Annotated in this window: 48 protein-coding genes, 1 pseudogene and 2 riboswitches (2 of these 51 only partly in view); of the genes and pseudogenes, 12 read left to right on the top strand and 37 right to left on the bottom strand. The window is 36.5% G+C overall.

What is annotated here, in order from left to right:
- Positions 1-126, top strand: the end of a protein-coding gene (locus R8749_RS02120; RefSeq protein ID WP_317697570.1) for a copper homeostasis protein CutC. It extends 501 nt beyond the left edge of the window; only the last 126 of its 627 coding nucleotides appear in the window; the start codon falls outside the window, past its left edge; it ends in the stop codon at positions 124-126.
- Here the strand turns inward: R8749_RS02120 and R8749_RS02115 are convergent.
- From R8749_RS02115 to R8749_RS02065, 11 genes are all read right to left on the bottom strand, one after another.
- The gene (locus R8749_RS02115) at positions 103-996 is read right to left on the bottom strand and encodes an RluA family pseudouridine synthase (RefSeq protein ID WP_317697567.1); all 894 of its coding nucleotides are present in this window, start codon (positions 994-996) and stop codon (positions 103-105) included. The two genes, R8749_RS02120 and R8749_RS02115, sit on opposite strands and share 24 nt — an antisense overlap.
- A gap of 45 nt (positions 997-1041) precedes the next feature.
- Positions 1042-1860 carry an NAD kinase gene (locus R8749_RS02110; RefSeq protein WP_317697564.1) on the bottom strand — a complete coding sequence of 273 codons (819 nt, stop codon included), beginning with the start codon at positions 1858-1860 and terminating at the stop codon, positions 1042-1044.
- Positions 1857-2471, bottom strand: a complete 615-nt coding sequence (yjbM, locus tag R8749_RS02105) for a GTP diphosphokinase (protein WP_317697562.1) — start codon at positions 2469-2471, stop codon at positions 1857-1859. Before yjbM ends, R8749_RS02110 begins: the two co-directional genes overlap by 4 nt.
- Before the next feature lie 85 nt (positions 2472-2556).
- Positions 2557-3384, bottom strand: coding sequence for a competence protein CoiA (locus R8749_RS02100; protein WP_317697560.1), 828 nt, complete (start codon positions 3382-3384; stop codon positions 2557-2559).
- Positions 3385-3428: 44 nt separating this feature from the next.
- Positions 3429-4121, bottom strand: a complete 693-nt coding sequence (locus R8749_RS02095; protein WP_317697558.1) for an adaptor protein MecA — start codon at positions 4119-4121, stop codon at positions 3429-3431.
- A gap of 177 nt (positions 4122-4298) precedes the next feature.
- The gene (locus tag R8749_RS02090; protein ID WP_317697556.1) at positions 4299-5036 is read right to left on the bottom strand and encodes an MBL fold metallo-hydrolase; all 738 of its coding nucleotides are present in this window, start codon (positions 5034-5036) and stop codon (positions 4299-4301) included.
- A 1-nt stretch (position 5037) separates the two neighbouring features.
- Complete coding sequence (gene nrdG / locus R8749_RS02085) at positions 5038-5613, bottom strand: anaerobic ribonucleoside-triphosphate reductase activating protein (protein ID WP_317698487.1); 576 nt, start codon at positions 5611-5613, stop codon at positions 5038-5040.
- A gap of 173 nt (positions 5614-5786) precedes the next feature.
- Positions 5787-7991, bottom strand: coding sequence for an anaerobic ribonucleoside-triphosphate reductase (gene nrdD / locus R8749_RS02080; protein WP_317697554.1), 2205 nt, complete (start codon positions 7989-7991; stop codon positions 5787-5789).
- 147 nt (positions 7992-8138) lie between these two features.
- Complete coding sequence (locus tag R8749_RS02075; RefSeq protein ID WP_317697552.1) at positions 8139-8915, bottom strand: tyrosine-protein phosphatase; 777 nt, start codon at positions 8913-8915, stop codon at positions 8139-8141.
- Entirely contained in the window at positions 8905-10548 is a 1644-nt protein-coding gene (locus R8749_RS02070) for a peptide ABC transporter substrate-binding protein (RefSeq protein WP_317697549.1), read from the bottom strand. The genes R8749_RS02075 and R8749_RS02070 overlap by 11 nt, the downstream gene beginning before the upstream one ends.
- A 33-nt stretch (positions 10549-10581) precedes the next feature.
- The gene (locus tag R8749_RS02065) at positions 10582-11484 is read right to left on the bottom strand and encodes a proline iminopeptidase-family hydrolase (RefSeq protein ID WP_317697546.1); all 903 of its coding nucleotides are present in this window, start codon (positions 11482-11484) and stop codon (positions 10582-10584) included.
- Between the two features lie 145 nt (positions 11485-11629).
- On the opposite strand from R8749_RS02065, the gene R8749_RS02060 reads away from it, so the two are divergent.
- Genes R8749_RS02060 through R8749_RS02050 form a run of 3 tightly spaced genes read left to right on the top strand, consistent with a single transcriptional unit; the run spans position 11630 to position 14737 of the window.
- Positions 11630-13468 carry a heavy metal translocating P-type ATPase gene (locus R8749_RS02060; RefSeq protein ID WP_317697544.1) on the top strand — a complete coding sequence of 613 codons (1839 nt, stop codon included), beginning with the start codon at positions 11630-11632 and terminating at the stop codon, positions 13466-13468.
- 40 nt (positions 13469-13508) lie between these two features.
- Positions 13509-13859 carry an HIT family protein gene (locus R8749_RS02055; protein WP_317697542.1) on the top strand — a complete coding sequence of 117 codons (351 nt, stop codon included), beginning with the start codon at positions 13509-13511 and terminating at the stop codon, positions 13857-13859.
- Positions 13860-13861: 2 nt separating this feature from the next.
- A complete protein-coding gene (locus R8749_RS02050; RefSeq protein WP_317697540.1) occupies positions 13862-14737 on the top strand; it encodes a GNAT family N-acetyltransferase in 876 nt (291 codons plus the stop codon).
- A 239-nt stretch (positions 14738-14976) separates the two neighbouring features.
- Here R8749_RS02050 and R8749_RS02045 read toward each other — a convergent pair whose 3' ends face one another.
- The 3 genes from R8749_RS02045 to rpoB form a co-directional block, all read right to left on the bottom strand.
- Positions 14977-19299, bottom strand: a complete 4323-nt coding sequence (locus tag R8749_RS02045; RefSeq protein WP_317697538.1) for an immunoglobulin-like domain-containing protein — start codon at positions 19297-19299, stop codon at positions 14977-14979.
- Positions 19300-19682: 383 nt separating this feature from the next.
- Complete coding sequence (gene rpoC / locus R8749_RS02040; RefSeq protein ID WP_317697536.1) at positions 19683-23477, bottom strand: DNA-directed RNA polymerase subunit beta'; 3795 nt, start codon at positions 23475-23477, stop codon at positions 19683-19685.
- Positions 23478-27176: a DNA-directed RNA polymerase subunit beta gene (gene rpoB, locus R8749_RS02035; protein ID WP_317697533.1), complete on the bottom strand. Its 3699-nt coding sequence runs from the start codon at positions 27174-27176 to the stop codon at positions 23478-23480.
- A 269-nt stretch (positions 27177-27445) separates the two neighbouring features.
- Between rpoB and R8749_RS02030 the strand changes: the two genes are divergently transcribed.
- The gene (locus R8749_RS02030; RefSeq protein ID WP_317697532.1) at positions 27446-28354 is read left to right on the top strand and encodes a metal ABC transporter solute-binding protein, Zn/Mn family; all 909 of its coding nucleotides are present in this window, start codon (positions 27446-27448) and stop codon (positions 28352-28354) included.
- Positions 28355-28356: 2 nt separating this feature from the next.
- On the opposite strand, the gene R8749_RS02025 is transcribed toward R8749_RS02030, so the two are convergent.
- The 5 genes from R8749_RS02025 to rpsL form a co-directional block, all read right to left on the bottom strand.
- A complete protein-coding gene (locus R8749_RS02025; protein WP_317697530.1) occupies positions 28357-29148 on the bottom strand; it encodes a metal ABC transporter permease in 792 nt (263 codons plus the stop codon).
- A complete protein-coding gene (locus R8749_RS02020; protein WP_317697527.1) occupies positions 29135-29848 on the bottom strand; it encodes an ATP-binding cassette domain-containing protein in 714 nt (237 codons plus the stop codon). The genes R8749_RS02025 and R8749_RS02020 overlap by 14 nt, the downstream gene beginning before the upstream one ends.
- 77 nt (positions 29849-29925) lie before the next feature.
- Positions 29926-32025, bottom strand: coding sequence for an elongation factor G (gene fusA, locus R8749_RS02015; protein WP_317697524.1), 2100 nt, complete (start codon positions 32023-32025; stop codon positions 29926-29928).
- 59 nt (positions 32026-32084) lie between these two features.
- Positions 32085-32555 carry a 30S ribosomal protein S7 gene (gene rpsG / locus R8749_RS02010; protein WP_317697522.1) on the bottom strand — a complete coding sequence of 157 codons (471 nt, stop codon included), beginning with the start codon at positions 32553-32555 and terminating at the stop codon, positions 32085-32087.
- 27 nt (positions 32556-32582) lie between these two features.
- A complete protein-coding gene (gene rpsL / locus R8749_RS02005) occupies positions 32583-32996 on the bottom strand; it encodes a 30S ribosomal protein S12 (protein ID WP_317697519.1) in 414 nt (137 codons plus the stop codon).
- Positions 32997-33223: 227 nt separating this feature from the next.
- On the opposite strand from rpsL, the gene R8749_RS02000 reads away from it, so the two are divergent.
- On the top strand, positions 33224-33412 hold the full coding sequence (locus tag R8749_RS02000) for an LBP_cg2779 family protein (RefSeq protein WP_317697516.1): 189 nt from the start codon (positions 33224-33226) through the stop codon (positions 33410-33412).
- 67 nt (positions 33413-33479) lie between these two features.
- On the opposite strand, the gene R8749_RS01995 is transcribed toward R8749_RS02000, so the two are convergent.
- From R8749_RS01995 to R8749_RS01975, 5 genes are read right to left on the bottom strand one after another with little or no spacing between them, the layout of a single operon-like run.
- A complete protein-coding gene (locus R8749_RS01995) occupies positions 33480-34241 on the bottom strand; it encodes an alpha/beta fold hydrolase (RefSeq protein ID WP_317697514.1) in 762 nt (253 codons plus the stop codon).
- 10 nt (positions 34242-34251) lie between these two features.
- Positions 34252-35466 carry a peptidase U32 family protein gene (locus tag R8749_RS01990; protein WP_317697511.1) on the bottom strand — a complete coding sequence of 405 codons (1215 nt, stop codon included), beginning with the start codon at positions 35464-35466 and terminating at the stop codon, positions 34252-34254.
- Positions 35463-36398, bottom strand: a complete 936-nt coding sequence (locus R8749_RS01985; protein ID WP_317697508.1) for a peptidase U32 family protein — start codon at positions 36396-36398, stop codon at positions 35463-35465. Before R8749_RS01985 ends, R8749_RS01990 begins: the two co-directional genes overlap by 4 nt.
- Complete coding sequence (locus R8749_RS01980; RefSeq protein WP_317697505.1) at positions 36395-38890, bottom strand: ATP-dependent Clp protease ATP-binding subunit; 2496 nt, start codon at positions 38888-38890, stop codon at positions 36395-36397. Before R8749_RS01980 ends, R8749_RS01985 begins: the two co-directional genes overlap by 4 nt.
- Before the next feature lie 54 nt (positions 38891-38944).
- Positions 38945-39415, bottom strand: a complete 471-nt coding sequence (locus R8749_RS01975) for a CtsR family transcriptional regulator (RefSeq protein ID WP_317697503.1) — start codon at positions 39413-39415, stop codon at positions 38945-38947.
- Between the two features lie 164 nt (positions 39416-39579).
- Between R8749_RS01975 and ppk1 the strand changes: the two genes are divergently transcribed.
- Together ppk1 and R8749_RS01965 are read left to right on the top strand one after the other, a co-directional pair.
- The gene (gene ppk1, locus R8749_RS01970) at positions 39580-41667 is read left to right on the top strand and encodes a polyphosphate kinase 1 (protein WP_317697500.1); all 2088 of its coding nucleotides are present in this window, start codon (positions 39580-39582) and stop codon (positions 41665-41667) included.
- Entirely contained in the window at positions 41668-42642 is a 975-nt protein-coding gene (locus R8749_RS01965; RefSeq protein ID WP_317697498.1) for a Ppx/GppA family phosphatase, read from the top strand. It begins immediately after the preceding gene.
- A gap of 4 nt (positions 42643-42646) precedes the next feature.
- Here R8749_RS01965 and deoC read toward each other — a convergent pair whose 3' ends face one another.
- Genes deoC through R8749_RS01950 form a run of 3 tightly spaced genes read right to left on the bottom strand, consistent with a single transcriptional unit; the run spans position 42647 to position 44937 of the window.
- On the bottom strand, positions 42647-43315 hold the full coding sequence (gene deoC, locus R8749_RS01960; RefSeq protein WP_317697495.1) for a deoxyribose-phosphate aldolase: 669 nt from the start codon (positions 43313-43315) through the stop codon (positions 42647-42649).
- Between the two features lie 40 nt (positions 43316-43355).
- Positions 43356-44015 (bottom strand): prepilin peptidase, encoded by a 660-nt coding sequence (locus tag R8749_RS01955; protein ID WP_317697492.1) that lies wholly within the window; start codon positions 44013-44015, stop codon positions 43356-43358.
- A 34-nt stretch (positions 44016-44049) separates the two neighbouring features.
- Positions 44050-44937, bottom strand: coding sequence for an aldo/keto reductase (locus R8749_RS01950; protein ID WP_317697490.1), 888 nt, complete (start codon positions 44935-44937; stop codon positions 44050-44052).
- Positions 44938-45106: 169 nt separating this feature from the next.
- Between R8749_RS01950 and R8749_RS01945 the strand changes: the two genes are divergently transcribed.
- The gene (locus R8749_RS01945) at positions 45107-45850 is read left to right on the top strand and encodes an exodeoxyribonuclease III (protein WP_317697487.1); all 744 of its coding nucleotides are present in this window, start codon (positions 45107-45109) and stop codon (positions 45848-45850) included.
- 11 nt (positions 45851-45861) lie between these two features.
- Positions 45862-46392, top strand: coding sequence for a 3'-5' exonuclease (locus tag R8749_RS01940; RefSeq protein WP_317698486.1), 531 nt, complete (start codon positions 45862-45864; stop codon positions 46390-46392).
- Positions 46393-46405: 13 nt separating this feature from the next.
- Here the strand turns inward: R8749_RS01940 and tsaE are convergent, their stop codons facing one another.
- The 3 genes from tsaE to R8749_RS01925 are packed head-to-tail and all read right to left on the bottom strand — an operon-like array spanning position 46406 to position 48537.
- Positions 46406-46861, bottom strand: a complete 456-nt coding sequence (gene tsaE / locus R8749_RS01935) for a tRNA (adenosine(37)-N6)-threonylcarbamoyltransferase complex ATPase subunit type 1 TsaE (RefSeq protein WP_317697484.1) — start codon at positions 46859-46861, stop codon at positions 46406-46408.
- A complete protein-coding gene (gene pta, locus R8749_RS01930; RefSeq protein WP_317697482.1) occupies positions 46848-47831 on the bottom strand; it encodes a phosphate acetyltransferase in 984 nt (327 codons plus the stop codon). The genes tsaE and pta overlap by 14 nt, the downstream gene beginning before the upstream one ends.
- 1 nt (position 47832) lies before the next feature.
- The gene (locus tag R8749_RS01925; protein ID WP_425613206.1) at positions 47833-48537 is read right to left on the bottom strand and encodes a uracil-DNA glycosylase; all 705 of its coding nucleotides are present in this window, start codon (positions 48535-48537) and stop codon (positions 47833-47835) included.
- Positions 48538-48593: 56 nt separating this feature from the next.
- Between R8749_RS01925 and R8749_RS01920 the strand changes: the two genes are divergently transcribed.
- A complete protein-coding gene (locus R8749_RS01920; RefSeq protein WP_317697478.1) occupies positions 48594-49481 on the top strand; it encodes a Cof-type HAD-IIB family hydrolase in 888 nt (295 codons plus the stop codon).
- A gap of 46 nt (positions 49482-49527) precedes the next feature.
- Here R8749_RS01920 and R8749_RS01915 read toward each other — a convergent pair whose 3' ends face one another.
- From R8749_RS01915 to lysA, 7 genes and pseudogenes are all read right to left on the bottom strand, one after another.
- Positions 49528-50580, bottom strand: coding sequence for an aspartate-semialdehyde dehydrogenase (locus tag R8749_RS01915; protein ID WP_317697476.1), 1053 nt, complete (start codon positions 50578-50580; stop codon positions 49528-49530).
- 2 nt (positions 50581-50582) lie between these two features.
- Positions 50583-51769, bottom strand: a pseudogene (locus R8749_RS01910) (aminotransferase class I/II-fold pyridoxal phosphate-dependent enzyme).
- Positions 51770-51783: 14 nt separating this feature from the next.
- A complete protein-coding gene (dapB, locus tag R8749_RS01905; RefSeq protein ID WP_317697473.1) occupies positions 51784-52545 on the bottom strand; it encodes a 4-hydroxy-tetrahydrodipicolinate reductase in 762 nt (253 codons plus the stop codon).
- A complete protein-coding gene (dapA, locus tag R8749_RS01900; RefSeq protein WP_317697471.1) occupies positions 52542-53438 on the bottom strand; it encodes a 4-hydroxy-tetrahydrodipicolinate synthase in 897 nt (298 codons plus the stop codon). Before dapA ends, dapB begins: the two co-directional genes overlap by 4 nt.
- Positions 53439-54596, bottom strand: a complete 1158-nt coding sequence (locus tag R8749_RS01895; protein ID WP_317697469.1) for an N-acetyldiaminopimelate deacetylase — start codon at positions 54594-54596, stop codon at positions 53439-53441.
- A gap of 5 nt (positions 54597-54601) precedes the next feature.
- Positions 54602-55312, bottom strand: a complete 711-nt coding sequence (dapD, locus tag R8749_RS01890) for a 2,3,4,5-tetrahydropyridine-2,6-dicarboxylate N-acetyltransferase (protein ID WP_317697467.1) — start codon at positions 55310-55312, stop codon at positions 54602-54604.
- A 2-nt stretch (positions 55313-55314) separates the two neighbouring features.
- Positions 55315-56625, bottom strand: coding sequence for a diaminopimelate decarboxylase (lysA, locus tag R8749_RS01885; RefSeq protein WP_317697465.1), 1311 nt, complete (start codon positions 56623-56625; stop codon positions 55315-55317).
- A gap of 97 nt (positions 56626-56722) precedes the next feature.
- Positions 56723-56897: riboswitch (Lysine riboswitch) on the bottom strand.
- 231 nt (positions 56898-57128) lie between these two features.
- A riboswitch (Lysine riboswitch) is annotated at positions 57129-57303 on the top strand.
- A gap of 94 nt (positions 57304-57397) precedes the next feature.
- Between lysA and R8749_RS01880 the strand changes: the two genes are divergently transcribed.
- Positions 57398-57671: the beginning of an aspartate kinase gene (locus R8749_RS01880; RefSeq protein ID WP_317697463.1), read on the top strand. It continues 1088 nt past the right edge of the window; 274 of the gene's 1362 nt are visible here — the first part of the coding sequence; it begins with the start codon at positions 57398-57400; the stop codon falls past the right edge of the window.

The raw sequence follows: 57671 nt of genomic DNA, 5'->3' as shown, positions 1-57671 counted from the left end.
AGCTATCTAAAAGCCGCAGATAATCAAATTCAAATTCTACCCGGCGGCGGCATTACAACACAAAATCGAGATCAAATTGCCGCAGAAACGGGAGCAAAACAATTACACGGGACTAAAATTGTTTAATAAATCAGTTAGATCATCCGGCAGCGGAGCGTTAATTACAATTTTTTCCTGCGTAAAAGGGTGCACGAAAACTAGTTTTTCGCAATGCAAAGCTTGACGGTTAATCAAATTACGATCGCCACCGTATAACTCGTCTCCAAAAATCGGATGATTAATTGCACTTAAATGCGCCCTAATTTGGTGAGTTCTCCCGGTGTAAAGCCTTACCCGCAAACTTGTTGCTTCTTGGTAATTTTTCTCAACCTGCAGCAGGGTCATCGAACTTTTCCCTTGGTCACTAATAACCCGACGCAAAAAAAACTCGGGCGAACGCCCTAGCGGAAGTAAAAGCAGACAATCACGTTCGATCTGCCCCATTGTCACTGCAAAATATTCTTTTTTCACAGTTTGACTGGTCTTTTGCTTAAAAAATAAGCTATGGGCTAAGGAGTTTTTAGCAAATAGAATTACCCCGCTGGTATCAGCATCTAACCGAGTAATCAAGTGCATCGCATAATCAGTTCCGTATTTTTGATAAAGATAATACTTAACTCGACTAGATACGTTATCCAGCGAATCCCCTCTTTTGGGAATTGATGGCAAAAAAGGCGGTTTATTAGCAGCTAAAAAATATTCATCTTCATAAAGAATTGTTATCGGCTCATTTATTTTTACAATATTATCGGATCCAGCTAAATCTGGGATATCAATTTCTAACTGATCGTTTACCTGCAACCGATAATCGCTTCTTTGATCTTTACCATTAACAACAATTTCTCCACCGTGATACTTAATTCTCTTTAAGATCCGACGGGAAATCCCTTGCAATCGTAAATATTTTGAAATTTTTTGATCTTGATCGTTTTCTTGAATGTTAAAATTTAATCTCATTTGTCTCTTAAAAAAGCCCAGCTTATTATAAGTTGAGCTTTTGTTTTACTTTTCATAATTTTTTTTCAGATAGATAAAAGAATTGCCAACCCGATCCCAAAAATGCATATGGCGATACTTAACAAAACGAATGCTTTCATCAGCAATTTGGTATCTTAGTCTAGTAACTCCTGTATTGTGCATTGTTAAATTATCAACCGATAAATAGATATCATTAGGATCAAGAAGTTCAACTTCAACCCACTCTTGAGGGGAGAGCACCATCGGAGATCCGAGCGTTCGAAAAATACTATTATTTAATGATGCAATTTCTGCCACCTGCAGAGCTCGAACTGTTGGATGAATGACTGCTCCATTTAATGATTTATTATAAGCAGTGGATCCGGTAGGCGTTGAAATACAAAGTCCATCTCCTCTAAACTTTTCAAAAAAATTGTCTTTAACTAAAATGTTACAGGTAAATGTTGAAACTACCCGTCTAACAGTCGATTCATTTAAAGCATAATATGTCTCAAAAGGATCTTTTTCGCTGTCACGATATGCATCAATTTTTAATAATGGATAACTAACAACTTCTTCCTGATCCCTTAATAAAGAATCAACCAACTCTTCTAGTTCAAATTCTCGATAATCTGTATAGAAACCCAAATGTCCAGTATGAACTCCGATAAAGCGAACCTCGTTAATAAACTTCAAGTAATGATGAAAAGCTGAAAGGATCGTTCCATCTCCTCCAACGGAAATAACAATCTCTGGCACTTCGTTTTCAACAATGGTGATCCCTTTATTCATCAATAATCGTTTAAGCTTATTAACAACCATAATCGTTTTCGGTCGATTATTAGAAAAAATTGCTACTTTCAATCGTGCTCCTTCCGCGGATTAGTCTCACGAATTTCTGAACGAATTTCTGACATTTCTTGATCCAGCTGAAAAGAGACTTCTGCTGATCTTTCAAGCCTTTTCGCCACATCCGGCGGTACTTGTCCTTGATATTTATAATTAAGGCTATGTTCAATCGTTGCCCAAAAGTTCATCGACATTGTCCGCACTTGAATCTCAGCTAAAATCTTCTTTGGTCCATTAATCATCTCGACGTTATATTCAATCACAATGTGATAAGAACGATAGCCTGAAGCTTTATTATACTTCACATAATCGCGTTCTTCCACAATCGTCATATCTTCTCGATGTCTAATTAATTCCACAACTTCATAAATATCTTCAACAAACTGGACCACAATTCTTAAACCCGCGATATCCTGCATTTCTTCTTCTAAATGCTCTTCATCGATATGCCGTCGCTGCATTTTTTCTAAAATCGAATCGACTGGTTTTACGCGCCCAGTCACAAATTCGATTGGCGACTCTGAATCATATTCTAAATATTGTTTGCGTAATCCGCGTAATTTCACTTTCATCTCTTCAACTGCTACTCCATAAGGTAAAAGAAATGAATTCCAATCTTTAATCATGATAAATAACTTCTCCGTTTTTATAATAGTGGAAATTGATTTAAATCTGCTTCTGGCAATGGTAAATGTAAAAACTTATAAAGGTTTATTTCAAATTTTGATCGATATATTGGGGAAAACCTTCTGGTACAAAAAGTTCATCTGGTAGACTCATTAAATCATATCCCTTTTCATAACACATTCTTTGAAGTTCGCAAATATTACGATCACGATAAACTAACGCTTGAGCAAATTGCCTTTTAGTTTGTTTAACTGACACTTTATGATAATTTTTTAGATTGTTTCCAAAACGATAATTAAACAATTGGTTAATCGAACATTTTTCCTTAATCCCCCAAAAACGAAACCAGTCGTATTTACGGATATGGTGATACATCACAACGTTTTTTCGGTCTGCCTCCAAAAACAAAAGATAAAATCCTAAATTTTCTTGGTAATTTAAAAATTTCAAAGAATTAGTATTAAATTTTCGTTCGACAAAGTATCGAGGTCCCAAAAACCAAAGTGAATCCCACCCTTGATTTCGATAAAAATCGTTTCTTTGTTTAAGTAAAGATCCCGAAATTGGACTGCATTGAAATTCAATCGCTAAGCTTGGTTTTACAAAAACGTCAACTCGTCGTTCGCCTTCTTCGGTTATAATTACTTTTTCTTTTTGGGTGGAAAAACCTTCTTCATTCCATGCAGTATACAACAAATTTTTTCCTGCTTGATGAAGCTTTGATTCATTTAAAGGAGTAAAATTTTTCCTTAAATGTTTAAAATATGGTTTATTCTTTTTCCCACAACAAACTTTGAGCAGTTCCTGACAATTAGGACAAAAGAACTGTTCTTTCTTTTCTATTATATTTTGAGCCTGCGCGCTTGAATATAAATAAACTAACTCGCCTTTACTATTTAATCCTGCTATCAAAAAGACACCTCCTTCATAAAATTACGAAAAAGATGCCTAAAAGGTTAGAAATATTTATCTAAAGTGCGAAAAATATTATTTTTGATTAAGAGTTTCCCATGTTCAGCCAGTAGCTCTGGCGATATTTTAGCACGATAACCATATTCATTAACGTTGGTCACTAATTTCGAAAACTTGTCCTGCGTAGAATCCTTTTTATACAGCGTAAATACTGCGTAATAATCATCATTAAGAACAAAAAGCTGGGTTTTAACTTTAATTGTTAAAAAGTGCCCTAAATTAATCAGATCATCAATTGAATCAAATTTTGCAACATACGACAAAGAATCAGGTTTTAATGCTTCTAAATATCTTTCATTAACTGGATCTTTAAATTCAGCTGAATTTTGATGAGTTTTTGAATTAGGATAGTACTTTTGTTGATTTGAATCCATATTAAATAGATTAGCTGGATTAATTACACTGCCATTACTTCGATTAACATTTTTTTCATATTCTTGAGGAGATTTACTTATTAACAATTCTAAACCATCTTCATTTGGCATCACTTGGAACGTTATCGACTGCGGTCCAGAAAAACTGTGATCTGTATCAACTTCTTCTAAAATACTATAGAAAAATTTTTCAACCTGCATCTGATTTCCAAGCAGATCAAGAATTGTCACTCCTCTTTCTTCAAGATCTTTATGAACTAAAAAGACTCTAATATTGTCTTTATCAATGCGATCTATTTCCATTAGAAATAGTGCCTCCAAACTCTTACTTAATTGACTTTTGAGTTAGCTTACATCAACGACGAAAAATCGTCAAACTTCGTTATCCACTAATTATAATTTTAATGAAATTCGTAACTAATCAATAAACAAAAATTAAAAATTAAAAACTTAACATTTATATTATTATCATACCTTAATTTAGACTTCAATTTCTTTTATTTTTGAAGCCAATAAAATATTGATTTTTGGTGCCTCTTCTTTTGCTTCTTTAAGAATTTGTTCATGAGAAATCTCTTGCGGCAGGTGACTAAGCAACAGTTTCTTTACTTGACCGTCACGAGCTAGATCAGCTGACTGAGTAGAAGTCATATGCCATAAATCGCCATTCTTATCTGCCGCAAAATTTGTATCAGCAATTAAAAGATCGCTATCTTTCACAAAATCTGTCAGTTCTTTAAAATACCTAGAATCTGCCGTATAGGTCAAAACTTTTCCAGTTACTTTCGATTTAATTCTTACTGCAAAAGCCACAACTGGATGAATCGTCCGGCAAAAAGTAATTTCAAAGGGGCCTAAATCTAATCGTTTTGTCGGATCGAAAGCTACTCCCTTTGTAAAATTGCTAAAAGTAAGATTTTTAAAATTTTCTTCGTCTTCTTGATGTCCGTAAATCATCAAGGGATCATGTTTTTTCAAACCTGATTTTAACTGATAGTAATACTGTAAAACTCCCACATCTGCAATGTGATCTTGATGATAGTGAGTTAAAAGAACTGAATCTAATTGAAGAGGTTCAATTACTTTTTCTAACGAAAGTAAAGCTCCTGACCCACAATCTAAAAGCAGATTATAGTCATCTTCAGAAACTAAATATGCACTAGTTCCATGACCGTTATAAGGATAGCCGCCATAGTACCCTAAGACATTAACCTTCATTTTATTTTACCAAACGATCCCAGATATGGATCTTCCCTTCTTCAAATGATTTTTTTACATCAATAATTTTCTGATTAGAGCTTCCACGAAATTGTAAAGTTAAATCTTTCTTCTCTTTTACAAATCGACCATCGACTAAAATATCAATTAATGACAGCAGTTCCTTCTTATCAGAAGTGCCCTGCTGTAATTCTTCCCAAGTGTATCCCGACCAAGACCAAATGGTTTTCTTTGCACCAAACTCTTTTCGAATTCTTTTAACGATCCTTAAAGAAACATTAGTATTAAGGAAAGGTTCTCCGCCTAAGAGCGTTAATCCATCTACATAACTATGCTCAAGATCTTTAATAATTTGATCTTCTAATTCTTTCGTATAAGGCTGTCCATAACGAAAGTTTTGCGCAGCTAAATTATAACATTCCGGGCAGGCAAATAAGCAGCCAGAAACATAAAGTGAGCAGCGAACTCCTTCTCCATCGACAAAATTAAATGGTTTGTAATCAGCAATCATATCTTTAGAGAAGTCTTTAGCTTCCCAAGCAATAGGATCATAAGGATCGTATTTTTTTTGTTTCATTTGGCGAACCACACTATTTACATCAAGGTTTGGTTCATCTTTCTGATGATGTTTCTTCCCAATTCCAAATTTAATTCCTAAAGCCTCAAGATCTTCATCAATGTTTTCGTCCCTTTCAGACATTAATTTCCTCTCTTACAAAAAAAGCACACTTTCATGTACTTTAATATTATTTAACTGTCTACACCTGTTAGTTGATCATTTCCAAGCGTCAAATGTTTAACTCGGTGACAAATTTCTTCATGACGTCCATGAACCATCGGTCGTTGATTTGGATTTCCAAGATAACCGCAAGTTCTTTTAACTACATCAACTGTTGCTGGATCTGTATTTCCACATTCTGGACACTTAAAGCCTTTTTCAGTTGCTTTAAATTCTCCTTTAAATCCGCATTTAAAACATTGATCGATTGGAGTATTAGTACCCAGGTATCCCACTAAATCATAGGCATAATCCCACACTGCCTCTAATGCCTTTGGGTTTTGTTTTAGATTAGGGTACTCACAATAATGAATGAATCCGCCGCTTGAATAATAGGGATATTCACTTTCAAATTTTAATTTTTCAAATGGGGTTGGATTTTTTCTGACATCGTAATGAAAACTGTTAGTATAGTAATCTTTATCCGTAATATCTGGAATACTACCAAATTTGGCCTTATCAATTCGACAAAATGTATCAGTTAAAGACTCGGCGGGAGTCCCATAAACTGAAAAATGATAACCATATTCTTCTTCCCAAACTTCGCATTTATCGTGCAAGTATTTCACAACATCAACTGTAAATTGTTTTGCCTCGGGATTCGGCTCCCATTCTGGGCCGTAAAAGACTGTCCCCACTTCGTATAATCCAATATAGCCTAAAGAAACGGTCGCTCTGCTATTCTTAAAAAGTTCATCAACTTTATCAGTTGGCTTTAATCTCTTGCCAAAAGCTCCGTATTGATAAAGAATTGGGGCATTTTGAACAGTTGCTTCTTTTGTTCTTTCAACCTTATAGACTAATGCATCACGACAAATATCAACACGTTCTTTTAAGATCTGCCAGAATTTATCCTGATCACCTTTAGATTCGATTGCAATCCGCGGTAAATTAATCGTAACAACTCCTAAATTCATCCGGCCCGATTCAACATCCTGTCCATTTTCGTCTTTCCAGCTTTGAAGAAAAGAACGGCAGCCCATTGGAGCTTTAAATGAGCCTGTAAGTTTAGTGATCATATCATAAGATACAACATCCGGATACATTCTTTTAGTTGCACAGTCAATTGCAAGCTGTTTAACATCATAATTTGGATCTTCCGGATTTAAATTTAAACCCCGTTTTAGCGTGAAAACTAATTTTGGAAAAATTGCTGTTCGATGTTCAGTTCCTAATCCATCAATTCTAACTTTAAGAATGGCTTTTTGAATCTCACGTTCTGCCCAGCTTGTACCAAGACCAAAACCTAAGGTTGTAAATGGCGTCTGACCATTAGATGAATAAAGAGTATTAATTTCGTACTCTAAACTCTGCATGGCATCATAAATATCTTTAACGGTGCGCTCTTTTGCGTACTCTTCTCTTTTTTGAGGATCATCAATCCACTTTTTAGCTTCGAGAACGTGCTTATCAAAATTCTTCATCGCAAAAGGTGCTAAAAGTTCATCAGTCCGATCTGATGAGCAGCCGCCGTATTGGCTTGATGCAACATTAGCTATGATTTGGGCCATTTGAGCGGTTGCAACTTGAATTGAATGAGGTGTTTCCACTTCTGCATTTCCAATTTTAAAACCATTGGTTAACATCTCTTTAAAATCAATCAAACAACAGTTTGTCATCGGTTCATAAGGAGTGTAGTCGAGATCATGCCAATGAATTTCGCCTTTTAAGTGGGCATTTGCAACCTGAGGCGGCAGCATTTTTAGACCAATCGATTTAGCAACTGTCCCGGCTGTTAAATCACGTTGAGTATTAAAAACGTTACTATCTTTATTGGCATTCTCATTAACAACCGTTTCGTCTTTTTTTAAAAGTTTTTCAATTGTAAAATTAATATCTGTTGCTTGATTGCGAGAAAAATCCTTTTCAGTTCGGTAAGAAATATAAGCTTTTGCTACATTATAAAGATGATGCGCTAAAAGGACATGTTCAACGATATTTTGAATTTCATAGATTTTAACATTATCGTGAAAGCGCTCTTTAATTTCAGCTTCAACATCAGAAGTAACATCCTCAAATGTTTGATAATCGATTGGGCTTAAATCAGAATTTACACTTCTAGCTGCTTTAATGATCGCCTGGGTAATCTTATTAAGATCAAAATTAACTTGCCGACCATCACGCTTAATAATTGTAATTCCTAAAGTTTTAGTTTGATTTTTTTCTAATTCAAGCATTATCCTCTATCTCCCAATTCAAATTTCTAATCCCATTCTACCAAAATATAGGTATTTTTTTAAGCCATTTCATTTCAGCTACAAGATCTAGTATTTTTTTTAATCGCAAAAAAAGAATGCCTAAATATCAGCACTCTTTTTTTCTATCTAGTATTTAAGATAGATTTTTCTTAAATCGGTAATTTCTGATTCGCTCAGTTTTAGAGCGTCTTTTGCATACTGCTTAAAACTGCCGTAAAAATAATCAATCGCCTTAAAAATAACAGTGATGTTATTAGCCTGAACATCAGACAAATTCATTTGATTAATAAATTCATCAACATCATCATTCGTTAATACTTCTGAAGTTCTAGAAGTATAGGCCATATTTGATAGTAAATAATCCTCAATTATTATTTGATCCGGCACATTAAATAGCTTTTCAATTAATGCTGCACCAATCCCTGTTCGATCCTGTCCTGCTGAACAATGAAATAAAAGTGATTGATTTGGTTCACTATTTTCTAACATTAGATGAAACATCTTGCTATAAGTATTTTGACTGTATTCATTTAATACAACATTCTGATAAATACCTCCAATATCAGACGCTGGGGTAAATTTATGGTGATGTTTAATTAAATTGGTGAACGATCTCCAAGAAGAAATGGAACTGCTATCGGGACTGTAAACTGGTAAATGCTCATACTTAACACCCGATAAATTGGGATCTGGAGATATTTTTAGTTCTGTTGGAGAACGAAAATCAAGATCATATTTGACTCCATAATCAACTAATTCGCTTTGCCCCTTTTTATCTAAATTACTTAAGGCACCTGATCTAAGCAGTTTATGCCAAAGAATTGTTTTACCATCTTGCGTCGGATAACCTCCCATTTCACGAAGATTAACACTGCCAGAAAAATTTAAAATTCTATTTTCCATCGAGTTTTGCCCCTACATAATTAAAAAGATTATTAGGAGTAAAAGTTACACCTTTAAGTGAACTTCTTGTTAAATGAGCTTCTACTAACTGATAGATCGGAGCTGCCTCCTGATCGCGTGATAAAATTTCTTGAGCTTGATTCATTTCATCAAATCGTTTGTTAGGATCTGATTCCCGATTGCTTTGCGCAATTAAACGATCGTAATCTGCATTAGAGGTATGACCAAAATTATATACATTTTCTGTTGTTTCAACATTTAATATTGCAACTGGATCTGGAAAATCTGCCGCCACTTGACTTGTCATAAGATCAAACTGACCATTTTGACCTTGTTGTAACCGAGTTTTATGGGGAACTGCTTGAATATTAATTTTTAAACCTGGTAAACGTTCGAGCTGTCCTTGGAAATATTCCATTAATTTCTTATTTGTATCGTTATCTTCTCCCAGCATCGTCCAAGAAACTGAATCAATGCCTGTTTCTTTTTTCCCTTCCTGCCATAATCTTTTAGCCTGATTTAAATCGTAGCTCGAATATTTAGCAGTTGTTTGATTAAGATTTTTGCTAAAATCTTCATTAGTATTAGGGTTATCAGCTAAGCCTAACGGAACCAAAACATGAATTGGAAATGAACCATCACCTAAAATATTTTGGGTTAAATTTTTGCGGTCAACCGCCAAACTTAAGGCTCTTCTAATTTTTACATTTTTTAAAGCTTTGTTCTTTGCTTGATTAAATGTTAAATACATCGTTCTAGTAAGCTTACGAGATTTAAAGTTTGGATCACTTTTCTTTTGTTTAGCTAGAGGTCCATTCAAAACAACATCATCCAGCTGTTTATTTTCAAATAGATTAATAGCTGTATTGGGATCTTTTACCACTTGGTATTCAATGCGATCCAAATAAACATGTGATGAATTCCAGTAATTGTTATTTTTTACAAGATTCCAACTGTTATTAAACCCACTCCATTTTGTTAAAACAAACGGGCCATTGTAGACTGCTCTACTTGCTTTAGTGCCATAAAGACTGCCATATTTTTTGACGACTTTTTCATTTTGAGGAAAGAATGGAGTATTTGTCATTAGTGAGGTAAAATACGGAATTTTTCGCTCTAATTCAACTGAAAAAGTATATTTATCTAATTTCTTAATCCCAAGTGATGACGGATCTTGTTTACCTTTCATAATCGCATCGGCATTTTTGATTCCGGAATACAAATAACTGTATTGAGCTTTGGTAGCAGGATCTACTGTCCGCTGCCAGGCAAAAACAAAATTATCCGCTGTAACAGGATCTCCGTTACTCCACTTAGCATTCTTTCGAAGCGTGAATACGTATTTCAAACCATTTTCTGAGGGCTTGATAATTTGTGTCGCAAGCGCCGGTTTAATTGTAGATCCATGATATGAATAAAGACCTTCCATCACACTATTTACTGCCTGCATACTGTTTTGATCAAAAAATTTTGAACTATCCATTGACTGCAGCATATCTCCGGCCGCTACCCGCCAAACTCGTTCTTCTTTTTTAGAAGTATTTTTCGAGCTGTCAGTTTTTTGACAGCCTGCTAAAACAAATACTGCTAAAAAGAGACTGATAAATGCTATTAAATGTTTGAATTTTTTCATTACTATTCACCTCCTATTCGAACTTTGATTTATTTAAAATTTATTATTTTCTACATCAGTAATAAATTGTGCTAAATGATCATAATAATGCTTAGGATTGTCTGTCATTCCGTGATGTCCTGAATCTGGTGTAATTGAAAGACGAGATCTTGGAATATCTTTTTCCATTCTTTTGGCAACATCAACCGGCATTGTTTCATGATCGGAAAATACCAAATATGTTGGCATTGAGAGATCTTTTAATTTTCCACGCAGATCAAATTCTTTCAACTTTCCAGTAACAACAAATTCGTTATCCCCTTGGAATGCGCCATAAACATCTGTTGCCATTGTATCAATTAAATGACTGATTGCGGGAGTTTCTCTTCGATCCACAAACTGATCGTTAAGTTTATCTACATATTTCTGATACTTAGGATCGTCCCAATTTTTTTCATCTTCAATTTTCTTCATGTAAGCTAGTTCATCTGGGTTTAAAACCTCTGCTCTTCTAGCATTAACAGCTGCCACGTATTCTTCGGTGTTATCAATCATTGAAGAAATAATGGCACCTTTTAAATGCTTTCCATACTTTAATCCATATAATTGAACTAAAGCGCCGCCCCAGCTTTGACCAATCAGATAAAAATTATCTAATCCTAATTTCTTTCTTACTTCTTCAACTTCATCTATATAATAATCATAAGTTAAAATCGAAGCATTTTTCGGATCACTGAAATCGGGCTGATCGGAATAAAATGAACCTAATTGATCATACATATGAACCTGAACGTTCAGTCCCCGCTGAGCTAACTGCTTAGCAGTATCTTCCCAATATTCATGGGTCCCCCCAGGTCCTCCATGTAATGCCAATAAATGAATGTCCCCTTCTCCTTGAGTATTTGTCCATAAATGATAGCCATTATCAAGTGTTAAAATAGTTGTCCCTTTTTTCACAAAAATCCTCTTTCCTTTTTAAAATATACTTTAATTCTCCCTATAAATTAGTTTACTTGCAATTTTTCTTTCTGTGTTTTAGAATGATTCTAAACTACAAAGAGGGGAAGTAATTAAAATTACTAATTTACAAAAATTCTTAATCGTGCTGGGAGTTGGATTTACTTCATTAATCTTAACGTTTGCTTTTAAGCTTCCAACTGCAGCCAATCTTTTAATCATTATTGCCGGAACAATCATCGCTTTTTCGATGTTAATCGAGATGATTAAAGTTCTAAAAAGCGGAAACTTCGGTGTCGATCTTCTAGCAATTATTTCAGTAACTGCCACAATTATAGCGCAAGACTACTGGGCTGCACTAATTATTTTGATCATGCTGACGGGCGGTGATTCTCTTGAAGACTTTGCTTCCAAGAAAGCCAGCGCCGATCTTTCAATGCTCTTAGATAATTCGCCTAAAATTGCTCATATTGTCAAAGGAGAAACAATTACAGATGTATCCGCTGAGGAGGTTAAAATTGGCGAAATTTTACTAATTAAGCCAGGTGAAGCTGTTCCAGTAGATGGAATCATTACTAAAGGCGAAAGCAGCTTCGATGAATCGACGATGACTGGTGAATCAAAACTTATTAATCGCAAGATTAATGATGAATTAATTTCTGGCTCTGTTAATACCGATCGACCAGTTTATCTTAGAACCGGAAAACTTGCTAAAGATTCCCAGTATCAAACCTTGGTTAATTTAGTTCAGACCGCCAACCTAAAGCCAGCCCGATTTGTTCGTTTAGCCGATCAGTATGCTTTACCGTTTACCATCATTTCAGTTTTAATTGGTGTTTTGGCCGCTGTAATTGCTAAAGATCCACACCGTTTTGTTCAAGTAGTCGTAGTAGCTTCTCCCTGTCCTTTAATTTTAGCCGCCCCGGTTGCTATTGTATCAGGTATGAGCCGCGTTACCCGCCACGGGATTATTTTGAAAACTGGAACTGCACTCGAAAAACTGGCAAAAGCTAAATCAGCGTACTTTGACAAAACTGGTACTCTCACTCGAGGTGAATTAAATGTCAAAGACCTTGTCACAACCAGTGATTTATCAAAAGAAGAGCTGACAAAACTATTTTATAATCTTGAAATTAATTCAAATCATGTCATGGGCAAAGCGATCGTCAGTTTTGCTTTAACCCAAGGATTTAACAATAAAATTGAATTTGATCAAATTAAAGAATTAACGGGTCAAGGCATTGAAGCCTTCTATAATTCTCATCATATCCGTGTCGGCAGTCTTGGTTTTGTAACTAACAAACAAAGTGAAATAGAAAAATATGATCTTCAAAATACCGATCATTCACAGGTCTTTTTATCAATCGATGAGATTGTCAAAGGTTACGTTCTTCTAGCTGATCAAGTTCGTCCTGAATCTGCCCAAACAATCAAGGATCTTCAAGCTGTTGGCATTACAAACATTGCAATGTTAACCGGAGATACTAAGGATACTGCATATAAAGTAGCTCAGCCGCTTGGAATTAATACCGTTTATGCTGAATGTAAACCGCAAGATAAAATTAAACTTGTTAAAGAAGCTCCAAGTGCTAAAAGACCATTGATTATGGTAGGAGATGGAGTTAACGATGCACCTGCAATTGCAGCGGCTGATGTCGGAATCGCAATGGGTGCAACTGGAGCTAGTGCAGCATCTCAAACTGCCGACGTAGTGATTGTTAAAAATAATATTCATACTCTTTTAAATGCAGTTGATATTTCCCGCTACACAATGAAAATTGCCCGTGAATCTGTCATGATTGGCATTGTGATCTGTATCGCTCTAGAGCTAATTTGTGCTACTGGAGTCGTTCCAGTTATTATTGGAGCATTGTTGCAAGAAGTAGTTGATACTGCATCAATTCTCTGGGCATTAAGAGCACGGGTTAGTAAAGAAAAGTTGAAGACTTCCCATCAACAAACATTAATACCAAAGCAAAGCTAAAGTTTACCAATTGGTAAGCTTTTTTTGATATTATAAAGACATGAAAGATAAAAACTGCGTTTTCTGTCAAAAGGAAAATCAAGATTTTATAATACAAAATGAACTTGCAGGCGCTTTTTGGGATCTTCATCCAATTAATCCTGGTCATTTATTAGTGATCCCTAAACGACATACGGTTGAATATTTTTCGTTAACAATGCCTGAAATAATTGCAATTAATGAGTTAATCAAAGAGGCAAAAGTTTTACTTGATCAAAAATATCAACCCAAAGGTTACAATTTATTAGTAAATAACGGTCACTATGGTGGTCAATCTATTATGCATTGTCACGTACATTTAGTCCCTCGATATCCTGATGACGGACTCTTTATGCCAAAGAAGAAAGATTAAATATGAAAATTACTGAACTAACTACATTATCTAAAGATCAAAAACATCAAGTTGATGATTTAATTAAACAAGTTAAGGAATTCGATCAAACTTACCGAGAACCCTACCTTAGTAATCAATTTAATTACTTTCCCGAAATGCCAACCTTCTTTCTGGCTCTAGAGAATCAAAATCTCGTAGGATTTATGATGTTATACGCTGATGAGGAACCCGACGAATCAGTTGATGTCAATATTTATGTTTTACCCGATAAAAGACGTCAAGGCATCGGAACAAAATTACTTGAAGCGGGTAAAAAAGTGCTGCATGAATATGGATATCATGATTTTAACTTTTATACAGAGAAATCTTTTCTTGAAAAAAATCCTGATTTTTTAACCAATACTAAACTTGAGATTAAAGAAGAAGATAGTGAATTTCAAATGTGCAAAACAACAGCTGACAAGTTCACAATCGATTCAAATCTTTCAGTCCGAATTCTCCAAGAATCTGATTTAAAGACTGTAATCCCAATGTATTGTGAGGCCTTTGATGATGTTTCAATTCGCGAAGCTGAGCAATATTTATCAGAAGGCATTAAAAGTTCTACCACCCTTAACTATTTACTAGAAAACGAGGGTGTTCCAGCTGGGCTTTGCAGCGTTGACGTTGGAGATAAAAGTTACTATCTTTTTGGTTTGTTGATTTCTCAAAAATACCGTAATCAAGGACTGGGAAGTAAATTTATAAAAGAAGTCATGCAAATTTTGACTGCTAGAAAGGCCCTACCGTTTGTTATTGGCGTTGAACAAAATAATTCAGCTGCCTATCATGTATATCAAAAGGTAGGGTTTACGACTCAAACTGAAATTTACAATTTAAAATGTAAAAAAAGGTAATCGCCTAAATCGTTCTCTCTAATATGATGAGTTATTTATTATGAGCAAAAGATATATAATCAATTTTTGACTTTTCCATTCATTAATTGCAAAAAAAAAGACTCGGTATGTTGCCCCGAGTCTCTTTTGATTTGTGCAGTAGCCGGTATGTTGCCCCTTCCACTGCTTAACTTGTACTATACAAAAAGATTGAGAATTATAAAAGTGAACTCTAAATTTAATGAATTTAAATCTATATTTTATTTTGCCTTATATTTTGCGTACTCTCCTTGGACCCATTGATCCCTTCCAACTTTGTAAAAGCCATTCTGTTTTCCAGATGTCTTCCACTTGCTGCCATGTTTTAATTTCCTACCATAATAATATCCATTTGTCGTACTTGCACTCTTCCATAAATTAACTCCATAACCCTTCTTATAGTTAATTGTTACTTCCCCATTAAGTCGAGTCATTGTATTTATTGGACTGAATGTTGCATACTTACCGTTGATCCATTGGTTCTTACCTACTCGGTAGTATAAGTTCCCTTTGCCATCAACAGCTTTTTGACTGATCTTCCAAGAGGTAGCATGTGCTAATCTCTGACCAGTTGCTCCACCTGCTGGTGCATTATAAACCATGATGCCATATCCTGGAACATAGTTGATATAACCTACTGCTTTCATATCAGTGATTGTCCAGTCTGTTGTTGCTTCTTTTGGCAATACAGTAATGTTTCTAATCATCGTTGTACTTGCACCACTAATACTTGTTGCCTTGTAGGTTAACTGATAAATACCAGGGGTGTGTGTATCAACAAGTCCTGTAACTGTTACTTGTGGAGTCCCGTCACCATTCTTTGCGATGCCTTCATAGTTTGGAAGTTTTGAGTAATCTCCACCATAGTTGTTGAAGATTGACCATGAACCTACGACCTTGAATTCATGTTCATTGAAGCTGTCACCAACATTAATTGTTGAATCAGTGCTTCCCTGAAAGGCAAATACAGGAGCTGACGCATCACTTACTGTTATTGGTACGGTAATGCTTGCAGTGTCTTTGGCATTGTCCGGATTAGTATAGGTATAAACGACTGGATATGTTCCTGCTTTTGTGATATCTAATTTGCTGACATCTGCGGTTACGGCAGTGAATGGAACACCTTTAATTGTGCTCTTACCATCAACTGTCTTTAAATCATTTCCCCCGCGATAGAAATCGCCTGAGAAGTTATTTATTGCATCTTTATACTCACCACTGTTATCAGTGTATCCTTTAGGCCATTGGATATATGAATTCTTGCTGTCTGAATTACTAATACCGAAACCACCATACATATAAAGCGGTGAACTTACACCAACGCCTGCGTCAGTCTGCTTAAAGCTGCCATCATTCTGCTGCCAGCTGCCAAGGAATGAACTAACAAGGGTCTGCTGTAATTTATTTGTTGAAACTTTACCGCTCGCATCAACAAAATCAGGATTACCTGCAATAAGAACTCTACTCAATAAGTTCTTGAAGTTCTGCGGTACATTAGCATTTGTTAACACTGCTCCATCATCATACGTTGTTGTATAAGGACGAAGATTAACGTTAAATGGATCATTACCACTAGATACATCTGTTGTAGAGAATGATGGTTTTGTATCCTGCTTAGCAGGAGCTGCAACTGCTTCTTTGTCATAAACTACAACATTGATGCGCACCGTTCCAGCATTCTCTCTAATTCGAGGTAATGACGCTTCTAACCACTTAGTACTCTTAACAGTATCTACTGATTTACCAGTAACTTTAGCTACTTCACCTGCCAATGCATCAACAGAAACACCTTGTTTTTCAGCTGCATCTTTAAGATCTACTAACTTATAACCACTTTCAGCTGTAAATTCTGCTTTAGCTGAATCAGTTCCATTATCAGTAACTTTTTTATTATCATCATTCTTAGAAGGATCACTGTTTTTAACAACTGTTTCAAGAATCTTACTTGGATCACTATCTACAGTACTGTCACCAGTCTTAGACACCATGTCACTTGAAACTGGTCCTACAGAGAAATCTTGTGATACGAAAAAGCGACTGTTATTTTTATGATTACCAGTTTTTGAAAATTCACCCTCAGGATTGTTGTAGAGATTAGAGTTGTAAGAAGCCTTCTTCGAATCACTGCTTTGAACTGCGTGATAATTTACAGCATAAGATTTTACAGAGGTCTCTTTATCTGTGCCGTTAGGATTTATCTCAATAAAACCTTCAATGTAGTATTTTGAGACAAAGTTAGGTGAATCAACATTACCAATTGTTCCTGGACCAAGAACAGAATTAGCACTAGCCGCTAAATTATTATAAATCAACGGAGTGGCCCCTGTTGACGAAACAACATTCTTATCCCAAGTTTGAACAAAAAACATTGATTGACTTTTAGACTTTTTCTCTTTTACTAATGGATATAATTTTTCATCCCTACCAGACAATGACTTTCCATCTCCAAAGACATTATTATCTATCTCCGATGAGATGGTGGTAAATGCCGCTGGTGAAAGATAACCTTGTGGATCTAAATTTATAAAGCCGAGATCACCATCTTCCAACGAACCCTCAGTGCCAACAACCCCATACTTACCAGAAAAAGAATCTATTAAATCTATTCCATCTAAATATTGTGATTTTACTGGAATTTTTAACGTTCCATTGCTATCAAAACTTCCGACGTAATAATAAATCTTTCTTCCTGTCCCGGTTTTTTCTCCAGTATAAACAACTTGCGCAGTACCTGGGTTTAATTCTAGCCTGGTATCTGAATTTAAGTCCGACTTTTCATTATTTGGGTCATTAAAATCAACAGCTTCTTGTGGTTTAATGGTGTCTCCTTGAAGACTATTGCTGTTAGTTCTTTCTGCACCTTGACTACTTACAACAGTTGAATAAGGATTGTTATAAGACTTGTACAGCCAACTATTCACAGGAGCTTCATAAGTAAAACTCTTCTTAACTCCTGAATTAGTATCTGTACTTGAAAAGCTTCCGCTATTTACAATACTTTTTGCAACTTCGGTTTCATCTTTAAGCTGCGAACTACCATTTACAAAATGGTTGGCATCATATGCTTCTTTAGTGTAATTCGTTGGACTAAATAAATGTCCTACCTTACCAATATTACTTTTATCATCAGATGATTTAACTACTGCAGCGTTTTGAATTCCTGAGTCACTGTTAGATTTCATGTAATCCTGAATTTCAACAGAAGTGGGATCTTTTACAAATGGACTAGCTTCTAATTCATTGGCATTAGGAACCTTTGAAGCCGATTTACTAGTAAAATTATCACGAAATTCTGTATTAGTATCCCACATATGATTACTGTGACCAAACCAACCCTCAGATTGGTTAAAAAGATTATTGTACTCAATAAATCCTGATTTATCTTTATCAGGCCCCTTCATACTATGACCAATTGTCGCTGCCCCGTTAACTAAAGTGTCGAAATTTCCATTTAAACTGATTTCTTGATTCTTATGTTCATAAGAATGGGCCTCGTCTCCACCCTGCACAGCCTTCATCGGAGCAGTATCCTTCAAAGAATTATTAGAAGCTAACTTCTTCTTTGAAATTAACTTCGCAATTTCTTTAGCAGTTGTGCCGCGTGGAACTACAATCGTTCCATCTCCATTGCCATCAACCCAATAAACAGAGTTATTTGTAATCTTAAGATTATTGACGACACTTTGAGAAGCAGTGGTCAAATTAAGTCCTGCGATGTCACGATTACCATTATCTTTTTCTAAAGCATAAAGACTTCCATCAACATAATTGTTTAACTTATAACCGTTAAGCGTTTTAGGAAGAGTCTTATTGTTCAACTTGAAAACAGCTGTCGCCTTTTTACCAGTCGATTTACTTTGCGCAACAATTGTAATACTTGTTGTCGATTCACGAATAATATTCGCCTCATTCTGCGCAACATTATCGTAACCATTAAGGTAAATCTGAGCATAAGCATCGTCAGCATTTCCAAAGAATGCGCTGCCTAATATATCAGATATATTATGACCTAATCCCTTACCAGTTGGATCATCCAGAATTTTTCCACTGAGAACAGCTCCCCCATTTGAATCCTCTGGATCAAAACCATCACCCTTTTCTGCAGCTTGTTCTAATTTAGCACCGATTCCGCTTTTAGCGTTGTTAAAGTTTAGGATTTGAGCTATGAATCCTAAAGCAACACCATACTTATCTTTATAGCTTTCATCAATATTATTTCCCATTGTATCGTTAAATAATATTTTTCGTGCATTAGAGCTGCTGTCATTAGTAGCAATCGAAAGATCGATCAATTGTTTAACCAACAACTGACCAGTTGGATGATCACTGAGAGCATCTTTAGTTGGATGCCAATCAACAATACCATCACTAGGGCCAGCGTTTTGTAAGAGTCGATCATACTCACTGAGACCCGGAGCTTCTAGATCGTAGTCCCAGTTGTTATCGGCTTTAACCGGTACGGGAGTTATAGCAGTAAACGCACTAGTAATAGGCGACAGCAATAACAAAGTCGTACCAGCTAAACCCGTTAATTTTAACTTCATAAATTCCTCCTTTTTTAAAGATTTATTAAAAGCTCGTAATATATTGTACTATACTTTTTTACTGTTTTTTTTTTTTTTGTTATTAGCGTCTTTTTATAGTCGAAAGGAATAAACGAAATAAATTCAATTTCCTATTGGACCGGGCTTTTAAAGCAATTTTATGACGCTAATAACAAATTTATTATTTCGAAAATTTTTTTAAAAATATTAAAAAAAATAAAGCTGAACTTTCGTCCAGTTTCATATTTTATGAATAATTTATTATTAGTAATGTGTCAGTAATTGTTGAATTTATCGAACTCATCATTCTAAAGGCGTATAAAAAAAAAGAGCATTGACCGTTTCCGACCAACACTCCTTAAGTTAGAGTCTTTTGAATTTAACTATTCGTAATTATTTGGTGCTTTGTCGTTTTTGATTCTCTCGTAGAGATTTTCTTCCGACTTGTATTTCTTTTCTAATTCACTAACTGTCTGTTCATCAGCTTCGATCGGAACATCAGCAATTGGCTCCATCTCTCGATAGCGTTTCATCCCAGTACCAGCAGGAATTAACTTACCAATAATAACGTTCTCTTTAAGTCCAATTAATGGATCATTCTTACCACGAATTGAAGTATCAGTAAGAACTCTTGTTGTTTCCTGGAATGATGCAGCTGACAAGAAACTATTAGTTTCAAGGGCTGCTTTAGTAATTCCTAGAAGAACTGGTCGTCCTGTTGCTGGAACTTTACCAGACTTAATCGTTGCAGCATTTTGATCTTCAAAATCGCTTATATCCATCAATGTTCCAGGTAAAATATCTGTATCAGCAGGATCCATAACCCTAACTTTTCGTAGCATTTGACGAACCATTACTTCCAAATGCTTATCTGAAATATCAACACCTTGCATGCGATATACCTTCTGAACTTCTGCTAACAGATAAGCTTCAGTTGATGCAGTATTTTTCGTTTGCAATAAGTGTTTTGGATCAATTGAACCACCAGTCAAGCGATCTCCACGTTCAACAATATCTCCCTGCGCAACCGCTAAACTTGCTGTATAAGGAATCGTATAAGTCTTTTCTTCCTCATTACTGCGAACAACAATTTCACGAGTATGAGTCGCTGGATCTTCATTGATTGCGACAATTGTCCCAGCTACTTCAGTAATTGTTGCCTGCCCTTTAGGATTACGAGCTTCAAAAATTTCTTCGACACGAGGAAGACCTTGAGTGATATCTTCACCTCCGGCAACACCACCGGTATGGAAGTTACGCATGGTAAGCTGAGTACCTGGTTCACCGATTGACTGAGCAGCAACAGTTCCTACTGCTTCACCTACTTCAACCGCAGTTCCAGTAGCTAAATTACGACCGTAACATTTACGGCAGACACCGTGACGAGTTTTACAAGTAAACAATGAGCGAATCGTAACTTTTTCTACGTTATGATCAATTAACATCTGAGATGTTTTTTCATCAAGATATTCATTAGCGCCCATCAACTTCTCTCCCGTTTCAGGATCGAAAACTGATTTCATTGTATAACGACCTAATAATCGATCGTAGAGCGGTTCAATCAGTTCAGTACCTTCCATGATTGCTGACACTTCTACTCCGCGATCAGTTCCACAGTCATCTTCTCTTACGATCACATCTTGAGCAACATCAACCAAACGACGAGTTAAGTAACCAGAGTTTGCTGTCTTCAAAGCTGTATCAGTCATTCCTTTACGAGCCCCGTGGGTCGACATAAACATTTCCAAAACACTAAGACCTTCGCGGAAGTTAGAAGTAACTGGTACTTCCATCATTCCTCCGTTAGGTGCAGCCATCAAACCACGCATCCCAGCTAACTGAGTAAAGTTAGAAATATTACCACGAGCTCCAGAGTCACTCATCATTGAGATTGGATTTTTCTGATCAAAAGAAGCCATTAATTTGTCTTGAATCTCATCTTTAGCATCATTCCAGACCCCAATAACCCGATCATGACGTTCTTCTTCTGTGATTAATCCACGACGGAACTGATTAGAGATTGTTTCAACCTTCTTATGAGCTCCAGCTACAATTCGTTTTTTGTCCTTAAGGTTAGTAATATCAGCAACTCCTACTGTAATTCCGGAGTTAGTAGCTTCTGTATACCCTAAAGTCTTCATATCATCTAAGAGATCGGTTGTTCGCTGAACTTTATAAATCTTAAATACTTCAGCAATAACATCACTTAAAAATCCTTTCTTAAATGGTGTTACTAACTCTCTTGCAGCTAAAATTTCGTTAATATTTTCGCCGTTTTTTAAGAAGTATTTATCAGGGACTCCATTTACCAAATTATCGGTTGTCGGTTCATTTAAGAACGGAAAATCTTCCGGCATGATGGTGTTGAAAATTAATTTTCCAACTGTTGTCAGCATAATCTCTGATCTTTGTTCTTCGTTAAACGGTTTTTTAGGCATTGAAGAAACTGCTACACCAACTCGGCTATGCAGATCAACAAACCCACTCTGATATGCCATAATTGCTTCATTAGCATCTTCAAAAATTGATCCTTCGCCAACGCATCCGCTCTCTTCAATTGTCAGATAATAATTACCCAAAACGATATCCTGCGAAGGACTAACGATTGGTTTACCATCTTTTGGAGCTAGAATATGGTGAGCTGCTAGCATTAATAAACGTGCTTCAGCTTGAGCCTCATCAGATAATGGCACATGAACCGCCATCTGATCTCCGTCAAAATCGGCATTATAAGCTTCGCAAGCTAGTGGATGTAAACGAATTGACTTACCATCAACCAAAACCGGTTCAAAAGCCTGAATTCCCAAACGGTGTAACGTCGGGGCACGGTTCAATAAGACCGTTCTTTCCTTTAAGACATCTTCAAGAATATCCCAAACTTCATTATCTTGGCGGTCAATCATTCTGCGAGCGCTCTTAACATTTGTTGCAAGCTCTCTGTTCACCAACTCACTCATTACAAAAGGCTTAAATAATTCAAGCGCCATTGTTCTTGGCAGTCCACACTGTGAGAATTTCAAAGTAGGACCAACGTCAATAACCGAACGACCAGAATAGTCAACACGTTTACCTAACAAGTTTTGACGGAAACGTCCTTGCTTTCCTTTAAGCATATGACTTAATGACTTCAATGGACGATTTCCCGGACCCGTAACTGGACGGCCTCTTCGACCATTATCAATTAACGCATCAACTGCTTCTTGAAGCATTCTTTTTTCATTTTGAACAATGATTCTAGGAGCATTAAGTTCTAATAATTTCTTTAAACGATTGTTACGGTTAATAACACGACGATAAAGATCATTTAAATCACTAGTTGCAAAACGTCCACCTTCAAGTTGAACCATTGGACGAAGATCAGGAGGAATTACTGGAATTGTATCCATTACCACCCATTCTGGATGATTTCCTGATTTAAGAAAAGCTTCTAAAATGTCTAATCTTCTAATATCACGAACTCGCCGTTGCCCGCTAGCCTCTTTGAGTTCTTGCTTTAATTCAGCAACTGTTTTATCAAGATCAACTCGTTTCAAAAGATCTTTGATACCTTCAGCACCCATTTTAGCAATAAAAGCATCTTCACTTTGAAAACTGTGAGCACCGAACTTTTGAAAAGCCGCCATATAATCATCTTGAGAAAGAACTTGACCAACTTTTAAGTCAGTTTCCTCAGGATCTGTAACAACTTTATAAAATTCTGCCTGTTTATCTCGATATTCTTTTTCAGTTAAAATCTGCTTCTCTTCCAAAGTAGTTTTACCTGGATCAATAACGATATAAGCTGAAAAATAAATTACTTCTTCAAGAACTCTTGGAGAAACATCAAGAATTAACCCAATACGAGAAGGAATGCCTTTAAAATACCAAATATGAGTTACAGGCGCTGCTAATTCGATATGTCCCATTCGTTCACGACGAACCTTGGAACGTGTAACTTCAACCCCGCAACGATCACAAACAATTCCCTTATAACGAATCCGTTTGTACTTACCGCAAGCACATTCCCAATCCTTTGTTGGTCCAAAAATTCGTTCGTCGAACAAACCATCACGTTCTGGTTTTAAAGTTCGATAATTGATCGTTTCTGGCTTCTTAACTTCACCATAAGACCAGCTTCTGATCTTGTCTGGCGAGGCAAGACCGATCTGCATGCTATCAAATTTATTAACATCAATCAATTATTTTGTGTCTCCTTTCTGGGAGTTTGAATCGTTATTAATTCCAAAAGCTTTTTCAAGTGCTGCTGCATCTGCTTCATCAGTGTTTTTTGCAGCACTAGGATGAGCTTTATCACTTTCATTCTCTAAAACTGCTTTTTGGACAGCAATTTCATCAGCGTATTTCTGAAGAGCATCTACTACAACAGTTTTCGAACCGTCTTCGTCCATATCACGTAGATCCAGTTCATTCTTTTGAGCATCAAGAACTCGAATATCTAAGCCTAATGACTGCAGTTCTTTAATTAAGACACGGAATGATTCTGGCACACTTGGTGCTGGAATCGTTTCTCCTTTAACGATTGCTTCATAGGTCTTAACACGACCGGTAACATCGTCAGATTTATAGGTCAAAATTTCTTGAAGAGTATGAGCTGCACCGTATGCTTCCAGTGCCCAAACTTCCATTTCACCAAAACGCTGTCCACCAAATTGTGCTTTACCGCCTAATGGCTGCTGAGTAACTAATGAGTATGGTCCAATTGAACGTGCATGAAGTTTATCATCAACCATATGAGATAACTTCATGTAGTACATGACTCCAACTGAAACTTTGTTTTCAAACGGTTCACCCGTTCGTCCATCATAGAGATAAGTCTTACCATCAGCATCCATCCCAGCTTTTCTGACTGTACTCCAAAGGTCTTTATCAGTTACTCCATCAAATACAGGAGTTGCAATATCAATTCCTAATTTTTTAGCAGCTAAACCTAAGTGAAGTTCTAACACCTGTCCAATATTCATACGAGATGGAACACCCATTGGTGACAAGAGAATATCAACTGGTGTACCATCCGGCATAAATGGCATATCTTCTTCTGGTACAACGATTGAAACTGTACCTTTGTTTCCGTGACGGCCTGCCATCTTATCCCCTACTTGGATCTTACGTTTTTGAGCCACAAAAACTCGAACCAACATGTTAACTCCAGGCGGTAATTCATCTCCAGCTTCTCTTGTAAAGATTTTAACCTTTTGAATAATTCCATCGCCGCCGTGAGGAACTCGAAGCGACGTATCACGAACTTCTCGTGATTTTTCACCAAAAATTGCATGAAGCAATCTCTCTTCAGCTGATAATTCAGTCATTCCTTTCGGAGTTACCTTACCAACTAAGATATCTCCTTCACGAACTTCAGCACCAATTCTAACAACCCCTAATTCATCAAGATCTTTTAAAGCATCCTCACCAACATTAGGAATTTCACGAGTTACTTCTTCAGGTCCTAATTTAGTATCACGGGATTCTGAAATGTACTCTTCAATATGAATTGAAGTATAAACATCATCTTTAACTAAACGTTCGGAAAGAATAATGGCATCTTCGTAGTTGTACATGTTCCAAGTCATAAAGGCAACTAACGGATTTTGCCCTAGAGCCAGCTCACCATTAGACATTGCTGGACCATCAGCGATGATCTCACTCTTATCTACATGATCTCCCTGTTTAACGATTGGGCGCTGATGATAATCTTTACCTGCATTTGACCTGCGATGGATCATCATCTTATAAGTATCTAAAGTCATATCATCGCGGCGAACTCTAATCTGATTAGCATCGACATATTCAACTGTACCTTCATGTTCTGCAAGAACTGCTAAACCAGAATCATGAGCTGCAATATATTCCATCCCCGTTCCAACAATTGGTGCATGAGGTTGAATCAAAGGCACTGCCTGACGCTGCATGTTTGCTCCCATCAATGCTCGGTTCGAGTCATCATTTTCCAAGAATGGGATACAAGCCGTAGCAACTGCAACTACCTGTTTAGGTGAAACGTCCATGTAGTCAACATGTTCAGGAGTTGTTTCAATATTATCGTCTTTGTGTCTTGCGAGAACGGTATCTTCAGAAAAACTACCATTTGGTTTTAAAGGAGAGTTAGCCTGAGCAATCGTGTAATTATCTTCTTCATCAGCTGTTAAATAATCGATTTTATCAGTAACTTTGTGGGTTTTCCAGCTAACACGACGATAAGGCGTTTCGATGAAACCATATTTATTAACAACCGCATACGTTGCCAAACTGTTAATTAATCCAATATTTGGCCCTTCAGGAGTTTCAATCGGACACATTCTTCCATAATGGGTGTAGTGAACGTCACGTACTTCATATCCGGCACGATCACGAGTCAAACCACCAGGTCCCAAGGCACTTAAACGACGCTTATGAGTCAATTCTCCTAAAGGATTTGTCTGATCCATAAACTGGGATAATTGAGATGAACCAAAGAATTCCTTAATAGCTGCAACTACTGGTCGAATATTAACCAATTGCTGTGGAGTAACTGTCAAAGGATCTTGAATTGACATTCTTTCACGCACAACTCGTTCCATTCTAGTTAAACCAATTCTAAATTGATTTTGTAACAATTCACCCACTGAACGAATGCGTCGATTCCCTAAATGGTCAATATCATCAGTAGTTCCAATACCATAACGAAGGTTCAAGAAATAATTAACTGCAGAAATAATATCAGCAACTGTTAATTGATGAACTGATTCTGGAATATTTGCATTACCAATTAATTCAACAACTTGTTCTGGATCATTTGGACTGTAAACTTTAATCGATTGAACTACAACTTCATCTTCCAATACACCATCTTGAGAAGGCATAAATGAGCGAGTTTTAAAGTCCATCCTTCGGAGGTAACGTTTTAAAGGTGTCTTTTCTTCATCCTCTTTACCGCTGCCTTCCATTAACTGGCGATCAATTTTAGTACCTTTAGAAGCAATAACTTCACCAGTATCCGGATCAACCAATGTCTCTGCCAAAGTTAAACCAACCAAGCGGTTTTCTAATGAGAGTTTTTTGTTGATTTTATATCGGCCAACTGATGCTAAATCATAACGTTTTGGATCAAAGAATCGAGCATATAAAAGTGAACGAGAACTTTCAGCAGTTTTCGGTTCACCAGGACGTAAGCGTTCATAAATTTCTTTCAAGGCTTCATCAGTTCTAGAATCAGAAGAATTCTTATGAATATCTTTTTCCATTGTTAACTGCAATGAATCATCGTCACCAAAAATTTCGGTAATCGTACTGTCTGAGCCAAAGCCAAGTGCTCTAATTAAAACTGTAATTGGAATCTTACGCGTACGATCGATTCTTGCATATGCTAATTCTTTACTGTCAGACTCAAATTCAAGCCATGCACCACGGTTTGGAATTACCGTCGTGCCATAGTTGACAATACTGTTTTTATCGGTTGAACTGTTGAAATAAACTCCGGGAGATCTCATTAATTGGGAAACAATTACTCGTTCAGCACCATTAATAATGAAAGTTCCTTCATTAGTCATCATTGGAAAATCACCAAAGAAAACATCTTGAGTTTTTATTTCACCAGTTTCATTATTAGTAAGCCGTAAATTCACATACATCGGCATCGAGTAATTTGTATCTCTTTCTCTAGCCTCATCAACTGAATATTTTGGTTCTTTAAAAGAATAGCCGTTATATTCAAGTGTCAAAATACCTTTGAAATCATCAATTGGCATAACATCATTAAACATTTCTGTAATTCCTTCATCAAGAAACCACTGAAATGATTTGGTCTGAATGTCAATTAAATTTGGTATTTTTAAAACATCTTTGATGCGGGAAAAGCTTTTTCGTACTTGATGTTTACCATAATTCACGCTATGTTCAGCCATTTATACACTCCTTCTTAGTATCAAGACAGATCTTTAGCCCACGAAACTTTAAAAAAAATTAACATTTTTTTAGTCTCCTAGAGCAAAAAAAATCCCACATACTCAAAAAATTGATATATGTAGGAATCACTGTAATGGACAATAGATCAAAACAGAGTCTCTATCTTTGTTTAACAATTGTAACCCAAGTTTAATTATAATTCAACATCATAAAACATTTTTTTATAAAAATCAAGATATTTAAAACGAATATGATAGAATTGGTTCAAATGAAGAAAACAAGAATAATCGTAATTATAATTGCATCGTTTTTAGCTGCCCTTTTTCTCGGATTAATTCTGTTCAGCGGCAGTCCTAAAAACTCAACCCAAGATAAAAATCATCAAAAAATAAATATTGTCACTACAACTGACATCTATGCCGAAGCTGCTGGTAAAGTTGTTGGCAATAAAGGAACAGTTAAATCCGTTATCGATAATCCGCATGTCGATCCCCACGATTTTAAACCGACAACTCAAACTACTAGATTTGTTTCAAATGCTGATTTAGTTGTCAGTAACGGGTTGGGATACGACGACTGGGTTAATCCGATCGTTAACAAACAGCCGTGGATTAATGTGGGACGTGATATTGCTCACAAAAAAAGCGGCGCTAACCCTCACTTATGGTTTGATTATGAAATTATGGAGAAATACACCAAGTATCTAACTGCAAAACTTAGCGATCTTCAACCAGAAAACAAAAAATATTTTTCTACAAACGCCAAAAAGTATCTAAAGTCAATGGAACCAATCTATAAAAAATCAGCTGTAATTAAATCTTTAAAATCCAATTCTTTCGTCGACGTAAGCGAACCAATTTTTGATTATGCATTGAATAACTTAGGGTTTACGATAAATAATCCCGCATTTTCTAAAGCAATTGAAAACGAAACTGATCCCGCAATCAAAGATGCACAAACTGTGGTTGATGATTTTAGAAATCATCGTGTCGCCTTTTACTTACATAATATTCAAGCTGAAAACAATACAACAAAATCGATTTTAAAGGATGCAAAAAAATATCAGATTCCAATTCTTTACTTAACTGAAAATAAGCCGAAAAATTTAACTTACATCAAATGGCAGCTTGATATCTATGACAAGCTAGAAAAACTATTAATGAACAATAAAAACTAAATTTATCTAATAAACTTTTTCGCAATTAAAGTTGCAAAGAAGAGAATTGCTTCAATTAACGTAATGAAGAAAGTTACTGGCAGATCAGTAACATAAGATAAATAAAGTCCACCCCAAGTTCCGATTAATGCGCATAAAACGCTCAAAATAATTAATTCACTGAAGTTTCTACCCCAGTAAAAAGCAATTGCCGCAGGCAGCGTTAAGAGGACAAATATTAACAAAGCACCTACAATTTGAGCTGCAACGCTGGCAGTAAATGCTGTCAAGATCAAAAAGATTAAGGAAATCCAGTAAGTTTTTAAACTCGAATACTGAGCAGCAATTGGATCGAAGGAATCAAACTTCAATGGACGAAACATTAACAAAATTGTAATTAAGACAATCCCTGCAACAACTAAAATTTGAATGACATTTTGTTTAGTAATTGCTGTGATACTTCCAAACATCAAAGTCGTTGTATAACTGGCATTCCCCTTAGCTAAAGTGAGAAATAACGCTCCTGATCCCATAAAAAGGGCGGAAATCACACTAACCAGCGCATCATTTGAAGAAAATTTATTAGCCCCAACACTTGTCATCACTGCTGCTAACGTGGTGAATATTAACATCCCCGTTATCGGAGGTAATCCCGCAAAAATACCAAAAGCAGCTCCTGAAAATCCAATTTCAGAAATCATATGAGTTAGAAAAGGTAACTTTCTAATTAAAACAAAGGTGCTCATAATGCCACAGACTATCGCTATAACAGTCCCTGATACAAAAGAATTGAACATAAATTCAGAATTTAACATTGGCATCCTCCAGTAGTGTCTGATCTCCAACAGAATAAGTGGAATCACCATTAAGCATTAAAATTTTGGTGCTGTTATTTTTAACAGATTCTGGATCATGAGTAACTAAAACAATCGTGACATTGTCTTTAGTTTGAAGCAATTTTAAAATTTCCATTACTTCATCTTTCGAACGTTCATCTAAGCCATTTGTTGGTTCATCTAGAATTATCATTTCTGGATTATTAACTAATGCTTGAGCAATATACGCCCGTTGCTGTTCACCACCCGAAGAACTCGCTAACAGATTATCCGACTTATCAGTTAATCTTACTTTTTCTATTGCTTCACTAACTTTTTGCTTATCGCTTTTAGTTAACCAAGGAATTAGATTATTAAACAATCGTAAACCAACAAAACTAAATATGTTCAGAGGGTAGTTTTCAGAAATATTACGTGTTTGTGGAACAAAACTAATTTTACTAGGCCCAAAATTGCTTCCAACATATTCAACCTTACCACTTTTAGGAGTCAGTTTTTTCATAATTATGTGGAGTAAAGTGCTCTTTCCCGTTCCGTTAGGACCGATAATTGACAAAAAGTCTCCTTGTTCAATTGTCAAATTCAAATTATTAAAAAGGGGTCTTTTTTCAAACCCCATTGTTAAGTCTTTTACTTGTACCAGTTTTTGATTTATACTCATAGCCTCTATTCTAAACAAAAAAATCACTCCTGTATATTGCAGTAAGTGATGATCATGAAAATTTTGAAAATAAAAAAGGCCATCAGGCCTAATTTTTATTTATCAGAAGAATTACCACCGTTTTTCTTGATAATTTCTTCTTGAATTGACTTAGGTACAGCTTCATAGTGATCAAAAGTCATTGTGAAAGTACCACGTCCCTGAGTTGCAGAACGTAAAGTAGTTGCATACCCAAACATTTCAGCTAATGGAACAAAACCATTAACTACCTGAGCATTACCACGAGCTTCCATTCCTTCAACTCGACCACGACGAGCAGTAATCTGACCCATAATATCACCAAGATATTCTTCAGGTACGATAACTTCAACTTTCATGATTGGTTCCAAAATCACAGCACCAGCTTTTTTAGCAGCTTCATGTAATGAAATAGATGCAGCAACCTTGAAAGCAGCTTCAGATGAATCGACTTCATGGTAAGAACCATCGTAAAGTCTTGCTTTAACGTCAATCAATGGATATCCAGCTAAAACACCGTTAGCCATTGCTTCTTTCAAACCAGCTTCGACTGATGGAATATATTCACGAGGAACAACCCCACCAACGATCGCATTCTCAAATTCAAAGCCTTTTCCTTCTTCGTTTGGTGTAAATTCAATATAAACATCACCATATTGACCTTTACCACCACTCTGACGAACAAATTTACCTTGAGCAGAAGCTGGTTTAGTAAATGTTTCTCGGTAAGCAACTTGTGGTTCACCAACTTTAGCTGCTACCTTGAATTCACGGCGCATTCTTTCAACCATGATATCCAAATGCAATTCACCCATTCCAGCGATCAAAGTCTGACCAGTTTCGGCATTTGTTTCTGCTTGGAAAGTAGGATCTTCTTCAGCGAGTTTTTGTAAAGCCACATCTAGTTTATCACGATCTTCTTTTGAATCTGGTTCAATTGAAACCTGAATAACTGGGTCTGGGAAGACCATTGATTCAAGAATTAACGGATTATTAACATCAGTTAGAGAATCCCCTGTTGTTGTATTCTTCAAACCAATTGCTGCTGCAATATCTCCTGAGAATACTTCAGAAATTTCTGTCCGGTGATTAGCGTGCATTTGAAGAAGACGCCCAACACGTTCACGTGAGTCTTTAGTTGCATTTAAAACATAAGAACCTGATGGTAGAGATCCCGTATAAACACGAATATAAGTTAAACGTCCAACAAACGGATCTGTTGCAATCTTAAATGCCAAGGCAGCAAATGGTTTATCATCACCTGCAGTTAATTCAACATCTTCTTCAGTTCCTGGTTTATGAGCAATATAAGGTCTAACTTCAAGAGGTGATGGAAGATAATCAACTACTGCGTCCAAAAGCATTTGAACACCTTTATTCTTAAATGCTGAACCTACTAAAACAGGAAAGAATTTAAGATCAATAGTTGCCCGACGAATACCAGCTTTTAATTCTTCAACAGTGATTTCTTCACCGTTAAGATATTTTTCCATGACATCATCATTAACATCAGCAACAGCTTCAACTAACTCATCATGCATTTTTTTAGCTTTATCTTGATATTCTGCCGGAATTTCAACAGTATCCCATTTATCACCAATTTCGTCTACGTCATAAACGTAAGCCTGCATAGTAATTAAATCGATAATTCCGCTGAATTGATCTTCTGCTCCAATTGGGATTTGGATTGCATGAGCATTTGCCTGCAAACGATCATGAATTGTTTGAACTGAATAATCAAAATCAGCTCCAATTTTATCCATTTTGTTAACGAAAACAATATTTGGAACGTTATAGTTAGCAGCCTGGCGCCAAACATTTTCTGTCTGCGGTTCTACTCCAGATTGAGCATCCAAAACTGTAATAACTCCATCTAATACACGTAAAGAACGTTCAACCTCGATTGTAAAGTCAACGTGTCCTGGGGTATCAATGATATTGATTCGATAATCTTTCCACTGAGCTGTAGTTGCAGCAGAAGTGATCGTAATTCCACGTTCTTGTTCTTCTTCCATCCAGTCCATCTGAGATGCACCTTCATGGGTTTCACCAATCTTGTGAATTTTACCAGTATAAAAAAGAATTCTCTCTGTAGTTGTTGTTTTTCCCGCATCGATATGGGCCATAATACCGATATTTCTCGTTTTAGCGAGTGGAAATTCTCGTTTTGCGGCCATTATTTTCTACTTCCTCATTTCCTTCATTGCTTCAAGCAGCAATAATTTTAAATTTAAAATTACCAACGATACTGAGCAAATGCACGATTTGCTTCTGCCATTTTGTGTGTATCTTCACGTTTCTTCACAGATGCACCTGTATTATTAGCTGCATCCATAATTTCATGAGCTAATTTTTCATCCATTGAACGCTCGTTACGAAGACGTGAATACTGAACGATCCAGCGCAAAGCTAAAGTTGTTCTTCTTTCAGGACGAACTTCAATCGGTACTTGATAGTTAGAACCACCAATCCGGCGTGCTTTAACTTCAAGAACAGGCATTACATTATTCATGGCATCTTGAAAAACTTCAAGCGGATCTTTATTAGTCTGTTCATGAATGATGTCAAATGCTCGATAAAGGATATTTTGAGCCTTACCGCGTTTTCCATCTTTCATCATGTGATTGATAAGTCTTGATACTAATTTTGAATTATATATTGGATCTGCCAATATATCTTGTTTGACGATTGTGCCTTTTCTTGGCATTCTGTACTCCTATCTGAAAAAAATATGTTATTTCTTTGGACGCTTAGTTCCGTATTTTGAACGGCCCTGCATACGATCGGTAACTCCTGCTGTATCAAGAGTTCCACGAATAATATGATAACGAACACCGGGAAGATCTTTTACACGGCCTCCACGAATTAAGACAACACTATGTTCCTGTAAGTTGTGGCCAATTCCAGGAATGTATGCTGTAACCTCAATTAAGTTAGAGAGGCGCACACGGGCATACTTACGAAGAGCTGAGTTAGGCTTTTTAGGTGTCATTGTTCCGACACGAGTTGCAACTCCACGTTTTTGAGGAGCTGGATTATTGGTTAAGTTTTTTGTCATACTGTTATAACCGAAGTTCAAAGCTGGTGATTTTGATTTACTAGTCTTTGACTTGCGGCCTTTGCGTACTAATTGGTTAATAGTTGGCATTAAATATTTAATATCCCTTTCTAATTTTTTTGCTGGTACACATATCCAGGCGTTTTGCTTTTTCGACAATATCTTAAAAACACTACAAAATTCTAGTATTTTATAAGGCAATTGTCAATCTATTTTTGTAAATTTTATTAACGAAATACTTTTTTTAAACTTGGTTTTACTTAGATTCATGAAATCTGCTATACTCAAATAAAGAAAATCATTTAGGGGAGTTAAATATGGACGGTGTATCACCACTAGTTGAAAAAATTATTAATTTTGAAAAAGAACATAATATGACTGATAGCGATCTCGCCTTTGCAAGTCACATTTCAGTTGAACATATTCATGCTGCAAAAGCAGGAATTGGTCAGATTGATCCACAAATTTTAAACGACATCATGAAATTTCTTAATGAGAATGAATAGGTGCTGATCTTTCTTGGGGGAAAGATCAGCAAACGAAAAGACCATCGTGATAACGAACTGGTCTTTTTTAATATTTCTCGATAAAATTTGCAATATCCTCAACAACAGACAACGCATAGTCACCACCATGCCCCGTCCCTGGTATAAATTGAACCCAAGTTGGAACCTGTTTTTTAATTAATGATTTTTCCATCTTCAAAACTCCACTTAATGGCGCCAATTCTGATAATGAATTAAATAAATAAACTGGACCCGTGGTCTTCTTTACTCGATAATAGGGTGTTGCCTGCTCCAATAATTTTTCATCATTATTTAGATAGTTCATGATAAAGCCTTTATAGAAACTTTCATTAATTTTTTGCTGATCTTCAGGAGTTTCACCTTTGCCAGAACTAAGCTTAGCCTTTACATCATGATGTTTTAAAATCCATTTTTCGATATCAAAAATACCTGAAAGCGACACGGCTGGAATTCCATATTTAATTGCTAGTTCAACTGCCATTGTTCCACCTACAGAGGTTCCGACTGCTGCGATTTTACTTTCTGGGAATTTGTCCTGAATCCAATTATAAACTTGATTCATATCCTTTAAAGGAGCTGGATAAAAACTTGGCGGTGCTAAACGATAATCGGGAACGATAACGTTATATCCGGCTTCCAACAATTTGGCTGCCAGTTGAGTCTCGTTATCTTTTGAACCGCGAAACCATCCTCCACCATGAATCAAAATTATACTCACTTGTTTTTTACCGCTAGTTTCATTTTGATAGAGATCCAACTTTAAATCATGTATTGGATCATAAACAAGATCTTTATTAATTTTAGTCATTAACGTGCCTCTAGGCTCTTACTTTAGCTGCTTTTTTCTTTCTAATCATCGTACCAACTGGTAATTCTTTGTCTATTGCAATCGAACAGATCATCATTGCATGACTCGCTCTTTCGATTTTCATTCCATCTTCGTCCTGAAGATCGTTCACCGTTGTTAAATAATGGTAAAAATTAGGGCCATAAAATTCTAATTCATCACCTTCAGAAAAGTTATTTCGTTCCTGAATAATAACTCTTCCATCTTGATAGCCTTTAACCTCCCCAATAAACTCATAACCGAGGTCAGGTTTTGTATGTTCAAATAACTCATCGTCTTTGGTTGGAGCTCCATTAAAGAAACCAAAGGACATCCGGCGCTGAGAAATTTTAGCTAACTCATCAATCCACGCAGGATCAACTTCAAAATGTTCTGGATCTGCACAATATGTATCAACTGCAGTTCGATATACATTAGCAACTGTTGAGACATAATGAATCGTCTTCATCCTTCCTTCAATTTTAAGACTGTCAACTCCTGTTGAAATCATTTGACCGATTACTGGAATTAAACTCATATCAACTGCTGACATGGTAAACATCTCATCGCCGTTTAAAGAGCTGCCTGATTCATCAGCAAGATTATAAAGAAAGCGGCAGTTTTGAGCACATCCACCCCGATTAGCATCGCGCTTGTTCATATAATTACTCATCACGCAGCGCCCAGAATAACTAGTACACATTGCTCCTTGAATAAAGGCTTCGATCTCAACATCAGTGTTTTCTTTAATTTCCTTGATCTCTTCAAAAGTTGTCTCTCTTCCTAATACAACTCGTTCAAGACCATGCTTAGCCCAAAAGTTTACTGCCTCATAATTTACTGCCGATGCTTGGGTCGACAAATGAACAGGAAGCCCTGGTACTTTTGTTAAAACAGCACTAATAATTGCTGGATCAGATACAATTAACGCATCGACTCCAGCATCTCGAACCTCAGTCAAATAAGAAATATTATCTTCTAATTCATTTTCATGACAGACAATATTAGCGGCAAGATAGACTTTTGCTCCATGACTATGAGCATAGGCCGCGCCTTCTGCCATATCACTAATCGAATAATTATTAGCTCTTGATCTTAGTCCTAACCGTTCTCCGCCGATATATACTGCATCTGCTCCATAATCGATTGCTACTTTTAATTTTTCAGGTGTTCCTGCTGGAACTAATACTTCAGGTTTATTCATCATTTAATATCACCAATCTGATAATCATAAAATCCAATTGAATATTTTCGATCTGCGGGCACTGTTTGTAATAATTTTTCCTCTAACTCACTCAGCCGATCATCGTTTAACTGATCCTGTAAAATATAATTACGTGCTTTAACAAATATTTTTATTATATTAAGCCAATTATCTCCGTCATAAAACTTACTGTCAAATGTGAAGAAGTTAATACCCATACTGACTAATTCCAAAAATTTACTTAATAAATTAAGGTCATATGGTGCATACATATGGGTCCCATGCTCATCTTCAAACATGATGTATTCTTCTTCCGGTCGGGCAGGCAAAGATACTTTATAAATCTCATTAGGCGCAAAATCATTTGTTTTATCAACATAATCTAAATAATTATAAATAAGACTTCTGCCTGAATGCTCAATTGCGATTGGACCAAATAACTGCAAAATGGGTTTTACTTCCAACTTCGGCAAAAGTTCTTTTAATTCAACATAAGGGATTTCCCGCGATAACTGAACGTACGATGCCCCTTCTTCACCCCAAAAATTCATCATTCCAGAGTTCGTGTCTAATACTTCCCCATTGTAAATAAATTTTAGATTTGGAAAGTTATTTTGAATAATATTAACTGCTCCTGCATCTCCAACCATTACATAATCAACTTCAATTTGATCAAGAGCTGCTAAATATTCTTGATAAGACTGTAACTTCTCGTTATGCAAAATTGCATTTGCCGCGACAATAATCTTCTTGCCTTTTTGATGAGCAATTTTAGTTAAATCAGCCGTTTCCGCTAAATCATAGCTAGTGGGCAGACGCAATCCAAAACGATTATTCCCGATAATTAATGCATCTATTCCCTCATCAAAAACAGTACCCGCAATGTCTTTTACGGGTACTGTGGAAGAAAATCGGATCAATGAATCATCTTTCAAACTTTAATTTTATCCTTTTTCTTTTCAGATTTTTTAATACGTAACTTTATTTTATCTTTTTGAGCTCCAACTGTTACCACATCACCACGTGAAATTTCACCGGACAATAACTGTTCACTCATTGAATCTTCAAGTTCAGTCTGCAGAGTCCTTCTAATTGTACGAGCTCCATACTCAGGATTATATCCTTTATCAGCAATTAAGCTGATTGCACTTGGGGTAACCTTTAAAGTAATCCCTTGATCTGATAGCCGTTTTGAAAAATCTTTTACCATTAACTTAACGATCTGGTGAATTTCATCTTTAGTTAAAACTTTGAAAATGACAATTTCATCAATTCGATTTAAAAACTCTGGCCGGTAAGTTTCTTTTAGCACCTCTCGGATCCGCTCTTCAATTGCAACATCATTTGTTGAAGTACTTCGAGCACCAAATCCAACTTCATGATCATCACGTAGAGAAGTCGCACCTAAGTTTGAAGTCATGATAATAATTGTATTGCGAAAATCAACCCTTCGTCCTCTAGAATCAGTCAAAAATCCGTCATCTAAAACTTGTAACAACAAATTAAAGACATCTTGGTGAGCTTTTTCAACTTCATCAAATAAAACAACTGAATAAGGTTTGTTTTTAACTTTTTCGGTCAGCTGACCGCCTTCTTCATAACCAACGTATCCAGGAGGCGAACCAATTAAACGGCTGGTCGAGTACTTCTCCATATATTCTGACATATCAATTCGAACAATATTATCTTCCGAACCAAATAATGCTTCTGCTAAAGCCTTCGCTAATTCTGTTTTACCTACACCTGTTGGTCCAAGAAACATAAATGAACCCATTGGTCGATTAGGATCTTTTAAACCGCTGCGGGTTCTTCTAATTGCTCTTGAAATGGCTGACACTGCTGCATCTTGTCCAATGACTCGCTGATGAAGGAATTTTTCGAGATGCACTAAACGGTCAGATTCTTTTTTTGTGAGCTGGGTGACTGGAACTCCGGTCCATTCAGAAACAACTTCGGCGATGTCTTCTGGAGTTACGACAATTTCCTGCACTTTCTGCTCAGAGTTATTACCATACTTAGCCCGATTTAACTTATCTTTTAGTTCAAACTCTTCTCTGCGAATTTCAGCTGCTAATTCAAAATCCTGATTTTTTACTGCAGATTCTTTATCGGCTTCAATCTTCAGCAACTTTTTATTTAATGAATCGGCCTTAGAACCAGTAGCATGGGCTAAATGAACCTTAGCTGAAGCTTCATCAACTAAATCAATTGCCTTATCTGGTAAGAATCGATTAGTAATGTAACGATTAGATAGTTCGACTGCTGCATCAATTGCCTCATCACTAATTTTTAAATAGTGATGTTCTTCATACCGTGAACGTAGCCCTCGTAAAATCTCTTTAGTTTCAGCAATTGTTGGCTCATCAACCTGAACCGTCGCAAAACGTCTTTCAAGCGCTGCATCTTTTTCCACATATTTTTGATATTCATCTAATGTGGTAGCCCCAATCAGCTGGATTTCACCACGAGCCAGAGCCGGCTTTAAAATATTGGAAGCGTCAATTGCTCCTTCAGCTCCTCCAGCTCCAATTAATGTATGCAATTCATCAATAAAAAGAATTACGTTATCGCTGTTAGAAACCTCTTTAATCAATTTTTTCAGTCGGTCTTCAAATTCACCCCGATATTTAGTGCCCGCAACAAGAGAGCCCATATCAAGCATCATTAAGCGATCGTCCTGCATTTCTTCTGGAACAGTTCCAGCAACAATCTTTTCAGCTAATCCTTCAGCAATTGCAGTTTTCCCAACTCCCGGTTCACCGATTAAAACTGGATTATTCTTGGTTCTGCGAGAAAGGATTTGAATAACTCTTTTAACTTCTTTTTCACGGCCAATAACTGGATCAACTCTATTCTGCCTTGCTAATTCGGTTAAATCTCGTGCCAATTTATCTAAAGTAGGAGTCTTGGTATTTTTATTCGTTGTCATTTCCGGATTAGAAACGGGTCTTCTTTTTGCACCCGTCCTTCCTGGCGCTTCACTGATACCCATTTTCTTAAGCAAAAGCTGACGAGTTTTGTTAAGATTTAGACCTAAATTTACTAAAATCCGAGTTGCCAAAACATCATCTTCTCGTAAAAGACTTATCAAAATATGCTCGGTTCCAATTTTTAATGCCCCCAGCCTTTTGGCCTCATCTCCTGCGACAGCCAAAATTTCTTTAGCTTTTTGCGAGTACCCCAAATTATTACTGATCCCCGCGTTTTCTACGCCAGTACCAAAGCCCGTTAAATCATCAATCTCTTCTCGAATATCTGCTTCGTTAACGTTGAGTTTTCTCAATGTTTTCCCAGCAATTCCTTCAGTTTCAATGACCAGTGCTAATAATAAGTGTTCAGTTGACACCGCATAATGACCGTACATTTTCGCGTTTTCCTGTGCAATTTCCAGCACCATTCTGGCACTAGGTGTAAATAAGTTATCCATCAATAAAACCTCCTCTATGAGGAATTTAAACACTGTCTATATTATAATACTAAACTAATTCTCATACTCTAGCTTTGTCAAAATACACTTTAAAATATGAGCTCTTAATTTATTTTGAACGGGTTTTTCTATATCTCCTAAGGCATCGTTGTCAAGTGCAGAAATAATAATCCGACCGCAAGAGTCTGTAATAACTTCTTCACTGATTAATTGATTAACAATCGTAGTCGCATCACTTAAAGTTAAAACCGACCCAATATCAGCTTTAACCTTTTCCAAAAGATCTCCGCATTCAACAAACTGCAGCTTAACAATTCTAATGTAACCGCCACCACCGCGTTTACTCTCAACATAATAACCATGTTTTGAATCAAAACGAGTCTTAATCACATAGTTTATTTGAGAAGGCACAACATTAAAGTAATCAGCGATTTGCTGCCTTCTCAGTTCGACTTCAAAATTCTCTTTTAAAATACTTTTTATATATTCTTCAATTAAATCTGATAAATTATTTGATTGGCTCATTGTTTTTCCTTGACTATACTTGACTAACATTATAATACAAGGACACTTAATTTTAAAGCATTGAGAAAAAGTTTGAAATTTTTTTACCCATTATGGTCTTAATTAAAAAAATAAGCATATACTGTTATTGTAAAGATTAACGTTGATGGTGAGGTGAACGAACAATGGCTGATACTCTTTTGCGACAACACGATTTTATGAATCGGGAAATCAGTTGGCTGTCATTTAATGATCGAATCTTAGATTTAGCGGATAGTCCAAGAATTCCGCTCTTGGAGCGCGCAAATTTCCTTAAAATTACCCAATCAAACCTCGACGAGTGGTATATGATCAGAGTTGCAAATTTAATTAGAGAAGTTAATTCCGGCGATAAACATCCTGATAAATCAGGAATGGCCCCAAATACTCAGTTAAACCAAGTTCGTAAACTAGTTAAAAAGCAGCTCAAAAGGCAAAATAAAATTTGGACTAAACTTAAAAATTGTTTTGAAAATCTTGGGATAAAAATTCTCGATTATCAAAAATTAACTGACGACGAAAAATCTTACGCCGACAGCTACTTTGAAACAACAATCAGCCCGCTGATTGAAATCGAACTTCTCCCCAAAGATCTCCCTTGGCCGGAAATGGAAAATGGCGATATGTATTTTATCGTTGATATGGTCAGCTCTAGTGACCAAACAAAACATATCTTTGCCCATTTTAAACTTCCGTCTCTTGAAAGGCTTCTTAAATTCAAAGATCAGTCAAATCAATTCATTTTACTTGAACAAATTATCAAAGCTCACTATCAAGACATAATTTCGACTAAATTTAAAGGGCGCTTTTTAGCCCAAAGTATTTATCTTTACCGGATTTTAAAAGACATGGATATCAGATCTTTACCGAAGGACTCTGATAATACCGAACAAGCGGTAGAAATTGCAATTGAAAAGCGGGAGGCTTCTCCTGTTATCTTCCTAGCAATGGACGCTAATGCTCCAAGCAAGGTTTTAAAAACTTTGACCCATGCTCTTTCGGTCAATCCTCTTAACACTTTTCATATCTCTGGGGACTGGGATTATGACTTTATTAGTCCATTATGTAAAAAAATTACTGACAATAATCAGATTAACACTGAAAAATTGCATTTTAAGAGACACTCTCCTCACCATTTATCAGAATTGGAAGATGAACATATTTTTGAACAAATTCAAAAGAAAGATTATCTCCTTCATCATCCATATGACAGTTACGATGCAATTACTAATTTCTTTCAACAGGCAGCCGTCAACCCATCAGTTACTGAAATTTACATCACAATTTATCGCACATCAAAAAACTCTCCTATCGTCAAAGCTTTAGCAGATGCCGCTAAAAATGGTAAAACCGTCCATGCTTTAATTGAAGTAAAAGCAAGATTTGATGAAGAACACAACATTGAAATTGCAGATTACTTGAGAGGGACTGGCGTTAATGTTTATACCAGTTTTCCTGATCTCAAGATTCACAGCAAAATGGCTCTAGTTGTTATTGAAGAGGGAGATCAAAAAATTGAGCTGGCTCATCTTGCTACCGGAAATTATAATGAAATCACCGCTAAATCATATACTGATTTCAGTTTTTTTACTTCCCAAAAGAAGTATTGCACTGATATTAAAAGGATCTTTAAATTTATTGAAGGAAAAAAGGAACTTCCTTCTAAACTTAATAAGCTTGTCATTGCCCCTAATATGCTGCGTTCAAAACTTCAACATGAAATAAAAAGAACTATTAAGAAAAATCAAGAAGGCGAAAAATCGGAAATTTGGATTAAGTGTAATTCTTTTTCCGACTATAAAATCATCAAAGAATTATATAAAGCCAGTTCAAAAGGAGTGCGAATTCATTTATTAATTCGAGGACTAACTACAGCAATTCCGCTTCTTCCTAATGTAAGCCGACATCTTCACATTCATTCGATTGTTGGAAGGCTGTTGGAACATTCCCGTATTTATATTTTTAAAACGGGAGGCTCTTTTAGATGCTTTCTTTCTTCTGCCGATATGATGCCAAGAAATCTGGATCGAAGAATTGAAACTCTCTTTCCAATTGAAGATGAAGAATTAAAAAAGAGAATTTACAAAATATTTGAACGCATGTGGGATGACCGTACCCAAAGCTACACCAAAAAGTCTGACGGAAGCTATACCAAACGGATATCTAACAAAAATGCTCAAAAATATCTTCCAATCCAGGAACAATTTTTAATTGAAGCAGAAAAAGGAAAATAAATGACACAAACGCTCGCAATTTTGGATTTGGGCTCAAACTCAATCCGCACGACAATCACAGAATATGATAACGAAGGAAATTTCCAAGTTTTCGAACGACTCCAGGAAATGGTTAGGATCTCTAAAGGCATGGGAAAAGAAAAGACTATTAAACCTGAAGCCTTGGATCGCGCTATGAAAGCATTAGCTTCATTTAAGGAAGTTTACGACAAATACAAAAATCTCAAAATAATTGCCGTGGCAACAGCTGCAGTTCGTCAGGCTGCTAACCAAAAAGAATTTCTTGAACAATTTAAAAAAGTAATGGGATTTTCGTTAAAAGTTATCAGCGGCTATGAAGAAGCTGAATATGATTTTTACGGCGTCATTGGAACCCTGCCGGTTAATGATGGAGTTATTATTGATACGGGAGGTGCTTCTACCGAAATTATTCTAGTACAAAAAGGCGCCTTAAAAGAACGCGTCAGCATTCCGCTGGGAGCTGTCAATATTTCAGAATCGTTTTTAGATGGAGATCCGATCACTTCTGCTTCTTTATTCAGGGCTTCAGTTGAATTATCCAGCATTTTAAACAACCTCCCTTGGCTTAAAGAAGCTGTTAATTATCCAATTATTGCAATCGGCGGCTCAAATCGAACCCTTGCCAAAATTAGAAAAAATGAACTTAATCAAACTGAGCTGCCCATTCACGGCTACCATATGAACCGCCAAAACGTTGATGACATCATTTACGAACTATTGAATAAAACAAACGAAGAACGCCAAAATATTAAAGGCCTTGCTAAAGAACGTTCACAAATTATTATCGGTGGACTTCTGCCAATCAGATTAATTATGGAAAAAATTGATTGTGAACAAATTATTTTTTCTCAGTCTGGGGCTCGTGAAGGGATTCTTTTTAAAGAAATTGAGACTCAAACTAAGAAGTCAATCCAAACAACTGATATCTCTAACATGACAATTGATGAAATTTAGCTCTCTATAATTTCTCTTTTGCTTCATCTAAAATTTTTACTCCATTAGCTGTACTAAGTCGATCAGCGCCAGCTTCAAGCAATAAAATCGTATCTTCTAGTGAAGCCATGGGATCAGTTGCTTCGATCTTAATTTCATCACCAACTAAATTTTTTATCAGCCTCACATCTTCTAGCTGTTTATCACCTAAATCAGTTTTAATAGCTGTTATTTTCACTTCTAACGCAATTTTTGCTATTCGTTCAATTTCTTCTTTAGATAGGTGGTTGCTATTTATGATGACTTTTCCTACAATATCCCACGTTTGACAGAGAGACCAAACTACATTCATCTCTGTTTTGACGTAGTCATCATGCCCTGCTTTAAATTCCGTTAAATTAACAACATATTCAACTTCTTTTGCCCCGTTTGAAATCACATCTTCGGTTTCAAAAGCTTTGGTTGGAATACTCACTTGACCATGTGGAAAACTAACCGCTGCTCCGACTTTGACCTCACTATTTTCTAAATAATCGGCACAGAATTTAACTTGCCCTGAGTGTACAATAATTGAATTAAATTCATTTTGTTTGGCTTCATCGCAGACTTTTTCTAGATCAGGATAAGTTGTACAATTATTCAAGTTTGTAACATCAATGAGTTTTGTAAAGTCGTTGAGTTTATATGTTTTCATTTTTGACCTCTTCATTATTAATTCTATTTTGCATTATAATTCAACCGCTTACAAGAGTTAAAATCTGGATGATTAGAAAACCCCAAGTTAAATAGGGAACAAAGGCAATTTTCTTTTTTGGACTAATTTTCCAATATAACGCCAAAATCAAAAGACAGGAAATTAATATTAGCTCTAAAGCTTTTTCTATACCTAAAACTAAGGAAATGGGAAATAATAGTAAAAGATCACCAATTCCCATTCCTTGAGTAAATAAGCTTATTGTCCCAACTATAAAAATTAAAATCAAGCTTTCACCAACTTTTAAATATTGGGTTGGCAGCAGTAATAATGTCAAAATTATCGGCATCCAAGTGAAAATCTTCATTTCACCGAGGTCTGTTAAATAGCAGTAACTCAAAACCAGCTCAACTATTAAAACCTGCCAATAAAAATTAAAATAAAGAAGCAAAAATGAAAGACCTAAATACAACTCAACTTGAAAAGAATGTGAGTTATATTTTTGATGGCAATAACGGCATCGCCTGCCAAACAGCAGATAACTAACACTTGGAATTAGGTCTAAAATTCCCAAAACATGGCCGCAGTAATCACAATGTGACCGAGGTGTTATAATTGATAAATTTTTGTTGGTTCTTTCATAGATTAGACAAAAAAAGGAGCCGATTGAGGCTCCCAAAAAATAATTAAGAAAAATCATTTAATATCCTCCTATCTAAACATTACGTAAATGCTTAGATAAAAGGTAAAGGTCGGTATAAATTAAAAGTATCTGGATTTTGATGCTGATCGGTTTTTCCAGCTAAGGTCTCTAATTGAGCATAATCTTGTGAGCTCAATTCAAAATCAAAAACTTCAATATTAGATTTTATATATCGTTCATGCGTTGACTTAGGAAGCGGCAGATAACCCTGTTCTAAACTCCACCGAATTAAAATTTGCGGGACGGTCTTATAATGAGCGGCAGAAATTTTCTCCAGTATAGGGTTATGCAGTAATTTTCCAGTCCCTAATGGAGAGTATGCTTCGGTTAAAATGCCTAATTCCTGATTCATTTTCACTAAATCGGTTTCTGGATCTCCCGGATTTAGAAAAATTTGGTTAACCATTGGAGCAATTTCCCAAGTCTTTTTTAATTCTAAAATGTGATTTTCGCGAAAATTGCTAATTCCAATTGCACGAGCGCGTCCAGATTTATAGATGTCTTCCATCGCCCGCCAAGTTTCAGCATTTACTTTATGCCAGTCATGAGAAAATTCAATTGAAACTGGCCAATGAATTAAATATAAATCAACGTAATCAAGTTTTAAGCGAACCAAAGAATCATTAAACGCTCTTAAAACATTATCATAGGACTCGCGCTGTGAATTCCACAATTTTGTAGTTATAAAAAGATCTTCTCTTTTAATGTTAGAATCGTGGATCGCTTGACCCACTGAAATTTCATTTTTATAAATGGCTGCTGTATCAATATGACGGTATCCCGAAGAAAGTGCCCATTTTACAGAATCGTACGCTTCCTGACCATTCTTTGTCTGCCAAGTTCCAAAACCAATTATGGGAATTTCAACTTTATTACTTAATGTATATGTATCAGCAATACTTTTTGCACTTATTTTCACAAGATCGCCTCCTATAATGTATTTTAACATTTTAAACTTGGCGGTAAAAATTGATAAATTTGAAAATTCTTTTAAACTTAAAACATTGGATCAAATATACTCTATAGTTGCTAAAAAACCTGATCTTGTTAAAATTAGAAATTAACACTACTCTTTTGGAGAAAACAATATGAAATTTATTTCGTGGAACGTTAACGGCCTTAGAGCTGTTTTAAAAAAAGATTTTATGAATCAATTTAAAGAATTTGACGCAGATTTTGTCTGTCTTCAGGAAACTAAAATGCAGGAAGGTCAAGTCTCCCTTGATCTTCCGGGATACACGCAATACTTTAACTACGCCGAACGAAAAGGATATTCTGGCACCGCAATTTTTACAAGAATTAAACCGCTTGATGTTCACCTTGGAATTGACCAAGCTGAATTTGATAACGAAGGGCGAATTATCAGATTAGAATACCCTGAATTCTATCTAATCTGCTGTTACACTCCTAATTCTGGCTCTGAGCTAAAACGGCTGGAATACCGAATGAAATGGGAAGATGCTTTTAGAGAATACGTTGGTAAACTTAAAGAAAAGAAAACCGTCATCATTTGTGGAGACCTTAATGTTGCTCACGAAGAAATTGATTTAAAAAACTTTAAAACTAATCATCATAACGCTGGATTTACTGACGAAGAAAGAAATAAGATGACTGAACTGCTTTCTTCTGGTTTTACCGACAGTTTTCGAAAATTATATCCAGATGAAAGAAAATATTCATGGTGGAGTTACCGCGGACATGCAAGAGAAACGAACGCGGGCTGGAGAATCGATTATTTCTTAATTTCAAGTCCGGATAAAATAAAAGAAGCTAAAATTTTAAATGAATATACTGGTTCTGACCACTGCCCGGTTGAGCTAATTACGGAGTAAGTGTTATGACAATGAATTTCGTAGCAATTGATTTTGAAACTGCTAATAATGAACGTAACAGCGCCTGTTCTTTAGGGCTTGCGGTTGTCCGCCACAGTAAAATTCAAGATTCCTTTTATTCGCTGATCAAACCACCGACACCAATTTCTCCCGACACGCAAAGAATTCATGGCATCTCTAACGAAGACGTTGCTAATGCTCCAACATTTGATCAAATTTGGCCTCATATTAAGTTTTTCTTTCAGCGGGATTGTCTAGTTGCCGCTCACAATGCTCCATTTGATTTAGGAGTTTTAAAAGCTACTGCCAACTACTACAACATCTACTTTGATCCCGTTTTAAGCATTGATACCGTAACCACTTCTAGAAAACTATATCCCGAAATCCGGCGTCATTCGCTAGATGCAATGACTGACTATTTAAACATTCAATTACCCCATCACCATCGATCAATTGATGATGCAATTGCTTGTGCCAAAATTCTGTTAATCCAAGAAGAGCATTTTGGCGATTATGTTTTAAAAGGCCTAGTAAGAGGATAAAAAAGAATTGGACTTAAATCCAATTCTTTTTTATTTTTGCTGTTAAATTTTCTGAAGAATTCTTAATGTCTACTACGCGCTTGTCACCATTAATTTCACTAAAATAAAGAACTAGTGAATCAGGATAATTATCAATTATCTGTTCTCCCCACTCAATCACCAGAACATTTTGTCCATCATCATATTCCTCAACCATCTCTTCATCTTCTTCTGATAAGTTTTTCAATCGATAAAGATCTAGATGGATTAAGGGCAAGCGCCCAGAATGATATTCTTTAACCAACATAAAAGTAGGGCTGTTAACAATTTCCTTGATATCTAAACTACGTGCAAGTTGCTGAGTAAGCGTGGTTTTCCCGGCTCCTAAATCACCAACTAAAAATATTTTCTCGCCGCCTTTTAAATCTTGCGCAATTAATGTGCCTAATTTATTTGTGTCAGTTAAATTAGAAAGTTTAATTTCCATCATCAATTAGGGCTAAGGCTGCCGTTACAATTGCAATTTCAACAATATCTTCTTTACTGCATCCTCGAGAAAGATCTGATACGGGACGATTAAGTCCTTGTAAAATCGGTCCTAAAGCTCGAAAGCCTCCCAAGCGCTGCGTTAACTTATAGCCAATATTTCCTGCTTCAAGACTAGGGAAAATAAAGACATTTGCTTGACCGGCAACCTTAGAATCAGGAGCTTTTAATTTTGCTACTTCCGGAACAAAAGCAGCATCAAACTGTAATTCTCCATCGTAAGAACCCGCGGGATCCATTTTTTGTACTAATTCAGTTGCTTCTCTTACTTTATCTACTTGCGGAGCTTTAGCTGAACCTTTAGTTGAAAAACTAAGCAAAGCAATTTTAGGATCAATATTAAAAATCTGAGCCGTTAATTTTGACTGAAGTGCTGTTTCGGCTAACGTTTGGGAATCAGGTTCAATATTAATAGCACAATCGGCCATTAAGTATTTTTCATTTTCCTTTTCCATCAGAAAAGCTCCGCTGACTCTGCTGACACCTTCTTTAGTTTTAATAATCTGTAAAGCAGGACGTACCGTATCTGCAGTTGAATGAATTGCTCCTGATACTAACCCGTCAGTTCGATTTAAATAGGTCATCATCGTAGCATAATAAATTGGATCAAGCAGGAGTTTCTCCGCGTCTTCTTTTGTAGCTTTCCCTTTGCGTCGATCGACAAAGGCATCAACCGTTGCATTAAAGTCTGGGTCACTTGCGGGATCAACAATTTCACTGCTGCTTAAATCAACATGCAGTTTACTTGCAGCTTCTTCAATTTCTGATTTTTTCCCAACCAAAATGGTTTTTATTAACTTTTCCTGATTTAATAAAGCGATTGCCCGTAAATTTCTTTCTTCAGTTGCTTCCGGGAAGACAATTCTCAAATTTTTCCCTTTAATCTTAGTTTTTAACTCATCGATAACATTCATTTTAATCTCCTTTAGTAAGATCCCAGTCAATGGGAGTCTTGCCAATTTGTTTTAAATATCCATTAGTTTTAGAAAAAGGACGTGAACCAAAAAATCCGTAGGTTACAGAAAACGGACTTGGATGCGAGCTTTTGATCACAAAATTACGATCTAAGTCAATTAGCTCCTCTTTCTTTTTAGCAAAATTTCCCCATAAAATAAAGACAATTCCGCCACGCTTAGACAAAAATTTAATGACTGTGTCTGTAAAGTACTCCCAACCATGACCTTGATGAGAATTGGCAGCTCCGTCTCTCACCGTTAAAACTGCATTCAATAACAGAACCCCTTGTTTTCCCCACTGGCTTAAATCACCATTGTCAGGAATCGGTAAATTCAAATCCGATTGTAATTCTTTAAAAATATTAACCAGTGACGGTGGAATTTTCGCTGTCGGCTGAACCGAAAAGCTTGCTCCCATTGCTTGATTCGGTCCATGATATGGATCCTGACCAACGATCACTACTTTAACATTTTCAATGGGCGTCCACTTAAAGGCATTAAAAATACTGCCGCGAGGAGGATATATTGTATACTTCGCTTCCTCTGCATTTAAAAATTTCAAAAGCTCACCAAAATAAGGCTTATTGATTTCCTCATTAAGCAGCTGATCCCAAGAATTGCCAATTACTTCTAACTTTTTTTTTGAATTCGTTTGCATAGTCATTATGTTTATTGTACGACATTATGATAAAATTTGGACAGAAAAGGAGAGATTATTTTATGATTAAATTAATTGCCTCAGACATGGACGGAACTCTTTTAAATCACGACCTCGTGATTCCCGAAGAAAACATTGCTGCGATTAAAAAAGCGCAAGCCGAAGGAATTGAATTCATGATCGCAACTGGCCGGGGGATTACAGAAGCAAAGCCACTTTTAGAAAAATATAATTTGAACTCAGCTTTTATAACTTTAAACGGCGGACAGGTTTTCGACGAAAAAGGCGTTGTTCAAGTTGAATTTCCTTTAAAACCTGTTTGGACTAAAAAAGTGGTTCAATCTCTAATAAATCAAGATCTTTACTTTGAAGTTGTAACTAGTAATGGAATATACTCTGATGACAAAGTTAAAAGAATCAATAATATTGCAGGGCTAATCTCTAACCTAAACCCTGGTACTCCCTTCAAACTTGCGGTTGCCTTGTCGTCTGCGAGAATTGAGCTGATGAATATAAAATATGTCGAAAATTACGATGAAATTCTTAGTGATCCGAACATAAAAGTATTTAAAATTATTGCATTTGATACTCAATCAACCGTGAAATTTGATGCAGTAAAAAAAGATTTACTTGCTGAACCTAATCCAGGAGTGGTTATTACTTCTAGTTCAACTTACAACATTGAAATTAATGATATCAATGGACAAAAAGGAATTGCTCTTAAAAAGTATGCTGAACAAAAAGGTCTTGGTGCTGAAAATGTTATGACCTTAGGGGATAATGTCAATGATACAACAATGATTGAATACGCTGGATACTCTGTCGCAATGGGAAACGCCATTGATGACATCAAGAAGATCGCTCATTGGCAGACTGATACCAACAATAATGCTGGCGTTGCCAAAGCAATTGAGAGAGCCATTGAATTTAATCATACTGGTAAGGAATAAAAAGGTCTGTAGGATTTCCTTCAGATCTTTTTATCAACAATATCTTTTAGATTAAATTTCTTTTAACTAAACTTGCTGCAATTTCTACCGTGTTGCTGGCAGCTCCCCGCATCAAATTATCAGCCACTACCCACATCTGAAATGCTCTCGGGTTTTCTATGTCAGCTCTAATTCTGCCGATGAACGTCTCTCTTTTACCTTCGGCATTAAGGGGCTGCGGATAAATTTGTTCTTTAGGATCATCTTCAATAACCAATCCCTTTGTTTGTGCCATCAACGAACGTATTTCATCGACCGTTGCTTTTGAATCATTTACCGTGAAATACACTGATTCCCCGTGACCGACTGCAACTGGCACTCTCACGCACGTAGCCGTTACTTTAAGGTCTGGTGCATTCATGTCGTTTAAAAGAATTTTCTTCGTTTCATGAATCATTTTCCATTCTTCATGCGTGTAGCCATCGTCTTCAAAGACGTCAATCTGCGGCAGAAGGTTAAATGCTAATGGATAGTGGTGAAGATCTCCTTTAGTTGGGAGAATTTCGGCTTTCATCGGCTTGTTTTCTAAGTACTCCTTAGCCTCATCAAGCATCTCATTCCACGCTGACTGTCCTGCTCCTGATACTGCTTGATACGTCGAAACAATAATTTGTTTTAAACCGTACTTTTGATAAATCGGATTTAAAGCAGCGACCATTTGGATCGTCGAACAATTGGGATTGGCAATAATTCCCTTGTGATGAACAAGTTCTTCGTCATTAACTCCGGGAACTATTAAAGGAACCGTCGGATCCATTCGAAAAGCACTAGTGTTATCCACACAAACTGCCCCTCGTTTTACAGCTTCCGGCAGCAAACGCTTTGAAACGTCGCCACCGGCAGAAGATAAGACTAAATCAACACCCTCAAACGATTCTGGTCTTGCTTCTTCGACCTCAATAACTTGATCTTGATATTTGATTTTCTTGCCCGCAGAACGTTTTGATGCCAAAAGCTTTAGAATTTTAACAGGAATTTCGGAATAAGCAAGTTCGCTCATTAAACGACTTCCTACTGCTCCGGTTGCCCCTAAAATAGCTACTACATAATCTTCTTTCATTACTATTTAATCTCCTTAGCCATGAACTCTTTAACTCGTTTCATAGCTTCTTTAAGCGTCTCATCACTAGCTGCATAAGAGAATCTGATATATCTTTTGCCGCCTTCCCCAAATGAATTGCCTGGAATTCCGGCAACTTTTCCTTTACTTGCTAGATCCCACGCAAAAGCCTGGTCATCTTGTCCGTACTGTGCAGGAATTTTGACAAACATATAAAATGCTCCATCACTTTCGACTGTTTCAAGTCCCATCTCATTTAAAGACTTCACAAGATAATCACGCCGTCTTTGATATATTTTTCGTGATTCTAATGGGTCGTCTGCTCCGTTTTCTAAGGCTTCAACGGCTGCTGCCTGTGCTGGATTGGAAGGTGCCGTAACCATAAAAGCATGCATTTCAAGAATCCATTTTACAAGTTCGGCAGGACCTGCAACGTAGCCCACCCGATAACCTGTCATCGCATGCGACTTAGAGAGTCCATTTACAACTAACGTGCGTTCGGGAATATAACGAGCAATTGAGGTATGAGGCATGCCATAAACTAACTCACTGTAGATTTCATCTGAAATCACGTATAAGTGGTGTTTTCTTATAATTTCTGCGATTTTTTGAAGATTATCGGCTGAATATTCCCGTCCAGTCGGATTAGTCGGATAATTTAAAATAATTACTTTTGCCTTTGGGTGTTCTTTTAATGATTGTTCTAAGGATTCTGGCGTTAAAACAAAATCAGTCATTGAAGTGTTGATTGAAACAACTTTACTTTTTGTTAACTGAATAATTGGAAAATAAAGAGCATAAGAAGGTGTTGGAACAATTATTTCATCACCCTGATTAAAAAATGTCATCATTATTGCCGTTAATGCTTCAGTTGCCCCAATTGTTACCACGATTTCGGTTTCAGGATCATAGTCCAAACCTTCGGTTCGTTTTAAATAATGGCTGATTGCAAGACGTAGTTCAGGCGTCCCCCTTGCGAAGAATAATGAGAATCATTATTTAAAATACTATCTACTGCCGCCTGCTTAATATGTTCCGGCGTATTTAAATCGGGTTCGCCAAGTGTCAGTTTCAAAACATCCGGGATCTCATTTACTTTCACATCGAAAGCTCTAATTCCCGAAGGCGGAATTTCTTTTAAATTATTTGATTGTGCTATTTTTAATAAATCGTTTGCTAATTGAGGCATCTCTCCACCACCTTTTATAATATTTTTTCTAATCCAACAATAAGCTTCGTTAAATTCATAACCTGCTCAATTGCTACTTTAACTCCCTGCATGAAAGAAGATCGGTCAAAGGAATCCTGTCTAATTGTTAAAGCTTCACCGGGACCGCCAAAAAGGACCTGTTCATGCGCAACGTATCCGGGTAAACGAACTGAATGAATTTTAATTCCTTCATAATCTGCTCCCCGGGCAGGATTTTGTTCTAAAGTTTTTTCAGTTATATCTTCTGGGTTACGGCTTTCGGCAATTATCTGAGCGGTCTTAATTGCAGTCCCTGACGGGGCATCTAACTTATCTGCATGATGCATTTCAATAACTTCAGCATCTGGAAAATATTTAGCAGCTTCTTTAACAAATTTCATCAATAAGACCGCTGATAAACCGAAATTAGGGGCAATAATCCCGCCAATACCATTAATAGCTGCTAGATTTTGCAATTCAGAAATTTGACTATCATCTAATCCGCTAGTGCCAATAATGGGACGCATCTTATGCTCAATCGCAAATTTAGTGTTTTCAAATACGGCGCTGGGGACTGTAAAATCAATCCAAATGTCTGCTTCGATATCACAATCTTTTAAATCACTAAAAAGTTTAGTCCCTGCAGGCAGATCTAAATTGTCATCTAAATGAGGAGCAAATGCACCTACCAGCTCACAGTCCTTTAAGCTTGATACTAACTTCTCCGTTTGCTTCCCCATCGAACCGGTGATTCCGGCAATAATGATTTTTTTCATTCTTTAACTCCTAAATCTGTTACACCTAATACCTGCGCTAATTTTTCTTTCTCAGAAGAATCCAAATCTACAATCGGCAGGCGACATGCTCCACTGGCATATCCTTGCGCATTTAAGATCGCTTTTACTGGTGAAGGTGAAGGATAAAGGAATAAGCCCTGCATTTTAGGGATTAACATTCTTTGCAGTTTGCCGGCTTTGGCAATCTTGCCTTGAGCTAAAGCATCATACATTTCACGCATTGTTTTTCCATAAATATGGCTGGCAACAGAAATTACTCCGGCCGCGCCAATCGTTTTAGCTGCAAGTGACTGCGGATCTTCACCCGTATAAGTCAAAAAATCATCGTCAGTTTCTTCAATAATCATGGCTAGGTCTTCTAATGATGTGCACTGTTTAACTCCCTTGATTTTGGGATTTTTTGCCATTTCAATGATTGTTTCATTAGAAATTGTAATTCCCGTGCGACCCGGAATATTATAAATCATCAAAGGTAAATCACAGTTATCAGTAATGGCTTTAAAATGAGCCTTGATGCCTCTTTGATTTGGCTTATTGTAATATGGTGCGACTATTAATGCCATATCAATGCCTTTAATTGAGCTGACTTCATTCGTGAATTCAATTGTTTGAGCTGTATTATTACTTCCTGTGCCTGCAATAACCGGAACTCGTCCATGAATCATCTCAGCAAACTGCTTAAAAAGTTCAATTTTTTCATCATGCGTGAGCGTTGCGCCTTCACCTGTCGTCCCGCCGATGACGAAACCGCGGCTGCCAGTTTCAAGCAAATGCTCCGTCAGTTCTTCTAAACCTTGATAATCAATCTCACCATTTTCCTTAAACGGCGTGATAATTGCGGTGATAATATCTGCATCTTTAAAATTATTCATCTAATTCTTCTTTCCTGCCTTCATTCGTTTATTAAAATAACCAATAAAAGCCTTAACTCCTGCGTAAATCGCACTTTCTTGCGGGTTAAAAGTTGCTGAATGCAGCTGAGAATCATCCTCAACGCCTAACCAGCACATCGTCCCCGGAATTTTTGATAACAGATAACCAAAATCTTCACCCGTCATCGCGGGTTCAGTTTCTTCATATTGAATCTCTGAATTCTCCTGCATATAGGTGATTAATTCTTTAGTCAAAACAGGATCATTTTCAACTGGCAGATAACCACCCTGATTCAGCTCAACAGTAACCTCGGCATTGAAACTTTTGGCAATCCCTGCACCAACTTCTTGAATTCGCTGATCGATTAACAAAATCATTTTCTGAGTAAGACCACGAATTGTACCTTCCATATGGGCACTTCCTGCAATAACGTTCCGAATTGTTCCGGCTGAAATTTTGCCAATTGTTATTACCCCGCCTTCAATTGGGTTAATACTGCGGGATACAATCGTTTGAATCTGACCAATCATTTCAGCAGCTGCTACCACCATATCATTAGCAGCCTGCGGATAGGCTGCGTGTCCTCCTTTTCCCCTTAAATCAATATTAACTTCGGTCGTCCCAGCAAATAAAGTACCCATGCGGCATCCGATCGTTCCTGCGGGCAAATCTGGTGTCACATGAATTGCATAGATTTCATCCGGCAGCCAATCATCAGTTAAAAGTCCTTGCTCGTAAGCTAATTTTCCGCCATTTTCACTTTCTTCTGCTGGCTGAAAAAAGAAAAGCAAATTATCTTTGGGTTGATTTTCACTGTAGTAGCTCAAAATTCCTAACGCCACTGTCATATGAAAATCGTGACCGCAGGCATGCATTACCCCTGAATTTTTAGAAGCAAACGATAAACCCGTTTGTTCATTTACCGGCAGCGCATCAATATCTGTTCGATAGCCAATTGTTTTATTGGGATCACTCCCTTTAACTCTTACTAATAAAGCTGTTTGAAGATCAGGAGAAGTCTTGATTTCTAAATTAGTTTGATCCATTTGAGCAATGATCTTTTTAAGATAGCAATGAGTTTCGTTTTCTTTAAGCGCTAACTCTGGAATCTGGTGTAAATCCCTTCGAATTTCAATTAATTGATCTGAATTTAACATCGTTGTTACAGCTTTCTGAGATCAGTTTCAATGCCAGTTTTACTGGTGGTTTTTTGATCAATTTCTTTAATCACCCGTGCTGGGACTCCCGCAACTACTGTTTTAGGTTTGACGTCTTCTGTTACAACAGCACCGGCTGCAACTACTGCCCCGGCTCCAATTTCAACTCCTTCTAAAACTACCGCATTAGCTCCAATCAGAACTTTTTCTCCAATTTTTACAGGCTTAGCCGAAGCTGGCTCAATCACTCCCGCAATTACCGCCCCTGCTCCAACGTGGGCATTATCCCCGACAATGGCCCTTCCGCCAAGAACGGCATTCATATCAATCATGGCACCGTTTCCGACCTTGGCACCGATATTAATTACCGCCCCCATCATGATTACTGCATTGTCACCAATCGTTACCTGATCACGAATCAAAGCTCCTGGTTCAATTCGGGCATTAATATTTTTTAAATCAAGCAAAGGAACCGCTGAGTTACGAGCAATGTTTTCGATTTTGTAGTCTTTAATTTCAGATTGGTGCTGCTCTATAAATGGTTCTAAATCTTCCCAATCGCCAAAAACAACTCCAGTTTTATTTTCGATAAAAGTTTTTACCGATTCTGGCCATTTAAGATTAACTAAGTCACCTTTAACATAAACTTTAACAGGTGTTGTCTTCTTCGCATTCCCGATAAATTTAATAATTTCTTCTGCAGATAAATCTTTCATTATTAGTTCTCCTTTTGATATTCACAATCTCGGCTTGTTAAATCATCATATGTTTCACGTTTAATTACTAACTGTGCTTTTCCATTTTCAACAAACACGACAGCAGGCCGTGGAACTCGATTATAATTTGAAGCCATGCTATAGCCGTATGCTCCAGTAGCTAGAATTGCCAACACGTCACCGGGCTTTGTTTCCGGCAGGCTTTGTTCATCAATTAAAATATCGCCTGATTCACAATAACGCCCTGCAATATGAACGGTTTCTTTAATCGGAGCTTTTGGGTTATTAGCCAAAACTGCTTCGTATTTTGCTTGATATAAAGCTGGTCTAATATTATCTCCCATTCCTCCATCAACTGTTAGATAGGACTTTAGATCTGGGATCTCTTTGCGGGAACCAATCGTATACAAGCTATATCCTGCTGGACCAACGATTGAACGCCCCGGTTCAATCCAAACTGCCGGTTGTTTTAACTGATACTTATTGCATTGATCAATTAATTCATCCACAATTGCGTTTACAAATATTTCTGGTGCTAACACTTGATCAAGCTCGGTATAGCGAATTCCAAAACCGCCGCCTAAATTTAAAACTTGCGGCTGATAATGAAAATCTTGCGACCATTTATGAACAATTTTCATTAAGTTTTGCACTTCCATCTTAAAGCCTTCTACTGCTGAAATCTGGGAGCCGATATGAGCGTGAAAACCAATTAATTCCATTTGGGGATTTTCCAAAACCATTCTCAACGCTTCAGAAGCTTGATTTGATTTTACATCAAAACCAAATTTACTATCTGCTTGACCGGTTTGAATATATTCATGAGTGTGGGCACTCACGTTAGGGGTGAGCCTAAGCATCACTTTTATTTTTTCAGAGCGGAATTTCAAAATTTGACTTAATAAGTCAATTTCATAAAAGTTATCAACAACGATTACCCCAACCTTATTTTCAACAGCCATTTCCAGTTCTTCAACTGATTTATTATTGCCATGAAAACTAACGTTTTTCATCGGAAAATTGGCTTTGATTGCCGTATACAATTCTCCACCTGATACAACATCAATATGGGCATTCATCTGATTAACAACTTGATAAATTGCAATTGCACTAAATGCTTTACTAGCATAGCTGACAACAGCATTAACATTTCTTTTTTCAAAAGCCAATTGAAAGGCTCGAATTTGCTTTTTAATTTGAGAAACATCATAAACTACGAGCGGTGTTTTAAATTGAGCAGCTAGATCAAGAGCATCAACTCCACCAATTGTTAAATGTCCTTTTTCATTGACAGTATAATTTTCATCCTGCATTAAAGCTTCTCCCTACTAAAAAAGACCCTTTTTACTGCTTACGCAATCGAAAGAGTCTTCGTATTTTCGTTAAACTAAATTAATCTTCTTGTATTAACTTGACGAAAGCGCTCCGCAAATATTTTGCGACAGTCTGTAATTTGTTCAATTACAGCCCAGCTAATTAATCTTCGCAACGATTAACGCTTCGGCAGCCTCCCCTTTCACGATGTTCAACGCTCTTGCGTAAGCTCCCATCGTTAATCATGTTGGCCGCAACCTCTTCGATAACAAGAATCATATTATTATTTAGTCATTAAATCAAGCTTTTTTCAAAACTGTTAAAATTTTTTTCCTCAAAGACAAAAACTTGACGTAACAAATAAAAAATCTTTTAAAGTTCTGCACATTTTTATTTTCTTAAAAGCAAACTTTTTAAAACCTTGAATTAACGCTTTGCATAAAATATTAATCAAATTCAAAATAAAACACTTGATTTCAAATTTATTTAATAATATCATTCTTGTTATCGAAGAGGTTGCAGTTAACAAGAGTATCCCCGTAAGCTTTCGCAAAGGCGATGACCGGGGTGAAAGGGAAAACTGCCGAAGCGTTAATCGTTGCGAAGATTAATTAGCTGGGCTGTAATTGAACAAATTACAGACTGTCGCAAAATATTTGCGGAGCGCTTTCGTCAGTTTAGTTTAGCGAAAACTCAAGTACCCTTTCGAAAGAGAGGGTATTTTTAATAGCAAAAAAGGCGGCTTCAATTAATTAATCTAAGGGGTTAAATATGAAAGTTGTTAAATTTGGGGGAAGTTCATTAGCATCCGGCTCCCAGCTTCAAAAAGTAATTAAAATTTTACAGGCCGATCCAAGTCGAAAAGTTGTTATCACTTCTGCTCCGGGCAAACGTTTCGAAGATGATATCAAAGTAACCGATTTGTTAATTAAATATGCCAAAGCCGTTTTAGCTCAAAAAGAAACGGCTAAAATCACCGAAGATATTTGGCAGCGATATCAAGAAATTGGTGATTATTTTCAGATTCCAGCCGAACTTTTACAAC

The sequence above is a fragment of the Xylocopilactobacillus apis genome, assembly GCF_033095965.1.
Lineage (GTDB): Bacteria > Bacillota > Bacilli > Lactobacillales > Lactobacillaceae > Xylocopilactobacillus > Xylocopilactobacillus apis.
This window is presented reverse-complemented; position numbering and strand designations above follow the sequence as displayed.

Excerpts from the sequence above, each read along its gene's own strand:
- R8749_RS02115 (WP_317697567.1), bottom strand. The coding sequence starts at position 996 with ATGAGATTAAATTTTAACATTCAAGAAAACGATCAAGATCAAAAAATT.
- yjbM (WP_317697562.1), bottom strand. The coding sequence starts at position 2,471 with ATGATTAAAGATTGGAATTCATTTCTTTTACCTTATGGAGTAGCAGTT.
- R8749_RS02095 (WP_317697558.1), bottom strand. The coding sequence starts at position 4,121 with ATGGAAATAGATCGCATTGATAAAGACAATATTAGAGTCTTTTTAGTT.
- R8749_RS02090 (WP_317697556.1), bottom strand. The coding sequence starts at position 5,036 with ATGAAGGTTAATGTCTTAGGGTACTATGGCGGCTATCCTTATAACGGT.
- nrdG (WP_317698487.1), bottom strand. The coding sequence starts at position 5,613 with ATGAAACAAAAAAAATACGATCCTTATGATCCTATTGCTTGGGAAGCT.
- nrdD (WP_317697554.1), bottom strand. The coding sequence starts at position 7,991 with ATGCTTGAATTAGAAAAAAATCAAACTAAAACTTTAGGAATTACAATT.
- R8749_RS02075 (WP_317697552.1), bottom strand. The coding sequence starts at position 8,915 with ATGGAAAATAGAATTTTAAATTTTTCTGGCAGTGTTAATCTTCGTGAA.
- R8749_RS02070 (WP_317697549.1), bottom strand. The coding sequence starts at position 10,548 with ATGAAAAAATTCAAACATTTAATAGCATTTATCAGTCTCTTTTTAGCA.
- R8749_RS02055 (WP_317697542.1), top strand. The coding sequence starts at position 13,509 with ATGAAAGATAAAAACTGCGTTTTCTGTCAAAAGGAAAATCAAGATTTT.
- R8749_RS02050 (WP_317697540.1), top strand. The coding sequence starts at position 13,862 with ATGAAAATTACTGAACTAACTACATTATCTAAAGATCAAAAACATCAA.
- R8749_RS02045 (WP_317697538.1), bottom strand. The coding sequence starts at position 19,299 with ATGAAGTTAAAATTAACGGGTTTAGCTGGTACGACTTTGTTATTGCTG.
- rpoB (WP_317697533.1), bottom strand. The coding sequence starts at position 27,176 with ATGGCTGAACATAGCGTGAATTATGGTAAACATCAAGTACGAAAAAGC.
- R8749_RS02030 (WP_317697532.1), top strand. The coding sequence starts at position 27,446 with ATGAAGAAAACAAGAATAATCGTAATTATAATTGCATCGTTTTTAGCT.
- R8749_RS02025 (WP_317697530.1), bottom strand. The coding sequence starts at position 29,148 with ATGTTAAATTCTGAATTTATGTTCAATTCTTTTGTATCAGGGACTGTT.
- fusA (WP_317697524.1), bottom strand. The coding sequence starts at position 32,025 with ATGGCCGCAAAACGAGAATTTCCACTCGCTAAAACGAGAAATATCGGT.
- rpsG (WP_317697522.1), bottom strand. The coding sequence starts at position 32,555 with ATGCCAAGAAAAGGCACAATCGTCAAACAAGATATATTGGCAGATCCA.
- rpsL (WP_317697519.1), bottom strand. The coding sequence starts at position 32,996 with ATGCCAACTATTAACCAATTAGTACGCAAAGGCCGCAAGTCAAAGACT.
- R8749_RS02000 (WP_317697516.1), top strand. The coding sequence starts at position 33,224 with ATGGACGGTGTATCACCACTAGTTGAAAAAATTATTAATTTTGAAAAA.
- R8749_RS01995 (WP_317697514.1), bottom strand. The coding sequence starts at position 34,241 with ATGACTAAAATTAATAAAGATCTTGTTTATGATCCAATACATGATTTA.
- R8749_RS01990 (WP_317697511.1), bottom strand. The coding sequence starts at position 35,466 with ATGATGAATAAACCTGAAGTATTAGTTCCAGCAGGAACACCTGAAAAA.
- R8749_RS01980 (WP_317697505.1), bottom strand. The coding sequence starts at position 38,890 with ATGGATAACTTATTTACACCTAGTGCCAGAATGGTGCTGGAAATTGCA.
- R8749_RS01975 (WP_317697503.1), bottom strand. The coding sequence starts at position 39,415 with ATGAGCCAATCAAATAATTTATCAGATTTAATTGAAGAATATATAAAA.
- ppk1 (WP_317697500.1), top strand. The coding sequence starts at position 39,580 with ATGGCTGATACTCTTTTGCGACAACACGATTTTATGAATCGGGAAATC.
- R8749_RS01965 (WP_317697498.1), top strand. The coding sequence starts at position 41,668 with ATGACACAAACGCTCGCAATTTTGGATTTGGGCTCAAACTCAATCCGC.
- deoC (WP_317697495.1), bottom strand. The coding sequence starts at position 43,315 with ATGAAAACATATAAACTCAACGACTTTACAAAACTCATTGATGTTACA.
- R8749_RS01955 (WP_317697492.1), bottom strand. The coding sequence starts at position 44,015 with ATGATTTTTCTTAATTATTTTTTGGGAGCCTCAATCGGCTCCTTTTTT.
- R8749_RS01945 (WP_317697487.1), top strand. The coding sequence starts at position 45,107 with ATGAAATTTATTTCGTGGAACGTTAACGGCCTTAGAGCTGTTTTAAAA.
- R8749_RS01940 (WP_317698486.1), top strand. The coding sequence starts at position 45,862 with ATGAATTTCGTAGCAATTGATTTTGAAACTGCTAATAATGAACGTAAC.
- tsaE (WP_317697484.1), bottom strand. The coding sequence starts at position 46,861 with ATGATGGAAATTAAACTTTCTAATTTAACTGACACAAATAAATTAGGC.
- pta (WP_317697482.1), bottom strand. The coding sequence starts at position 47,831 with ATGAATGTTATCGATGAGTTAAAAACTAAGATTAAAGGGAAAAATTTG.
- R8749_RS01925 (WP_425613206.1), bottom strand. The coding sequence starts at position 48,537 with ATGACTATGCAAACGAATTCAAAAAAAAAGTTAGAAGTAATTGGCAAT.
- R8749_RS01920 (WP_317697478.1), top strand. The coding sequence starts at position 48,594 with ATGATTAAATTAATTGCCTCAGACATGGACGGAACTCTTTTAAATCAC.
- R8749_RS01915 (WP_317697476.1), bottom strand. The coding sequence starts at position 50,580 with ATGAAAGAAGATTATGTAGTAGCTATTTTAGGGGCAACCGGAGCAGTA.
- dapB (WP_317697473.1), bottom strand. The coding sequence starts at position 52,545 with ATGAAAAAAATCATTATTGCCGGAATCACCGGTTCGATGGGGAAGCAA.
- dapA (WP_317697471.1), bottom strand. The coding sequence starts at position 53,438 with ATGAATAATTTTAAAGATGCAGATATTATCACCGCAATTATCACGCCG.
- R8749_RS01895 (WP_317697469.1), bottom strand. The coding sequence starts at position 54,596 with ATGTTAAATTCAGATCAATTAATTGAAATTCGAAGGGATTTACACCAG.
- dapD (WP_317697467.1), bottom strand. The coding sequence starts at position 55,312 with ATGAAAGATTTATCTGCAGAAGAAATTATTAAATTTATCGGGAATGCG.
- lysA (WP_317697465.1), bottom strand. The coding sequence starts at position 56,625 with ATGCAGGATGAAAATTATACTGTCAATGAAAAAGGACATTTAACAATT.